Annotated in this window: 42 protein-coding genes and 1 pseudogene; 12 read left to right on the plus strand and 31 right to left on the minus strand. The window is 70.5% G+C overall.

What is annotated here, in order from left to right:
• Positions 1 to 163: 163 nt before the first annotated feature.
• The 4 genes from ACZ7HQ_RS03325 to ACZ7HQ_RS03340 form a co-directional block, all read right to left on the minus strand.
• The gene (locus tag ACZ7HQ_RS03325; protein ID WP_470983990.1) at positions 164 to 436 is read right to left on the minus strand and encodes a hypothetical protein; all 273 of its coding nucleotides are present in this window, start codon (positions 434 to 436) and stop codon (positions 164 to 166) included.
• Positions 437 to 574: 138 nt separating this feature from the next.
• Positions 575 to 1,594 (minus strand): TolB family protein, encoded by a 1,020-nt coding sequence (locus tag ACZ7HQ_RS03330; RefSeq protein WP_470983992.1) that lies wholly within the window; start codon positions 1,592 to 1,594, stop codon positions 575 to 577.
• Positions 1,591 to 2,850 (minus strand): MFS transporter, encoded by a 1,260-nt coding sequence (locus ACZ7HQ_RS03335; protein ID WP_470983993.1) that lies wholly within the window; start codon positions 2,848 to 2,850, stop codon positions 1,591 to 1,593. Before ACZ7HQ_RS03335 ends, ACZ7HQ_RS03330 begins: the two co-directional genes overlap by 4 nt.
• A gap of 1 nt (position 2,851) precedes the next feature.
• Positions 2,852 to 3,739, minus strand: coding sequence for an alkaline phosphatase family protein (locus ACZ7HQ_RS03340; protein ID WP_470983996.1), 888 nt, complete (start codon positions 3,737 to 3,739; stop codon positions 2,852 to 2,854).
• A 212-nt stretch (positions 3,740 to 3,951) separates the two neighbouring features.
• On the opposite strand from ACZ7HQ_RS03340, the gene ACZ7HQ_RS03345 reads away from it, so the two are divergent.
• From ACZ7HQ_RS03345 to ACZ7HQ_RS03355, 3 genes and pseudogenes are all read left to right on the plus strand, one after another.
• Positions 3,952 to 4,332, plus strand: coding sequence for a VOC family protein (locus ACZ7HQ_RS03345; protein WP_470983999.1), 381 nt, complete (start codon positions 3,952 to 3,954; stop codon positions 4,330 to 4,332).
• A 29-nt stretch (positions 4,333 to 4,361) separates the two neighbouring features.
• Positions 4,362 to 4,636: pseudogene (locus ACZ7HQ_RS03350) on the plus strand (GNAT family N-acetyltransferase); the annotation flags it as partial.
• Between the two features lie 422 nt (positions 4,637 to 5,058).
• Entirely contained in the window at positions 5,059 to 8,058 is a 3,000-nt protein-coding gene (locus ACZ7HQ_RS03355; RefSeq protein ID WP_470984001.1) for a bifunctional [glutamine synthetase] adenylyltransferase/[glutamine synthetase]-adenylyl-L-tyrosine phosphorylase, read from the plus strand.
• A 15-nt stretch (positions 8,059 to 8,073) separates the two neighbouring features.
• Here ACZ7HQ_RS03355 and ACZ7HQ_RS03360 read toward each other — a convergent pair whose 3' ends face one another.
• The 6 genes from ACZ7HQ_RS03360 to ACZ7HQ_RS03385 form a co-directional block, all read right to left on the minus strand.
• Entirely contained in the window at positions 8,074 to 8,949 is an 876-nt protein-coding gene (locus tag ACZ7HQ_RS03360; protein WP_470984003.1) for a phosphatase PAP2 family protein, read from the minus strand.
• A 68-nt stretch (positions 8,950 to 9,017) separates the two neighbouring features.
• Positions 9,018 to 10,052, minus strand: a complete 1,035-nt coding sequence (locus ACZ7HQ_RS03365) for a LacI family DNA-binding transcriptional regulator (protein ID WP_470984006.1) — start codon at positions 10,050 to 10,052, stop codon at positions 9,018 to 9,020.
• A 25-nt stretch (positions 10,053 to 10,077) separates the two neighbouring features.
• Positions 10,078 to 11,742: a glycoside hydrolase family 13 protein gene (locus ACZ7HQ_RS03370; RefSeq protein WP_470984009.1), complete on the minus strand. Its 1,665-nt coding sequence runs from the start codon at positions 11,740 to 11,742 to the stop codon at positions 10,078 to 10,080.
• A gap of 62 nt (positions 11,743 to 11,804) precedes the next feature.
• The gene (locus tag ACZ7HQ_RS03375; RefSeq protein WP_470984011.1) at positions 11,805 to 12,713 is read right to left on the minus strand and encodes a sugar ABC transporter permease; all 909 of its coding nucleotides are present in this window, start codon (positions 12,711 to 12,713) and stop codon (positions 11,805 to 11,807) included.
• A 12-nt stretch (positions 12,714 to 12,725) separates the two neighbouring features.
• Positions 12,726 to 13,730 carry a carbohydrate ABC transporter permease gene (locus tag ACZ7HQ_RS03380; protein ID WP_470984014.1) on the minus strand — a complete coding sequence of 335 codons (1,005 nt, stop codon included), beginning with the start codon at positions 13,728 to 13,730 and terminating at the stop codon, positions 12,726 to 12,728.
• Between the two features lie 139 nt (positions 13,731 to 13,869).
• Entirely contained in the window at positions 13,870 to 15,159 is a 1,290-nt protein-coding gene (locus ACZ7HQ_RS03385) for an extracellular solute-binding protein (protein WP_470984017.1), read from the minus strand.
• Between the two features lie 439 nt (positions 15,160 to 15,598).
• On the opposite strand from ACZ7HQ_RS03385, the gene ACZ7HQ_RS03390 reads away from it, so the two are divergent.
• Positions 15,599 to 16,987, plus strand: coding sequence for an alpha-amylase (locus ACZ7HQ_RS03390; RefSeq protein WP_470984019.1), 1,389 nt, complete (start codon positions 15,599 to 15,601; stop codon positions 16,985 to 16,987).
• On the opposite strand, the gene ACZ7HQ_RS03395 is transcribed toward ACZ7HQ_RS03390, so the two are convergent.
• The gene (locus ACZ7HQ_RS03395; RefSeq protein ID WP_470984021.1) at positions 16,963 to 17,178 is read right to left on the minus strand and encodes a hypothetical protein; all 216 of its coding nucleotides are present in this window, start codon (positions 17,176 to 17,178) and stop codon (positions 16,963 to 16,965) included. The two genes, ACZ7HQ_RS03390 and ACZ7HQ_RS03395, sit on opposite strands and share 25 nt — an antisense overlap.
• A gap of 118 nt (positions 17,179 to 17,296) precedes the next feature.
• Between ACZ7HQ_RS03395 and pulA the strand changes: the two genes are divergently transcribed.
• Positions 17,297 to 22,663, plus strand: coding sequence for a pullulanase-type alpha-1,6-glucosidase (gene pulA / locus ACZ7HQ_RS03400; protein ID WP_470984024.1), 5,367 nt, complete (start codon positions 17,297 to 17,299; stop codon positions 22,661 to 22,663).
• Positions 22,664 to 22,696: 33 nt separating this feature from the next.
• A complete protein-coding gene (locus ACZ7HQ_RS03405; protein WP_470984026.1) occupies positions 22,697 to 23,056 on the plus strand; it encodes a 5-carboxymethyl-2-hydroxymuconate Delta-isomerase in 360 nt (119 codons plus the stop codon).
• Positions 23,057 to 23,063: 7 nt separating this feature from the next.
• Here ACZ7HQ_RS03405 and ACZ7HQ_RS03410 read toward each other — a convergent pair whose 3' ends face one another.
• The 5 genes from ACZ7HQ_RS03410 to ACZ7HQ_RS03430 all read right to left on the minus strand — a co-directional run bounded on the left by ACZ7HQ_RS03410 (position 23,064) and on the right by ACZ7HQ_RS03430 (position 28,259).
• Positions 23,064 to 23,753 carry a TetR/AcrR family transcriptional regulator gene (locus ACZ7HQ_RS03410; protein WP_470984029.1) on the minus strand — a complete coding sequence of 230 codons (690 nt, stop codon included), beginning with the start codon at positions 23,751 to 23,753 and terminating at the stop codon, positions 23,064 to 23,066.
• A gap of 36 nt (positions 23,754 to 23,789) precedes the next feature.
• The gene (locus ACZ7HQ_RS03415; RefSeq protein WP_470984032.1) at positions 23,790 to 24,812 is read right to left on the minus strand and encodes a PDR/VanB family oxidoreductase; all 1,023 of its coding nucleotides are present in this window, start codon (positions 24,810 to 24,812) and stop codon (positions 23,790 to 23,792) included.
• Positions 24,812 to 25,690, minus strand: coding sequence for a metal-dependent hydrolase (locus tag ACZ7HQ_RS03420; RefSeq protein WP_470984035.1), 879 nt, complete (start codon positions 25,688 to 25,690; stop codon positions 24,812 to 24,814). Before ACZ7HQ_RS03420 ends, ACZ7HQ_RS03415 begins: the two co-directional genes overlap by 1 nt.
• 82 nt (positions 25,691 to 25,772) lie before the next feature.
• On the minus strand, positions 25,773 to 27,692 hold the full coding sequence (locus ACZ7HQ_RS03425) for a hypothetical protein (protein ID WP_470984038.1): 1,920 nt from the start codon (positions 27,690 to 27,692) through the stop codon (positions 25,773 to 25,775).
• A 48-nt stretch (positions 27,693 to 27,740) separates the two neighbouring features.
• On the minus strand, positions 27,741 to 28,259 hold the full coding sequence (locus tag ACZ7HQ_RS03430) for a tetratricopeptide repeat protein (RefSeq protein WP_470984041.1): 519 nt from the start codon (positions 28,257 to 28,259) through the stop codon (positions 27,741 to 27,743).
• A 95-nt stretch (positions 28,260 to 28,354) separates the two neighbouring features.
• Between ACZ7HQ_RS03430 and ACZ7HQ_RS03435 the strand changes: the two genes are divergently transcribed.
• Positions 28,355 to 28,756 carry a hypothetical protein gene (locus ACZ7HQ_RS03435; protein WP_470984044.1) on the plus strand — a complete coding sequence of 134 codons (402 nt, stop codon included), beginning with the start codon at positions 28,355 to 28,357 and terminating at the stop codon, positions 28,754 to 28,756.
• Between the two features lie 68 nt (positions 28,757 to 28,824).
• Here ACZ7HQ_RS03435 and ACZ7HQ_RS03440 read toward each other — a convergent pair whose 3' ends face one another.
• From ACZ7HQ_RS03440 to ACZ7HQ_RS03470, 7 genes are all read right to left on the minus strand, one after another.
• On the minus strand, positions 28,825 to 30,360 hold the full coding sequence (locus ACZ7HQ_RS03440) for a DUF1996 domain-containing protein (protein WP_470984046.1): 1,536 nt from the start codon (positions 30,358 to 30,360) through the stop codon (positions 28,825 to 28,827).
• Between the two features lie 136 nt (positions 30,361 to 30,496).
• Entirely contained in the window at positions 30,497 to 31,150 is a 654-nt protein-coding gene (locus tag ACZ7HQ_RS03445; RefSeq protein WP_470984049.1) for a LuxR C-terminal-related transcriptional regulator, read from the minus strand.
• Positions 31,135 to 32,397, minus strand: a complete 1,263-nt coding sequence (locus ACZ7HQ_RS03450; RefSeq protein ID WP_470984052.1) for a sensor histidine kinase — start codon at positions 32,395 to 32,397, stop codon at positions 31,135 to 31,137. The genes ACZ7HQ_RS03445 and ACZ7HQ_RS03450 overlap by 16 nt, the downstream gene beginning before the upstream one ends.
• 31 nt (positions 32,398 to 32,428) lie before the next feature.
• Positions 32,429 to 33,481 carry an NAD-dependent epimerase/dehydratase family protein gene (locus tag ACZ7HQ_RS03455; protein WP_470984055.1) on the minus strand — a complete coding sequence of 351 codons (1,053 nt, stop codon included), beginning with the start codon at positions 33,479 to 33,481 and terminating at the stop codon, positions 32,429 to 32,431.
• A gap of 69 nt (positions 33,482 to 33,550) precedes the next feature.
• Positions 33,551 to 34,117, minus strand: coding sequence for a winged helix-turn-helix domain-containing protein (locus ACZ7HQ_RS03460; protein ID WP_470984058.1), 567 nt, complete (start codon positions 34,115 to 34,117; stop codon positions 33,551 to 33,553).
• 395 nt (positions 34,118 to 34,512) lie between these two features.
• Entirely contained in the window at positions 34,513 to 35,544 is a 1,032-nt protein-coding gene (gene glnII, locus ACZ7HQ_RS03465) for a glutamine synthetase (protein ID WP_470984060.1), read from the minus strand.
• A 158-nt stretch (positions 35,545 to 35,702) separates the two neighbouring features.
• Positions 35,703 to 36,167, minus strand: a complete 465-nt coding sequence (locus tag ACZ7HQ_RS03470) for a MarR family winged helix-turn-helix transcriptional regulator (RefSeq protein ID WP_470984063.1) — start codon at positions 36,165 to 36,167, stop codon at positions 35,703 to 35,705.
• A gap of 80 nt (positions 36,168 to 36,247) precedes the next feature.
• On the opposite strand from ACZ7HQ_RS03470, the gene ACZ7HQ_RS03475 reads away from it, so the two are divergent.
• Positions 36,248 to 37,105: an alpha/beta fold hydrolase gene (locus tag ACZ7HQ_RS03475; protein WP_470984065.1), complete on the plus strand. Its 858-nt coding sequence runs from the start codon at positions 36,248 to 36,250 to the stop codon at positions 37,103 to 37,105.
• Positions 37,106 to 37,108: 3 nt separating this feature from the next.
• Here the strand turns inward: ACZ7HQ_RS03475 and ACZ7HQ_RS03480 are convergent, their stop codons facing one another.
• Complete coding sequence (locus ACZ7HQ_RS03480; protein ID WP_470984067.1) at positions 37,109 to 37,822, minus strand: hypothetical protein; 714 nt, start codon at positions 37,820 to 37,822, stop codon at positions 37,109 to 37,111.
• 119 nt (positions 37,823 to 37,941) lie between these two features.
• Positions 37,942 to 38,310 (minus strand): ArsC/Spx/MgsR family protein, encoded by a 369-nt coding sequence (locus tag ACZ7HQ_RS03485; protein ID WP_470984070.1) that lies wholly within the window; start codon positions 38,308 to 38,310, stop codon positions 37,942 to 37,944.
• A 219-nt stretch (positions 38,311 to 38,529) separates the two neighbouring features.
• On the opposite strand from ACZ7HQ_RS03485, the gene ACZ7HQ_RS03490 reads away from it, so the two are divergent.
• Positions 38,530 to 38,844 carry a hypothetical protein gene (locus ACZ7HQ_RS03490; RefSeq protein ID WP_470984072.1) on the plus strand — a complete coding sequence of 105 codons (315 nt, stop codon included), beginning with the start codon at positions 38,530 to 38,532 and terminating at the stop codon, positions 38,842 to 38,844.
• 61 nt (positions 38,845 to 38,905) lie between these two features.
• Here the strand turns inward: ACZ7HQ_RS03490 and ACZ7HQ_RS03495 are convergent, their stop codons facing one another.
• Positions 38,906 to 40,546 (minus strand): alpha/beta fold hydrolase, encoded by a 1,641-nt coding sequence (locus ACZ7HQ_RS03495; protein WP_470984074.1) that lies wholly within the window; start codon positions 40,544 to 40,546, stop codon positions 38,906 to 38,908.
• A 138-nt stretch (positions 40,547 to 40,684) separates the two neighbouring features.
• On the opposite strand from ACZ7HQ_RS03495, the gene ACZ7HQ_RS03500 reads away from it, so the two are divergent.
• Positions 40,685 to 40,966: a hypothetical protein gene (locus ACZ7HQ_RS03500; protein WP_470984076.1), complete on the plus strand. Its 282-nt coding sequence runs from the start codon at positions 40,685 to 40,687 to the stop codon at positions 40,964 to 40,966.
• Positions 40,967 to 40,982: 16 nt separating this feature from the next.
• Here the strand turns inward: ACZ7HQ_RS03500 and pspAB are convergent, their stop codons facing one another.
• The 3 genes from pspAB to ACZ7HQ_RS03515 all read right to left on the minus strand — a co-directional run bounded on the left by pspAB (position 40,983) and on the right by ACZ7HQ_RS03515 (position 42,887).
• Complete coding sequence (gene pspAB / locus ACZ7HQ_RS03505; protein ID WP_470984078.1) at positions 40,983 to 41,567, minus strand: PspA-associated protein PspAB; 585 nt, start codon at positions 41,565 to 41,567, stop codon at positions 40,983 to 40,985.
• Between the two features lie 31 nt (positions 41,568 to 41,598).
• Entirely contained in the window at positions 41,599 to 42,519 is a 921-nt protein-coding gene (gene htpX, locus ACZ7HQ_RS03510; RefSeq protein WP_470984080.1) for a zinc metalloprotease HtpX, read from the minus strand.
• Positions 42,520 to 42,632: 113 nt separating this feature from the next.
• Positions 42,633 to 42,887, minus strand: a complete 255-nt coding sequence (locus tag ACZ7HQ_RS03515) for an SCO2583/SCO2584 N-terminal domain-containing protein (RefSeq protein ID WP_470984083.1) — start codon at positions 42,885 to 42,887, stop codon at positions 42,633 to 42,635.
• 276 nt (positions 42,888 to 43,163) lie between these two features.
• Here ACZ7HQ_RS03515 and ACZ7HQ_RS03520 point away from each other — a divergent pair, with 276 nt between their 5' ends.
• The gene (locus tag ACZ7HQ_RS03520; RefSeq protein WP_470984085.1) at positions 43,164 to 43,415 is read left to right on the plus strand and encodes a hypothetical protein; all 252 of its coding nucleotides are present in this window, start codon (positions 43,164 to 43,166) and stop codon (positions 43,413 to 43,415) included.
• 297 nt (positions 43,416 to 43,712) lie between these two features.
• On the opposite strand, the gene ACZ7HQ_RS03525 is transcribed toward ACZ7HQ_RS03520, so the two are convergent.
• Both ACZ7HQ_RS03525 and glnA read right to left on the minus strand, forming a co-directional pair.
• Positions 43,713 to 46,337, minus strand: a complete 2,625-nt coding sequence (locus ACZ7HQ_RS03525) for a discoidin domain-containing protein (protein WP_470984087.1) — start codon at positions 46,335 to 46,337, stop codon at positions 43,713 to 43,715.
• A gap of 398 nt (positions 46,338 to 46,735) precedes the next feature.
• Entirely contained in the window at positions 46,736 to 48,145 is a 1,410-nt protein-coding gene (gene glnA, locus ACZ7HQ_RS03530; RefSeq protein WP_191871237.1) for a type I glutamate--ammonia ligase, read from the minus strand.
• A gap of 209 nt (positions 48,146 to 48,354) precedes the next feature.
• Between glnA and ACZ7HQ_RS03535 the strand changes: the two genes are divergently transcribed.
• Positions 48,355 to 48,825, plus strand: coding sequence for an RDD family protein (locus ACZ7HQ_RS03535; protein ID WP_470984089.1), 471 nt, complete (start codon positions 48,355 to 48,357; stop codon positions 48,823 to 48,825).
• Positions 48,826 to 48,986: the final 161 nt, after the last annotated feature.

Below are 48,986 nucleotides of genomic sequence, written 5' to 3' on the forward strand. Positions count from 1 at the left end.
AGAGGCCACGCCTTCGAAGCGGGGAAAAACCCGGCGGGTGTGGGGGGGGAGGGGGGGGGGCCGCCCCCGAAGGGGGGGGGGGGGGGGGGACCGGGGCGCATCGCGCGCCCCTGGTGCCACCGCCCAGCCACTTCCCACCGTCTATGGGTGCTGAACCGGCCTCTTACCAGGCCTTGTTGTCGCAGCCCATCGTCGAGCCGATGTGCGTCGCCTGCGCACCCGGGTCGCCTTCGCCGTTGAGCGCGTTGCCGAGTACGCCGTTGAGGATCCCGACCTCGCCGAGGACGTCGACGTTCAGGTCGTGCGACCGGCAGTTCGAGCTCTGCAGGACGCTGTTGCTGCCCCCTTCGCCGCCGGCGTGAGCGGTACCGGCGGTCAGGAGCCCGACGCTGCCGATGGCCGCGACCATGACGGCAGCCTTGTGAAGCTTGTGCATGTCATCTCCATAGAGTGAGTGTGTGGATGCGATCTGTCACGGATCTTCCACTTACAGCAACGGAGATTAGGGGTAATATCCGCCAAAATGGACATCGACACGCCGATTTCATGATCTATCAGACTGCGCGCCGGGCCGCTACGGCACGTACGCCGGCGACACCGCAGCCGTACTGATCCGCCGTGGCCGCCCCGACCCGTCGGCCGGAATCCGGTACAGGTCGGCGCCGTAGTCACCGGGCAGCGCGTACACGACCGTACGGGCGTCCCGCCACAGCGCCTGGTCGTCCACGCTCCTCCGCTCGGCCAGCGAAGTCTCGTGCATGGTGCGCAGATCGAGCACGTACAGCCGCCAAGGGGCGTCCTTGGGCAGGCCGTCGACCCGCTTCTTGTAGGCGATCCGCGTGCCGTCGGGCGACAGGGACGGACACTCGACGCCGGTGTGCAGCGTCGTGACCGTACGGGCCCGCAGATCACCACGGACCAGGTACGTGTGCCCCTTCGTCGCCAGGGTCGCGTAGAAGGTGCGGTCGTCACGCGCGAACGTCACGCCCCAGAAGTTGACGTCCGTCGCCCGGTACGGATGCCCGTCCTTGACGATCCGGAAGTCCTCCAGCGTCGGGATCAGCTCGCCGCTCCTGGTGTCCACGATCGCCGTGCGCGTGGAGAAGTCCGTCCCGGCGTAACTGTCACCGCCCACGAACGCCGTCCAGGCGGCGAAGTGCCCGGTCGGCGAGACCCGGGCCCGCGACGGAATGCCCGGGACGTCGTACCGGTGCCCGATCCGCAGCCGGGCGTCCAGGACCAGCGCCCGGTAGGTGTCCGAGACCGGGCCGTGCACCGCCTGCAGGCACACCCCCGTACCCGAAGCGGCGTGGAAACGCAGGCACTTGACCCCGGAGGCGGTACGCGGTCCGGACGGATCGCCGGCCGCGACGCTGACGATCTCGTCCCGGTGCGGGCCCCACGCCATGTTCCGGAACACCATCCGGCCGTGCCCGGTCAGCGTCACCGTCCCCGGCGCGACCGGCGGGCCGCCCGCCCGGGTGTGGTCGCGGCGGTCGGCGCGGGCCGAGGCGTGCAGCACGGACGCCAGTCCGACCGCCGCGAGCACGGCGACGGCCGCCACCAGGATCAGGACGCGGCTGCGTACGGTCATGCGGTCACCGTCCCCTTCGGGCGCAGGGTGAGGGAGAAGGCGGCACACGCGGCCAGCGCCACCGCCGCCCCCGCGAGCGCGGCCCGGTCGCCCCACACCGTCCAGGCGGCGCCGAACAGCAGCGAGCAGGCGAACCGGGCCAGCGCCTGCCCGGTCTGTACGAGAGCCAGCCCCGACGAGCGCAGCGCCTCCGGCATCCCGTCCGAGGCCGCCGCCATCAGCACCCCGTCGGTGGCCGCGTAGAAGGCGCCGTGCAGGGCGAGGACGACGTACGGCAGCGCCGAGCCGTGCCACGCCGTGAGCAGCAACGCGTACGCGAGCAGCAGGGCACCGTGGCCGCCCACGAAGACCGCCCACCTGCCCACCCGGTCCGCGAGCAGCCCGAGCGGCACCGCCAGCAGCAGGAACGCGGCGGCCGTACCGAGCGGGAGCAGTGCGAACCACCGGTCCGGCACCCCGAGTCGCCGCTGCAGCAGCAGATACACGAACGAGTCACTCACCGTGGCGAGACCCAGCAGCAGCGCGCACAGCGCGACCCGGCGCAGCCCGCGCCGCCGCAACAGCCCCACCGCACCCCGAAGGGTGGGCCGCTCGTCCGCGACCACACCGGCGCGCCCGCCCGGCACGAAGAGCACCAGCACCAGGAGCCCGGCCACCGCCACACAGAAGCTGACGGTGAACACCGCGTCGTACCCGTCGACCGTGGCCCGCAGGATCAGGAACGCCACCAGCGGCCCGAGCAGCGCCCCGGCCGTGTCCATGGCCCGGTGCACCCCGAAGGCCCGCCCCCGTGACTCGGGCGTACCGGACAGCGAGATCAGGGCGTCCCGAGGGGCGGTCCGCAGCCCCTTCCCGGTGCGGTCCGCGGCCAGCACCAGCCCGATCGGCGTGAGCGAGTGCGCGACCAGCAGCAACGGCTTGCACACCGCGGAGAGGCCGTACCCGAACCCGGCGACCCACTTGTGCCGCCCACCGCCCCGATCCGCGAGATGCCCGCCCACCAGCCGTACGACCGCCGAGAACCCGTTGTAGACGCCGTCGAGCAGCCCGAAGCCCAGCGGGGACAGACCGAGCCCGGTGACCAGGTACAAGGGCAGCACGGCCGTGACCATCTCGGACGACACGTCCGTCACCAGGCTGACGGTTCCGAGCGCGAGCACGGTCGGGGCGATCGCGGCACGGCGCCGCCCGGCCAGTGGCCGGACGGCACCGCCCGCGGACGCCGGCGTACTCGCGCGGCTGTCCGCTACGTACACCTCAGGACGCCCAGATGCCGGTGATGTCCGTGGCGGAGGCCGCGTTGCCCGCGTGCGAGGTCAGACCCTGGCTGTCCTCGAGCGTGCGCAGCAGGTCGTAGTGGTTGTACGTCGTGGAGCTGGACGACCCGGCGGTCACCGGCTGCCCGTAGAGCACCGTGGGAATCCGGTTCCCGCTCAGCCGGTTGTCCTCGTCGAACGTGACGACGAGCAGGCTGTTGTGGGTCTTGGCCCAACTCGCGTAGGCACTCAGGTTGTTCTTCAGCCAGGTGTCACCGGTGGACACCGAGCAGTCGTGCATGTCGCTGCACAGGTTCGGGGTCACGAACGACAGCTGGGGCAGCGTCGAGTAGTCCGTCGGGAACTGGACGAACGTCTTGGCGCTCGACGTCGGCACGTTGCTGAACCCGAACCACGGGTTGTGCTTGCGCGCGTAGTTCCCGCTGCTGCACGTGGTCGAGCCCTGGCTGGGCAGGGTCTCGTTGTAGCTGGCCCAGCTGCGCCCGGCGGCGATCAGCTCGGAGGCGAGGTTCGGGGCGGACGAGAACCCGGGCGTGTAGCAGCTGTCGTCCGTGATGCCCTGCGTCGAACCGGAGAACAGGGCGAAGTAGTTGGGCTGGCTCGGGTGGGTTTCGGCGTACGACTGCGTCAGGTTGGCGCCCTGTGCCTTCAGCGAGTTGATGTACGGAGCGCTCGACGAGCCGATGACCTGGCTGTACGCGTGGTTCTCGAAGACCACGACGACCACGTGGTCCGGACTCGGCACGGCGCCCGCGGCGTGCGCGGACTCTTCGCCGAGCCCGGTCCAGAGCCCGACCGCGGCCGCGGCGAACGCCGCCGCGGACGCCACGACGGTACGGGCACGGCGGTACACGGAACTGCCGGACACATCAACCTCCGGGGGTGGGGGACGGGGCTGGCGGTGCGGACAGAGCATGCACACGCCAACATTCCCGCGCCCCAAGTGAGCCAACCTCACGGGTGAAGACCGGGTGAACGACGGGTACGTGGGACCGCCGCGCATGCCCGCCGCCGCGACGGGTACGACCCTTGCCGTACGGGGGCGCCGCTGAAGCGGCTGAGGAACGAGAGGTGTCGGAAGTGATTCGAAAGCTGCAGGCGGTCGCGCTGGACTGCGCCGATCCGGTCCGGCTCGCGGAGTTCTACGCGGCCCTGCTCGGCGGGCGGGTGGTCGCGGACCCGGAGGACGCCGACTGGGTCGAGGTGCACGGGTTCGAGGGGACGCCGCTGGCCTGCCAGCGGGTGGACGGCTACCGGGCGCCCGAATGGCCCGGCCAGCAGCGCCCGCAGCAGCTCCACCTGGACTTCGACGTGGACGACCTCGACGGCGAGGAGAAACGGGCGCTCACCCTCGGCGCGACCGTGCTGGAGCGGACGGACGAGCTCCGCCCGGGGGCCAACTGGCGGGTCTACGCGGACCCGGCCGGCCATCCCTTCTGCCTCTGCCTCCACACCGACTGAGGCGATCCTTTATCGGCTTGCCGCCCCTCGACCCGGTCAACTCCTCGCGGGCCGAAAGCCGGCCGTGGCGTCCGATCACGCCCGGCCCGAAGGACCCGCGGCTCGTGATGGACGACAAGGAGTCGTTGTGCGCGGCCTGCAGCGGCTGCGGATCGAGACGCTGTCGGACAACACCGCGATGCTGCGCTCCGCCGAGCGCAACGGCTTCGTCCGCGAGGGTGTGCTGCGCTCCTCGGCCTGGGTGATGGGCGAGTTCCTGGACGAGGTGCTGTTCGGGCTCCTCGCGCAGGACTGGAGGGGCTGACCCAGGCCGCCGCGGAGCTGCCGCGTACGGCGGGAAGGGGGCGCGGCCCCGACCCGCGACGACCACAGGCGCGACCCGAGCCACAACGGAGGAGCCACAGGCCGCCGCAGGCACACGCCCCCCCGCCCCCGGCGCGGCCTCGACAACGGACGAGCCACAAGCCCCCGCACCCGCCCCTGGCGCCGCGAACCCGACACCGCTCCCCGTCGGCCCCGGCGCCGCGCGCCCATCCGACACGGCACCCCACCCGCCCTCGGCCCCTCACCCCCACGGGACACCACCCCCGCCGCCTCACCCGCACCCTCACACCCGAAGCCACCCCACCCCCGCCCCCAAGTCACCCCACCCACCCCCGGCCCCCGCCGGTTAGGCTCTGGCCAGGACGGTTTCGATCCGCGACGTACGCAGGGGAGGCCACGGAGATGACGCCGGGGCGCAGAAGCAGCACCTTCACCCGACTGCTCCGGCACGGCTTCACCGACCCCTCCGCCGCAGAGCGACTCCTCGACGGTCCCGAGCTCGCCCCCGTCCGCGACGACCCCGTCCTCCTGGAAGCCCTCGGCGCCACCGCCGACCCCGACCTCGCCCTGCACGGCCTGGTCCGCCTCCTGGAGGCCCAGGACGGCCCCACAGCCCCCCGCGAACTACTGGACACCCTCATCGCGGCCAAGCCGCTGCGCGACCGCCTCCTGGGTGTCCTCGGCGCCTCCGCCGCCCTCGCCGACCACCTGGCCCGCCACCCCGGCGACTGGCACGCCCTGGTCACCTACGAGCCCCGGGACCTGCACCCCGGCGTCGAGGAGTTCGAGCGCGGTCTGGCCGGGGCCACCGACCCCGTCTCCCTCCGCGTGGCCTACCGCCGCTGCCTGCTGTCCATCGCCGCCCGTGACGTCTGCGGCACCACCGGCGTCGCCGAGACGGCCGCGGAGCTCGCCGACCTCGCCACCGCCACCCTCCGCGCGGCCCTCGCCCTGGCGCGGGCGAACGCTCCCGAGGACGCCGCGGCCTGCCGCCTCGCGGTGATCGCGATGGGCAAGTGCGGCGGCCACGAACTGAACTACGTCTCGGACGTGGACGTGATCTTCGTGGCCGAAGCGGCCGAGGGCACCACCGAGGCCAAGGCGCTCCCCGCGGCCACCCGCCTCGCCGGCCATCTCATGCGGATCTGCTCGGAGACCACCGTGGAGGGCTCCATCTGGCCGGTGGACGCCAACCTCCGCCCCGAGGGCCGCAACGGCCCCCTCGTCCGCACCCTCTCCTCCCACCTCGCCTACTACCAACGCTGGGCGAAGACCTGGGAGTTCCAGGCCCTGCTCAAGGCCCGCCCGGTCGCGGGCGACGCGGCCCTCGGCCAGGCGTACGTCGACGCGCTCGAACCCATGGTCTGGAAGGCGGCGGAACGCGAGAACTTCGTGACCGACGTCCAGAAGATGCGCCGCCGCGTGGTCGAGAACATCCCCGCGTCCGAGATCGAGCGCGAGCTCAAACTCGGCCCCGGCGGCCTGCGTGACGTCGAATTCGCCGTCCAGCTCCTCCAGTTGGTGCACGGCCGCACCGACCAGAGCCTGCGCAGCGGCACCACCCTGGACGCCCTCCAGGCGCTGGCCGCCGGGGGCTACGTGGGCCGCGAGGACGCCGCCCGCCTGGACGAGGCGTACCGCTTCCTGCGCTCGATGGAGCACCGGATCCAGCTGTACCGCCTGCGCCGCACCCACCTCGTCCCGGTGGCCGAGGAGGACCAGCGGCGCCTGGGCCGCTCCCTCGGCCTGCGCACCGACCCGGCGGCCGAGCTGATCCGCGAGTGGAAACGGCACACCGGCGTCGTACGCAGACTCCACGAGAAGCTCTTCTACCGCCCGCTGCTCGACGCCGTGGCCCAACTCGCCCCGGGAGAGGCCCGGCTGAGCCCCGAGGCCGCCCGTGAGCGCCTCGTCGCCCTCGGCTACGCCGACCCCGCCGCCGCCCTGCGCCACCTGGAGGCCCTCGCCTCCGGCGTGACCCGCAAGGCGGCCATCCAGCGCACCCTGCTCCCCGTCCTCCTCGGCTGGTTCGCCGACTCCGCCGATCCGGACGCGGGGCTGCTCAACTTCCGCAAGGTCTCCGACGCGCTCGGCAAGACCCCCTGGTACCTGCGCCTGCTGCGCGACGAGGGCGCGGCGGCCGAGAACCTCGCGCGCGTCCTGTCGGCGGGCCGCCTCGCCCCCGACCTGCTCATGCGCGCACCCGAGGCGGTGGCCCTGCTGGGTGACGGCGACGGCGGCGGCCTCGAACCGCGCGGGCGCGCCCACCTGGAGCCGGAGATCCTGGCCGCCGTGGGCCGCGCCGAGAACGCCGAGCAGGGCGTCACGGCGGCCCGCGGCGTACGCCGCCGCGAGCTGTTCCGCACCGCCGCCGCCGACATCGTCGGCTCCTACGGCACCGAGGCCGGCGCGGCCGAGGCCGACCAGGGCGCCCTGGTGGACCGGGTCGGCGCGGCGGTCTCCGATCTCACCGCCGCCACGCTCGCCGGCACCCTGCGCGCGGTGGTCCGGGACGGCTGGGGCGACACGCTCCCCACCCGCTTCGCGATCATAGGGATGGGCCGCTTCGGCGGCCATGAGCTGGGCTACGGCTCCGACGCGGACGTCCTGTTCGTGCACGAACCGCAGGACGGCGTCGACGAGCACGAGGCGGCCGCGGCGGCCAACAAGGTCGTCGCCGAGATGCGCCGGCTGCTCCAGCTGCCCAGCGCCGACCCGCCGCTGCTCATCGACGCGGACCTGCGCCCGGAGGGCAAGTCGGGCCCGCTGGTGCGCACCCTGAAGTCGTACGAGGCGTACTACCGCCGCTGGTCCCTGGTCTGGGAGTCCCAGGCGCTGCTGCGGGCCGAGCCGGTCGCCGGGGACGAGGACCTGGGCCGGCGCTTCACCGAGCTGATCGACCCCCTGCGCTACCCGGTCCACGGCCTCGGCGAGGACGCCGTGCGCGAGATCCGCCGCCTGAAGGCCCGCATGGAGTCCGAGCGCCTCCCGCGCGGCGCCGACCCCAGGCTGCACACCAAGCTCGGCCCGGGCGGCCTGTCCGACGTGGAGTGGACCGTCCAGCTGTTCCAGCTCCGGCACGGCTGGGACCGGCCCGGCCTGCGCACCACCCGCACCCGCGAGGCGCTGGCCGCCGCCCGCGAAGCCGGCCTGCTGTCCGCCGAGGAGGCGGAGATCCTGGACGAGGCCTGGGTGCTGGCGACGAGGGTGCGCAACGCGGTGATGCTGGTGCGCGGCCGGGCCGGGGACACCTTCCCGACCGACCCCCGCGAGCTGGCCGCCGTGGGCCGCTACCTGGGCTACGGCGCCGGGCACGCCGGGGACATGCTGGACGCCTACCGCCGTACCACCCGCAGGGCGCGCACGGTGGTGGAGGAGCTGTTCTACGGCGGCGGAGCGTGACGCCCCCGGCCGGTGCTACGACGCCGTGGCACCGGCCGGCTCGGGCCGCGGCGCCCGTACCGGCACCACCCTGGGCAGCCGGTACGGCAGTGCGCCGAACCACGCCCTGGCCACCGTGAAGCCGAAGCTCAGGCACAGCACACCGCCCACCGCGTCCAGCCAGAAATGGTTGGCGGTGGCAACGATCACCAGCAGGGTGGTCGTCGGGTAGAGCAGGCCGAGCACCCGCACCCACGGCACCGACGCCAGCGCGAAGATCGTCAGCCCGCACCACAGCGACCAGCCGATGTGCATCGACGGCATCGCCGCGTACTGGTTCGACATGTGTTTCAGATCGCCGGAGGCCATCGAGCCCCAGGTGTGGTGCACCATCACGGTGTCCACGAACTGCCCGCCGCGCATCAGCCGGGGCGGGGCGAGCGGAAACAGGTAGTAACCGACCAGGGCCACACCCGTGGTCGCGAACAGCACCATCCGGGTCGCCGCGTACCGGCCCGGATGCCACCGGTACAGCCACACCAGCACGCCGATCGTGATGATGAAGTGCAGTGTGGCGTAGTAGTAGTTCATGCCGATGATCAGCCAAGACGCCGAGTTCACGGCGTGGTTGACGGATCGCTCGACGGCGATGCCCAGATCGTGCTCGACACCCCAGATCCAGTCGGCGTTCCGCAGCGCCTTGCCCTTCTGCTCCGGGACGGCGTTGCGGATCAGTGAGTACGTCCAGTAACTCACCGCGATCAGAAGGATCTCGAACCACAGCCGGGGCCGCCGCGGCCGCCGCAGCCGGCCCACGACACCCCGTGCTCCCCGTCTGTCCTCGCCCGTGACGGCCTGCGGAACGGCCACCTCCTCGCGACCTTCCGGCTGCGTCACGGTCGAGTCACTCATAGCCATCAAGTCTGCCAGAAAAGGCTTCCTCGACAGATCATCCCAAGGTCGGGTCCGCGACGCACCTTCTACGGCGAACGGACGACATGCGGCGCCGAGGCGGTTGAACCGCGCACCACCAGCTCCGGCATGAACACGAACTCGCTGTGCGGCGCGGGCGTCCCGCCGATCTCCTCCAGCAGCGCGCGCACCGCGGCCTGCCCCATCGCCGGAACCGGCTTGCGGACCGTGGTCAGCGGCGGATCGGTAAAGGCGATCAGCGGGGAGTCGTCGAAGCCCACCACCGACACGTCCCGGGGCACCTCCAGGCCGCGCTGCCGGGCCGCCCGTATCGCACCGAGCGCCATCATGTCGCTCGCGCACACCACGGCCGTGCAGTCCCGCTCGATCAGCGCCGTGGCCGCCGCCTGACCGCCCTCCAGGGTGTACAACGAGTGCTGGACCAGCTCCGTCTCGATCACCTCGGCGGCGAGCCCCAACTGGTCCTGCATGGCCCGCACGAAGCCCTCGATCTTGCGCTGCACCGGCACGAACCGCTTCGGCCCGAGGGCCAGCCCGATCCGGGTGTGCCCGAGCGACACCAGATGCGTCACCGCGAGCGTCGTCGCGGCCCGGTCGTCGGGGGAGATGAACGGGGCCTGCACCTTCGGCGAGAAGCCGTCCACCAGCACGAACGGCACGCCCTGCGCTCGCAGCCGCTCATAGCGCTGCATGTCGGCGGTGGTGTCCGCGTGCAGCCCGGAGACGTAGATGATCCCGGCGACCCCGCGGTCCACGAGCATCTCGGTCAGCTCGTCCTCGGTCGACCCGCCCGGGGTCTGGGTCGCGAGCACCGGGGTGTAGCCCTGGCGGGTCAGCGCCTGGCCGATGACCTGGGCCAGGGCCGGGAATATCGGGTTCTCCAGCTCCGGAGTGATCAGCCCGACCAGCCCCTCGCTGCGCTGCCGCAGCCGCACCGGGCGCTCGTAGCCCAGCACGTCCAGCGCGGCCAGCACGGACTGACGGGTGGTGGCGGCGACGCCCGGCTTCCCGTTGAGGACCCGGCTGACGGTCGCCTCGCTCACCCCCGCCTGCGCAGCGATGTCGGAAAGCCGTGTGGTCACAGGATTGGACTGTACCGGTCGCATCTCAGACTGCCCACCAGGTGGCGCAATCCGCGGGCATCTCGGTGCGTACGGGGCCGGGCTCGACATCGGCGCTGGCGAGCAGCAGCGTGCCGGGAGTGGCCACGGAGACCCGGGTGGCGGTGAGGTTGACCATGCAGACGAACGAGCCGTCGGCGGTGTCGCGGCGGAAGGCCAGCACGCCCTCGGGGGTGTCCAGCCAGGTCACCTGGCGGCCGGCCCCGAGCGCCGGGTGCTCGCGGCGCACGGCCAGCGCGCTGCGGTAGAACTCCAGGGTCGAGGTGGGGTCGCCCTCCTGGGCCGCGACGGTCAGGTCCTTCCAGTCGGCGGGCTGCGGCAGCCAGCTCGGGCCGCCCTCGACGGGACCGAAACCGAACGGCGGCGCCTCACCGGACCACGGCAGCGGCACCCGGCAGCCGTCGCGCGTGCCGTCCTGGCCCGAGCTGCGGAAGAACGCCGGGTCCTGGCGCACCTCGTCGGGCAGGTCGACGACCTCGGGCAGGCCCAGCTCCTCGCCCTGGTAGAGGTACGCCGAGCCAGGCAGCGCCAGCATCAGCAGGGTCGCTGCCCGGGCCCGGCGCAGGCCACGCGCCTCGTCCCCTTCCGCGAGGCGCGTGGAGTGCCGTACCACGTCGTGGTTGGACAGCACCCAGGTCGCGGGCGCGTGCACCGCGTTCATGGCGCTGAGCGAGCGGTCGACGACCTCGCGCAGGTCCGCCGCGTTCCAGCCGGTGGTCAGGTAGGAGAAGTTGAAGGCCTGGTGCAGCTCGTCGGGCCGGATGTACAGGGCGCTGCGCTCCACGGTCGGCGTCCACGCCTCGGCCACCGCGATCCGCTCGTCGTCGTACTCGTCGAGGATGCGCCGCCAGCCGCGGTAGATCTCGTGCACGCCGTCCTGGTCGAAGTACGGCACGGCCTCGGTGCCGAGCAGCTTGACCTGCTCGTCGTGGCCGATGTCCGGCAGCCCGGCCGCCTTGACCAGGCCGTGCGCCACGTCGATGCGGAAGCCGTCGATGCCGAGGTCCAGCCAGAACCGCAGGATGGAGCGGAACTCGTCGTGCACGGCCGGGTGGTCCCAGTTGAAGTCGGGCTGCTGAGGGGCGAACAGGTGGAGGTACCACTCGCCGGGGGTGCCGTCCGGTTCGGTGACCCGGGTCCAGGCCGGACCGCCGAAGATCGACTCCCAGTCGTTCGGCGGCAGTTCGCCGTTCGCGCCGTTGCCCGGCCGGAAGTGGAACCGCTCCCTCAAGGGCGAACCGGGGCCCTCGCGCAGCGCCTGCTTGAACCACTCGTGCTGGTCGGAGCAGTGGTTGGGCACCACATCGACGATCACCTTCAGACCCAGGCCATGGGCGTCGCGCACCAGGTCGTCGGCGTCGGTCAGGGTGCCGAACATCGGGTCGACGGCCCGGTAGTCGGCGACGTCGTAGCCCGCGTCGGCCTGCGGGGAGGCGTAGAAGGGCGACAGCCACACGGCGTCCACGCCCAGCCGCTTCAGGTACGGCAGCCGGGAGCGGATACCGGGCAGGTCGCCCATGCCGTCGCCGTTGCCGTCGGCGAAGCTGCGCGGGTAGACCTGGTAGATGACCGCGTCGCGCCACCACTCCCGCCGCCCGGAGGCGGCGGAGGAGGCGTCGGTGGGGACTGCGTCGGTGACGTGCTGGGTCATGGATTCCCTTACAGGATGCGGGGGGAACGACAGAGAAGCTTGCGGGGTGCTGGGCCGGACGGTCAGGACTTGGTGCCGCCGGCGGTCAGCCCGGAGACCAGGCTGCGCTGCACGAGCATGAACACGAGGGCCGCCGGAATGGTGATGATGATCGCGGTGGCCGAGGTCCACGCCCAGTCGGGCCGCTGGTCCTGTGCGAAGGTGCGGATGCCGACGGCGAGCGTGTAGTGGTCGGACTGCATGAACTGCGTGGCGTACGCGACCTCGCCCCAGGCGGTGAGGAAGCTGTAGAACGCGGTCACCGCGAGGCCCGGCTTGGCCAGCGGCACGATCAGGCGCCAGAAGGTGCCGAACGGGGTGAGGCCGTCCACCCGGCCCGCCTCGTCGATCTCCTTGGGGATCGTGTCGAAGTAGCCCTTCATCATCCAGGCGCAGAAGGGCACCGCCGTGGTCGCGTACGCCAGGATCAGACCGAGGTAGTTGTCGAGCAGGTCCAACTCGGACAGAAGCAGATACAGCGGCACGATCAGCACGATACTGGGGAACATCTGGGTGACCAGGAACGTCCACATCAGCTGCCGGCTGCCCGGGAACTTCATCCGGGACACCGCGTACCCGGCGGTCGCCGCGAGGAAGACACCGAGGACGGTGGTGCCGCCGGCCACGACGACGGTGTTCAGGAACCACTTCGGCAGGTCCGAATGGGCCAGCACGTCGGTGTAGTTGTGGAAGCTGAGGTCCTTGAGCACCTCGCCGGGCTGCTGCCAGGCGTTCTTCGGGCCGAGCGAGATGAACAGGATCCACACCACCGGGAAGGCCGCGATGACCGTGGCCAGGATCAGGGTGGCGTGCAGGGCGATCGACGCCGCGGGGCCGCGCTCCTCACGCCCGCGCACCCTGCGGGAGGGGGCGGCGGGGGTACGGGCGGCGGCGGGAGCGGTCGCGGGGGTCTCGTGGGTCGCTGCGGTCATGGCGGTTGCTCCTTACGCCTGCTCGGACTTCAGGGTGCTGCGGCGGTAGAAGGTCGAGAAGGCCAGCAGGAGGGCGAGGATGATGATCCCGTAGGTCGCCGCTCCCGAGTAGTCCGAGATGCCGGTGAAGGCCTTGCGGAAGGCGTAGGTGACGAGGATGTCGGTGTCGCCGGTGGTGTTGTTGCCCAGCAGCAGGTAGATGACGTTGAACATGTTGAACGTCCAGATGCAGCCGAGCAGGATCACGGTGTTGGACACCGGGCGCAGACCGGGCAGCGTGACGTTGACGAACCGCTGCCAGGGGGAGGCGCCGTCCATCTCGGCGGCCTCGTACAGCTCCTTGGGGATCGACTGCAGGCCGCCGAGCACGGCGACCATGTTGAAGGGAATGCCGATCCAGACGTTCACCATGATCACGGCGATCTTCTGGGCGAGCGGGGTGCCCAGCCAGTTCTGCGCGGGCAGGCCGAACGCGGTGATGATCTCGTTGAACACACCGAACTGGGAGTTCAGCATCAGCCGCCAGGCGAAGACGCCGATGAACGACGGGACCGCCCAGGGCAGGATCAGCATCGCCCGGTAGAAGCCGCGCAGCCGCACCTTGCGGTTGAGCAGCACGGCGAGGCCCATGCCGATGCCGACCTGCAGCGCGACGCAGGAGACCGTCCACACGACCGTCCACACCAGGCGCGGGTAGAAGTCGCCGTCCGCGCCCGACAGGACGTGCCAGTAGTTGTGGAGGCCGACGAAGTCGTAGGTCGCGGGCCGGTGGAAGGCGCCGATGGTGCTGGCGACGTTCGACTCGTTGGCGTCGGTCAGCGACTGGTAGAAGCCGTACCCCAGCGGATACAGGACCAGCACGGCGATCACGACGGCGACCGGGGTCACCATCGCCCAGGCGTACCAGTACTTGTCCCAGGACCGCCTCAGGCGTGAAACGCGTGCGGGGCGCGGGGACCTGTCGTCCCGCGCTGTCTTGTCGGTCTGTGCCGTGCTCGCTGCGGTGCTCATCCTCATCGACTCTTTATCGGCTCGTTCGCGGCAGAGATGGGGTGGTTCCGCAGCCCCGGGGAGCCCCGGTCGGGGCGGCAGCGGGGAAGAACGTTCCCCGGGGCTGCGTGTCCTTCGGTTACGGTGCGGCTGCCGACCGTTCAGGTCAGCCGATGGAGTAGCCGGGCAGGAGCGTCTGGAACTGCTTGGCGGTGGCGTCCAGGCCGGACTTGACCGACGCGTCGCCCTGCAGGATCTTCACGTAGTTCTGCTGCAGCGGCGTGAAGAGCGAGCCGACCTGGGGGAGCGCGACACGCGGACGGGCGGTCTGCTCCAGGATCGGCTTGAAGCCGGCGATCTTGGCGTTGGAGGTGACCGCGGCGGTGTAGGCCGACGTGCGGGTCGGCAGGGTGCCGGTCTTCTCCGCGATGGTGATCTGGCTCTCGGTGGACGTCATGAACTGCGTGAACAGGTAGCTGGCGTCCAGGTTGCCCGAGCCCTGGTAGACGGCCAGGTCGTGGCCGCCGGTCGGGGCCTGGGCCTTGCCGCCGGCGCCGGCCGGTACGGGCGCGTAGCCGAGGTTGGCCTCCTTGCCCTTGAACGCCGAGCCGGTCAGGTCCTCGCTGACGGACCACGGGCCCTGGATCAGCATGGCCACCTTGCCGGTCTTGAAGGCGGTCTGCATGTTCTGGTAGGCGTTCGCGAAGTCGACCTTCATCGACGCCTCGTCGTAGATCTTCTTCGCGGTGGTCAGCGCGGTGACGGCGCTGCTGTCGCTGATGGTGATCTTCTTCGCCGAGGTGTCGGCCATGTCCGCGCCGTTGCTGTACAGCAGCGGGAGCAGGAAGTACGAGTCCGGGTTGACGTAGGTGCCGTAGGCACCGGTCTTCTTCTTGATCGTCTTCGCGTCGGCGATGAACTCGTCCCAGGTGGCCGGCGGCTTGGCGATGCCGGCCTTCTTGAACAGGTCCTTGTTGTACAGCAGGCCCAGGGTGTCGGTGACCGACGGGACGCCGTAGGTCTTGCCGTTGATCTTGGCCGTGTTCAGCGCACCCGTGCTGAAGTCCGAGGTGTTCTGCAGCGCGGGGGTGCCGTCGAGCGGGGCGATGTAGCCGAGCGAGGCGTACTCGGCCATCAGGCCCACGTCGGTGCGCACCACGTCCGGGGCACCCTTGCCGCTCTTGGCGGCCGACTTGAACTTCTGCTCGACGTCGGTGAACGGGACGCTCTGGTAGTTCACCTTGATCTTCGGGTACTTGGCCTCGAACTGCTTGATCAGGGCCTTGTACGTCGGGGCCTCGGTCGCCGCGTCGGAGGTGTCCCAGTAGGTGATCGTGCCCGAGACGTCCTTCAGGTCCTTCGGCTTGCCGTTGGCCTTGTCGTCCGAGCCGCCGCAGGCGGTGGCGGCCAGGGCGACCACGGTGACCGCGGCGGCGATCGATATGCCACGTCGCATATGAGCTCCTAGAAGAGGGTTGCCCGGATCATCCCTTGGGAAGACCGCGGGTGCCGTCTGTCCCAATCGACGGCCGCCGGGCGCGGGAGGAACGTAGCAAGGCTGCAAGTCCTTGCGAAAGATGTTGCAAGGAAATTTCCGCGAGATCCTTCAAGTGTGACGTCGCCGTTACCCCGGCATGCCCTCCGGGCTGCGGCGATACGGGTGCCCCGGCACTCCCGCCACTCGTTCCACCGGGAAGTAACCGATCTCCCCGGTCCCCCGGGAGCCCGCGCGCTCTTGCAGGCTGCCCTCCGGCGCCGAACTGACCTTGTCAAGACGCGTTGTTGGAATCTTTCTGCATCTTGCTGAAACGTTGGCGTAACGGTTAGGTTCACGCCACCCCTGGGTCGTTGATCAGTCAATCTCCCCCCACGCACAACGAAGTGCAGGAGCACACATGGCCAGAAAGACGCTGGCCGCCACGCTCGCCCTCGTGGCCGGCCTGGCGGTCCCCCTCACCGTCCCCACCGGTGCCGCCGAGGCGTCCCCGCCCGGCACCAAGGACGTCACCGCCGTCCTCTTCGAATGGAACTACGCCTCCGTGGCCCGCGAGTGCACCAGCACCCTCGGCCCCGCCGGCTACGGCTACGTCCAGGTCTCCCCGCCCGCCGAGCACATACAGGGCTCGCAGTGGTGGACCTCGTACCAGCCGGTGTCGTACAAGATCGCCGGCCGGCTCGGCGACCGCACCGCCTTCAAGAACATGATCGACACCTGCCACGCGGCCGGTCTGAAGGTCGTCGTCGACACCGTCGTCAACCACATGTCGGCGGGCAGCGGCACCGGCACCGGCACCGGCGGCTCGGCGTACACGAAGTACGACTACCCGGGCCTGTACTCGTACCCGGACTTCGACGACTGCACCTCCCAGGTCACCAACTACCAGGACCGCTGGAACGTCCAGCACTGCGAGCTCGTCGGGCTGGCCGACCTGGACACCGGCGAGGAGTACGTCCGCAGGACCATCGCCGGGTACATGAACGACCTGCTCTCGCTGGGCGCCGACGGCTTCCGCATCGACGCAGCCAAACACATCCCGGCCGACGACCTGGCGAACATCAAGTCCCGCCTGACCAACCCCTCCGTCTACTGGAAGCAGGAGGTCATCTACGGCGCGAACGAGGCCGTCCAGCCCTCCGAGTACACCGGCAACGGAGACGTCCAGGAGTTCCGCTACGCCTACGACCTCAAGCGCGTCTTCAACAGCGAGAAGCTGGCCTACCTGACCAACTTCGGCGAGGGCTGGGGCTACCTCAGCAGCTCCGTGGCCGGCGTCTTCGTCGACAACCACGACACCGAGCGCAACGGCAGCACCCTCAACTACAAGGACGGCGCCAACTACACCCTGGCCAACGTCTTCATGCTGGCCTGGCCCTACGGCGCCCCCGACATCAACTCCGGCTACGAGTGGTCCGACGCGGACGCCGGCCCGCCCAACGGCGGTCAGGTCAAAGCCTGCTGGCAGGACGGCTGGAAGTGCCAGCACGCCTGGCCGGAGATCATCCGCATGGTCGCCTTCCGCAACGCGACCCGGGGCCAGTCGGTCACCAACTGGTGGGACGACGGCAACAACGCGATCGCGTTCGGGCGGGGGAGCAAGGGCTATGTGGCGATCAACCATGAGTCCGGCAGCCTGACCAGGACGTACCAGACGTCCCTGCCCGCGGGCACGTACTGCAACGTGCAGAACAACACGACGGTGACGGTGAACTCCAGCGGGCAGTTCACCGCCACCCTGGGCTCGAACACGGCGCTCGCGGTCTACGCCGGCAAGTCGAGCTGCTGAACCCGGAGCGTCCCTTCCGGGTGTTGCCCGTCGTGTACCCGGACGAGCTGCCCGTCGTGGATGGGCGGTTCGTCCCGGACGCTCCAGTTCGGGTAGGACGCCGAGGACAGCGGGAGGGCGTCCGCCACGTTCCAGGAACTGTTGAGCGAGTCCCAGTTCCACTCCCGTGCGGCGGTTGAGAAGCGCGTCAAGATTGACGTTGAAACTTCTTGCTATGAGTTTCAAGACTCTTGCTGTAAAGCTTTCGGCGGCGATACGGTCGCGCCGGGTCGGACCCAACAGAGCCGCATTCGCTAGGAGTTACCGCCTGTGATAACGAGAGCGAGACGGGCCGCGGCCATCGCCGCCGCAGCCCTCGCCGCCGCACTGATCCAGCCACTGGCGGCCCACGCCGCCACCCCGCCCGCGCCCCCCTCGGACGCGGCCCTGGCCGCCCGGCCCGCCCGGCACGACGACACCCGCGAGCAGTTCTACTTCGTCATGCCGGACCGTTTCGCCAACGGTGACACGTCCAACGACAAGGGCGGACTGACCGGTTCCCGGCTCAGCACCGGCTACGACCCCACCGACAAGGGCTTCTACCAGGGCGGCGACCTCAAGGGCCTGACCAAGCGGCTGGACTACATCAAGGGCCTCGGCACCACCGCCATCTGGATGGCGCCGATCTTCAAGAACCGCCCGGTGCAGGGCACCGGCAGCAACGCCTCCGCCGGCTACCACGGCTATTGGATCACCGACTTCACCCAGGTCGACCCGCACTTCGGCACCAACAAGGACCTCAAGACCCTCATCTCCACGGCGCACGCCAAGGGCATGAAGGTCTTCTTCGACGTCATCACCAACCACACCGCCGACGTCGTGGACCACGGGGAGAAGTCCTCCGACTACCTCTCCAAGGGTGCCTTCCCGTACCTGACCGAGGACGGCCGACCCTTCGACGACGCCGACTACGCGGCCGGCGGCAAGAAGTTCCCGGCCGTCTCCAGCCGGTCCTTCCCGTACACCCCGAGGGTCACGAGCAACAGCAAGGTCCCGGCCTGGCTCAACGACCCGACGATGTACCACAACCGGGGCGACTCGACGTACGCCGGCGAGTCCACGACCTACGGTGACTTCTCGGGCCTGGACGACCTGTGGACCGAGCGTCCCGAGGTCGTGCACGGCATGGAGAAGATCTACGAGCGGTGGGTGCGGGACTTCGCCGTCGACGGATTCCGGATCGACACCGTCAAGCACGTCGACCTGCCGTTCTGGACGCAGTGGGCGACCGCGCTCGACAGGTACGCGGCGGCCCACGGGCGGAAGAACTTCTTCATGTTCGGCGAGGTCTACTCCGCCGACACGGACATCACGTCCCCGTACGTCACCCAGGGCCGCCTCGACGCCACCCTCGACTTCCCCTTCCAGGACGCGGCCCGCGCCTACGCCTCCCAGGGCGCAAGTGCCCGGAAGCTGGCGGGCGTCTTCGGCGACGACTACAAGTACACGACCGACAGGGCCAACGCGTACGAGCAGGTCACCTTCCTCGGCAACCACGACATGGGCCGTATCGGGTACTTCCTGAAGCAGGACAACCCGAAGGCCACCGACGCCGAGATCCTGAAGAAGGACGAGCTGGCCAACGAGCTGATGTTCCTCAGCCGGGGCAACCCGGTCGTCTACTACGGCGACGAGCAGGGCTTCACCGGCTCCGGCGGCGACAAGGACGCCCGCCAGACCATGTTCGCCTCCAAGGTCGCCGACTACCTGGACGACGACGAGATCGGCACCGGCCGCACCCACGCGGACGACTCCTACGACACGTCCGCGCCCCTGTACCGGCAGATCGCCGCGCTCTCCAGGCTCCGCAAGGCCAACCCGGCGCTGGCCGACGGAGTCCAGACCGAGCGCTACGCGGCCGACGGCGCCGGTGTCTACGCCTTCACGCGGACGGATGCCAGGACCGGCCAGGAGTACGTCGTCGCCCTCAACAACGCCGGCTCGGCACAGACGGCGGCCTTCGCGACGGGGTCCGCCGACATGTCGTACCAGGGCGTCTACGGCGCCACCGGCTCCGTGAGGACCGACGGTGACCGCAGGGTCAGCGTCACCGTCCCGGCCGAGTCCGCCGTCGTCTACCGGGCCGCCGGCACCCTCGCGAAGCCCGCCGCCGAGCCGGTCCTCACGCTGAGGGCCCCGGCCGACGGAGCCACCGGAACCGTGGAGATCGGCGCCGACACCGACGGCGGTCAGCTGAACCGGGTCGTCTTCGCCGCCCAGGTCGGAAACGCCAAGTGGCAGGTGCTCGGCTCCGCCGACCACGCCCCGTACAAGGTCACCCAGACCCTCGGCAAGGACGTCCCGGCCGGGACCGCGCTGCGCTACAAGGCCGTCGTGGTCGACTCGGCCGGGCACACCGCGAGCGCCACCGCGAGCAGCACCTCCGGCACCCCGCCCCCGCCCGGGGTCCCCACCGCCTCCTCCCGCGACTACGCGATCGTCCACTACAAGCGCACCGACGGCGACTACGACAACTGGGGCCTGTACGCCTGGGGCGACATCGCCGACGGCGAGGCCACGAACTGGCCGGCCAGCCACCCGTTCACCGGCCGGGACGCCTACGGCGCCTTCGCCTGGGTCAAGCTCAAGCCCGGTGCCTCCAACGTCGGCTTCCTGGTCATCGACAAGAACGGGAACAAGGACGTCTCCGCCGACCGGAGCATCGACGTCACCAAGACGGGTGAGGTGTGGGTCGAGCAGGGGAAGACGGACGTCCTGATGCAGAAACCCGACTATCCCGCGCAGGACACGACCAAGGCGGTCCTCCACTACCACCGCGCCGACGGCGACTACGACGGCTGGGGCCTGCACGTCTGGACGGGTGCCGCGAACCCCACCGACTGGTCGACCCCGCTGAAGCCGGTGAAGACTGATGCCTATGGCGCGGTCTTCGAGGTGCCGCTCTCCACGGGTGCCACCAGCCTCAGCTACATCCTCCACAAGGGCGACGACAAGGATCTCCCGGCCGACCAGTCTCTGGACCTCAAGGCCGACGGCCATGAGGTGTGGCTGTTGAACGGCCAGGAGAAGTACCTGCTGCCGCAGCCGGCCTCCAGCGCCGCGGCCCTGGACCTGAGCACCTCCAAGGCCATCTGGATCGACCGGGACACCCTCGCCTGGAACGGCGTCGACGGCGCCGCCTCCACCCAGCTGCTGTACTCCGGCGACGGCTCGATCACCGTCAGGGACGGGACGCTGACCAGCGACGACGAGCGCTGGATCCGGCTGGAGAAGACCACGCTGACCGACGCACAGAAGGCGAAGTACCCGCACCTGAAGGACTACACCGCCTGGTCCGTCGACCCACGGGACCGGGACCGGGTGCGCGAGGCGCTGAAGGGCCAGCTGGTCGCCTCGCAGCGGGCCGCCGACGGAGCCGTCCTGGCCGCGACCGGCGTGCAGATCGCCGGTGTGCTGGACGACCTCTACCCCGGCGCCACCAAGGCCGCGCTCGGACCGGTCTTCCACGACGGAAAGCCGACCCTCTCGGTGTGGGCGCCGACCGCACAGGACGTCTCGCTGGAGCTGGACGGCTCGGTCAGGGCCATGCACCGCGACGACACCACCGGCGTCTGGTCGGTCACCGGCCCCGCGTCCTGGAAGGGCAAGCCCTACCGGTACGTCGTGAAGGTCTGGGCGCCGAGCGTCCGCGCGATGGTCACCAACAAGGTCACCGACCCCTACTCGCTCGCCCTCACCGCCGACTCCGGGCGGAGCCTCGTCGTCGACCTGGACGACAGGTCCCTCGCCCCGAGCGGCTGGTCGGCCCTGCGCAAGCCCGCCGCCGTACCGCTGCGGGACGCGCAGATCCAGGAGCTGCACATCCGGGACTTCTCCGTCGAGGACCGCACATCCAAGCACCCGGGCACCTACCTGGCCTTCACCGACAAGGACAGCGACGGCTCCAGGCACCTGCGCGCACTGGCCCGGTCCGGGACGTCGTACGTGCACCTGCTGCCCGCCTTCGACTTCGCCACCGTTCCCGAGAGGAAGGCCGACCAGGCGAGCCCCGGCTGCGACCTCGCCTCCTACCCCGCCGACTCCGGCGAGCAGCAGGCGTGCGTGGCGAAGACCGCCGCGAAGGACGCCTACAACTGGGGCTACGACCCGTACCACTACACGGTCCCCGAGGGTTCGTACGCCACCGACCCGAACGGCACCGCCCGCACGGTGCAGTTCCGCAGGATGGTCCAGAGCCTGAACGAGGACGGCCTGCGGGTCGTCATGGACGTCGTCTACAACCACACGGCGGCCAGCGGCCAGGCGGACACCAGCGTGCTCGACAGGATCGTGCCCGGGTACTACCAGCGGCTGCTCGCCGACGGCTCGGTGGCCAGCAGCACGTGCTGCTCCAACACCGCGCCGGAGAACGCGATGATGGGCAAGCTCGTCGTGGACTCGATCGTCACCTGGGCGAAGGAGTACAAGGTCGACGGGTTCCGCTTCGACCTGATGGGCCACCACCCGAAGGCCAACATCCTGGCGGTCAGGAAGGCCCTGGACGCGCTGACCCTGAAGAAGGACGGCGTCGACGGCAAGAAGATCATCCTGTACGGCGAGGGCTGGAACTTCGGCGAGGTCGCGAACGACGCCCGGTTCGTGCAGGCCACACAGCAGAACATGGCCGGCACCGGTGTCGCCACCTTCTCCGACCGCGCCCGTGACGCGGTGCGCGGCGGCAGCCCCTTCGACTCCGACCCCGGCATCCAGGGCTTCGCGTCCGGGCTGTACACCGACCCCAACGGGTCCACGGCCAACGGAACCAGGGAGGAGCAGAAGGCGCGCCTCCTGCACTACCAGGACCTGATCAAGGTCGGGCTCACCGGGAACCTCGCGAAGTACCACTTCACGGACACCGGCGGCAAGGAGGTCACGGGAGCGGAGATCGACTACAACGGCTCGCCCGCCGGCTACGCGGACGCGCCCGGCGACGCCCTCGCCTATGCGGACGCGCACGACAACGAGTCGCTGTTCGACGCCCTGGCCTACAAGCTCCCGAAGGACACCTCCGCGTCCGACCGGGCCCGGATGCAGGTCCTGGCGATGGCCACGGCCGCCCTGTCGCAGGGGCCGGCCCTGTCCCAGGCGGGCACCGACCTGCTGCGCTCGAAGTCGCTGGACCGCAACTCCTTCGACAGCGGGGACTGGTTCAACGCCATCCACTGGAACTGCGCCGACGGCAACGGCTTCGGGCGCGGGCTGCCCATGGCGGCCGGCAACCAGTCCACGTGGGACTACGCCCGGCCGCTGCTCACGAGCGTGAAGGTCGGCTGCCCGCAGATCACCGGCGCCTCCGCCGCCTACCGGGACCTGCTGAGGATCCGGACCACCGAGAAGGCGTTCTCGCTCGGTACGGTCACGCAGGTGCAGGACCGGCTGTCCTTCCCGCTGTCGGGGAAGGACGAGACCCCGGGGGTGATCACCATGAGGCTCGGTGACCTGGTCGTGGTCTTCAACGCCACGCCGGAGCGGCAGGAGCAGAGGATCGGCGGCCTGGCCGGGACGCGGTACACGCTGCACCCGGTGCAGGCGCGGGGTGCCGATCCGGTGGTGAAGAACTCTGCCTACGCGGCCGGCTCGGGCACCTTCAGCGTCCCGGCGCGGACGGTGGCGGTGTTCCGGCAGGCGGGGAAGTAGGGTCGGGGCCGTCGTCGTAGAACAGGAGTGCCCATGCCGCAGATCACCGTCGACTACTCGTCCCCGGCCGAGGACCGCTTCGACCTGGACGGCTTCGCGCGGGCGCTGCACGAGGCGACCGTCGAGATCGCCGGGGCGAGGCCCGAGGCGTGCAAGACGCTGTTCCGGTACAGCGACCGGCGCGCGTTCGGGTACGAGGACCCCGAGAAGCACGCGATCTTCCACGTGACCTTCGGGCTCCTCGCCGGACGCACCGACGAGACGAAGGCGAGACTGACGGAGACGGCGCTCGAACTGCTGCTAACGTACGTGCCGCCGGAGGACGGCGTCACCCTGCACGCCTCCGCCGAGGTCCGTGACCTCGACCCGTCGTACCGGAAGTCCGAGCGCTAGCGGACGCTCAGGAACCGAGGGCGATCAGCCGGCCGACGAGCTCCGCGAAGGGGCCGTCGGCCGGCTCGTCCTTGACCATGGTGCGCAGCAGGTCGGCCATGTCCGTGTCGTAGGCGGCGCTGACCGCGGCCAGCGCGGCGAAGTCGTGCACCAGCTGGAGCTCCAGCTCGGCGCGCGGGATGCGCCGGCCGTCCAGCCAGATGAGGGCCGTGGACTCGGCGAGCGAGATCCAGGAGCGGACGACCAGCTCCAGGCGCGGGGAGGCGTCGGTGACGCCGAGGTGCGACAGGATCTGCTCGTACGCGGCTTGGCGCACGGAGTCGATGAGGGCGTTGGTGGCCGAGGAGCCCACCGCCGGGCCGCCGCGCATCAGCGCGGAGAAACCGGGGCCGTGCTCCTCCACGAAGTCGAAGAAGCGGCGCATCACACGCAGCAGCCGGGCGCCGAGCGAGCCCTGGTGAGGCTCGGTGAAGCGGCCCGCGAGATCCTCCGAGGCGCGCTTCAACGCGGCCTCGTACAGGCTGAGTTTGCCGGGGAAGTAGTGGTACACGAGCGGGCGCGAGATGCCCGCGGCCGACGCTATCTCGTCGATGGAGACCTCGTCGGGCGAGCGTCGGCTGAACAGGTCGAGGGCGACACCGATCAGCTGCTGCCGCCGCTCCTCGACGCCCATCCTGCGGCGAACCCCGGTACTCATGCGAACACCTTACCGATCGGATCCGGCCGCAGGCGTTCACATGTCGAGCACCAAACGATCGCTCCTGGACCGGGACACACAGATCAGTATCGAGTCGGCCCGCTCCTCGTCCGTCAGCAGCTCGTCCCGGTGGTCGATCTCGCCCTCCAGCACCCGCTGTTGGCAGGTCCCGCAGAACCCCTGCTCACAGGAGTAGGCGGTGCCCGGCAGTTCCCGGCGCACGGCGGCCAGCACGGTGGAGTCCGCCGGTACGGTCAACGTCCGCCCGCTGCGCCTCAGTTCGACCTCGAACGCGGCGTTGCCGTCGGACGGGAGCCGCGGCGCGAACCGCTCGAGGTGGGCGTCCGGAAAGCGTTCCGCGACGGCCGCCATGAGCCCCTCGGGCCCGCAGCAGTACACGGCGGCACCCTCGCTCACCTCCAGCGCGCCGAGGTCCGGCCGCCCCTCGACGACGGTCACCCGGTCGCCGCCCAGCTTCTCGGCCTCCTCCAGGAACGGCATCGAGGCCCGGCCGCGACCGGCGTACACCAGCCGCCAGTCGGCGTCCGCCGGAAGCGCCCGCAGCATCGGCAGCAGCGGTGTGATCCCGATCCCGCCGGCGACGAAGAGGTACGACGGCGCCTCGACGAGCGGGAAACGGTTCCGCGGCCCGCGCACCTCCAGCTCCATGCCCTCCGTCACCTGCTCGTGCACCTCGCGCGAGCCGCCACGCCCGTCCTCGGCCAGCCGGATCGCAACGGTGTACGAGGAGGGGTCCTCGGGATCGCCGCACAGCGAGTACTGCCGTACGAGCCCCGACGGCAGCACGAGGTCGAGGTGCGCGCCGGGCTCCCAGCGCGGCAGGTCCCGTCCCTCCAGGCGGAGCCGGACGACACCGTCGGCCACCGTCTCGTGCGCGGTGACCAGCAGCCGCAGGGCCCGGGAGCGTGGCCGGCCGGAGACCGGCGGGTCGAGTGCGGGCAGCGGCCACAGCGGCGAGGCCTGGATCCGGCGGCGCAGGGCCCGCCGGGTCAGCAGGGCCGCGCCCGCGACGAGCGCGACCGTACGCGGCTTCGGCATCAGGCGGCCCTCTTCTCCGCCGCCGTGGCGGCCGGGGAGGAGGCCAGGTAGGCGACGGCCTGCTCGGTGTCGCCCTCCTGCGAAGGGTGGTAACCACGGCTGAGGTAGCGGGGGATGGACCTGAGCATGTCCCCGGTCCCGGGCAGCAGACCCCGCCTGCCGCGGACGTAGAAGTCCTTGAGGCCGGCCTTGCCGTCGACGAGGGTCGGGTCGTTCTCCATGAAGAACCGCGCCCCGCGCTGCCACAGGAACACCAGCGCGCTGAAGGCCGTGGCCCAGGTCCGCACCCGCCGGCTGTAGCTCCCGTCGACGTGCGTGAACAGCTCGAAGGCGACGGAGCGGTGCTCCACCTCCTCCGCGCCGTGCCAGCGCAGCAGGTCCAGCATGGTCGGATCGGCGCCGCACCGGTCCAGCTCGTCCGCGTTGAGCACCCAGTTGCCGAGGAACGCGGTGTAGTGCTCGATGGCCGCGATGAGCGCCACCCGCTCCATCAGCCACCAGCGGCGGGCCCTGCCGGGCGGCAGCGTCCGGTCGCCGAGCAGCTTCTCGAAGAACCAGTCGACCTGTGCGGTGTACGGCGTCGGATCGAGCCCCAGCTCCCGCAGGTGCGGCAGCACCTCGTCGTGCGCCTGGGAGTGCATCGCCTCCTGTCCGATGAACCCGATGACGTCCTCACGGAGCCGGTCGTCCCGGATGTACGGCAGCACCTGCTTGTACACGTGCACGAACCACCGCTCACCGGCGGGCAGCAGCAGGTGCAGCACGTTGATGGTGTGCGTGGTGAAGGGATCTCCCGGCACCCAGTGCAACGGCGTGCCGTCCCAGGAGAAGGACACCTTGCGTGCCTTGAGCGGCACCCGGGCCTGCGTGTTAGACATGGCGTCAATGTACTGGCGAGTAGGGGTGCTGAGAACCCCCGCGGCCGACCTTGTTTACGTCGGTGTCAACAAAGGCCCGTGGCTACCGCAGCCCGGTGACCGGCCGCCCGTCCTGCAGCGTGCCCCGCAGCTCCGCCCGGGCCCCCTGCTTGGCCCGCGCGACCAGGAACCGGCCCTGCCCGGCGGCGGTGACCCCGCCCCCCGCCTGGACCGACGCCGTGTCCTTGTCACCCGCCGCCAGCAGGTACCAGTGCCCGGCGGCGGACTTCCACAGCACGCCGGCCAGCACATGGGGATCACGCGGTCCGCACGACCGGGCGTCCGTGCCCCTGGCGACCACCGCGCCGACCCGCCCGCCCGGCGTGTGGAACTGGGCCAGCGCGCCCGTGCCGTCGCCGCGCCAGGTCTCGGCCCTGGCGCACACCCAGTCGGCCGCCCCACTGCCGTCGGGCAGCGGCTGCTCGGCGAACGACCAGGCGTTGACACTGCGCACCCCGGCGGAACGCTCCACCGCCAGCGAGCAGGCGAACGGCGCCCAGGTCCGCAGCCCGGCCGCGCCGGACGCCTCACCGGTCGAGCCGGGCCGGCCCGCGGTGAGATGGACCGGGGCCAACTCGCCCAGGTCCGTGCTGAGTCGCGTGCCGGAGGCATCGGTCAGCTGGAGCACCGTCCAGGAGGTGCAGGCGCCGGGACGCAGCGCCGGGCTGGCCAGCGGGGCGGTGATGCCGTCGGTGATCGTCAGCGACGTCGCGGCCGCCTCCGGCTTCATCAGGTCCCGCGCGGCCGCCTTCTTCACCCAGGGCGCCGTCAGGTACTGGACGTTGCCGTCCGAGCGGCCCAGCACCAGCGCGCTCGCCTCGGGGCCGGTCGCGCCGTCGGCACGGGCGAGGTCGAGGGCCGCGCCCTGGGTGCCGTCGACCGGCTCGGCGTAGCGCGCGATGCGCAGACCGTCGTACAGCATCACCACGCGGGCGTTGTCCACCTGGCCCGCGTACAGCAGCTGGGGCGGGCCGGCCGGGCCGCCGGTGTCGGTGCCGGGGGTCGCCGAGACATGGACCGTCCCGCCGGGGCGGGCCCATACCGCGAGAGCGCGGCGCAGCAGGGCCGTGTCGCCGGTGAGCGGACCGCGCGCGGGCCACACCGAGAAGTCGGTACGGGCGGCGGACTCCCAGGCGGTGGGGGTGACCCGGATCAGCCTGGCGGGGTCGAGGGCGGCCTCGGCGGCCGGATTCCCGGCGTAGGCGGGTGCGGCGGCGCCGTCCGGGCCCCAGCCGTCGCCGGGCAGTGCGACCAGCGCCCCGCACACCGCGAGCGCCGCGGCGGCCGCGAGCACGGCCTTGGTGTGCTGGCGGCGGCGCATCAGATCGGTGGGCCGCGCCTGGAGCAGACAGGGGTCGAACTCGGGGGAGTCGAGCAGCGCGGGCTGCGTGGGCACGCCGTTCGCCGCGGCCAGCGCGCCGCCCACGTCGTCGACCCCGCAGGCCGTGAGGACCGCGCGGATGCCGACGTCGGGCAGCTGCTCCAGGCCGCGCAGCACATAGGCGGCGCGGGCCGGCCCGGACAGGGCGGACAGCCGCTGGTCCAGGGCCAGCTCGTCGGCGCCGCCCGAGCGCGGGAACAGCTTGAGGCCCCACACCTGGGGCAGCAGCGGCGGCAGCTGGGCGAGCCGCGGCAGGCCCTTGCGGGGGCGGGCCGCCTCCAGGGCCGCCCGCAGGACGCGCTCACGCAGGAAGGCGTACCCGGGGTCGCTCTCGTGGCCCGAGGCCTGGGCCGGGATCGCGGGCTGCCGGCCCCGGCCCCGGGGCAGGGACCGCTGGGCGAGGGCGTGTGCGGTCACCACGCGGCGGCTGCGGCCCAGGCCCGGTGGCAGCACCAGGTAGGCGATCCGGACCAGCCGTGGGTAGTGCTCGACGAGCGCGGCCTCGGCCTGCTCGAGGTCGACCGGTGCGGTGCCTTCGGTGGAGGCGGGTGCGTGACGCTGGGCTACATCCTGTGACTGCACGTCCGGGAAAACGAGCGAGCCGGATGTTGGTCACCCCGGACGGGTGATTCACCCCTCCGGCTCGACCAGCAGACGGGCGTAGTTGGCCATCGACCGCTGGTAGCGCGGCAGATGCGGGGCGAGGGCGCCGAGGACGAGGGACAGGCCCTCGCGATCGCGGCCGAGACTGGACAGGCACAGCGCGAGAGTGGCCCGTACCGCGTCGTCCAACTCGTCGGACGGGGCGTCCAGTTCGGGCGTGAGCAACGTGACGCCCTCCTCCGCCCGGCCGGTGTTCCTGAGCGAGCTGGCCAGCTGGATCCTGGCCCGGCGGCCCTTGTAGCCGCTCAGTCCCCGGGCCAGCGCCTCCCGGTACAGCGGCACCGCCTTGTCCGAGTGCCCGGTCGAGTCCCAGGCGCAGGCCTGCTCGAAGGGGCCCAGCGGGCTGTCCTCGGGCAGTTCGGCGACCAGGCTGTCGATCAGTGCGCGGAACTCGTGGGCGCGCTCTTCCGGACAGTCGTCGAGGGTGGCCCAGGCGGCGGCCACGCGGTCTTCCCAGTTCTGGTTCACCGCGTCACCCTCGCACACCCGTGCGTGTCCGGCACCGGATTTGAGCGCCCGGCGGCCCGCAGCCGTATCCGAAGGGGCTGAGGCATGCTTGGCCCACAGGACCGGAGGAACAGATGAGGGTGACAAGGGCGGTGCTCTGTGCGGCGGCCGTACTCGCGCTGGCGGGCTGCGGCTCGGGCGGGGGCACCGAGGCGGTCCCGCCCACCGCGACCGGCAGCCTGGAGAGCCTGGCCGCCGAGGTGAAGTGCAAGCCGAACATGCAGACCGACGCCGACGAGCTGCGCCAGGCCATCTGCACCAACGGCGCGGGGAAGTTCATCCTCGCCACCTTCGCCACCGACCGCGGCCAGCGCGAGTGGATCAACGACGCGAAGGACTACGGCGGCTACTACCTCGTCGGCCGCAAGTGGGTCGCCGTCGGTGACGACGGGGTCGTCAAGGCGTTGCGCGGCACCCTCGGCGGGGACGTGGAGATCGGCACGAACCACGCCGCCCACTCGGGGCACAGCGGCTGAGACCGCCAGAAGGCCGGTGACGGGAGGGGGGTCCGTCACCGGCCTCGTTCCTGGCCCGGGTCAGAGGGTCATGCGCACTTCTGGCCCTGGTTGATGCAGTTGGCGATCCTGTTGGCCAGGCCGCCGGTCGTGACGCTGATGAAGTCGTCGTGGTCGGTGATCGCCTTGTGCAGCTCTTCGGGGAAGCCGTCGACCGCGTAGGCGTTCTTCACCGTGCCGTCCGCCTGGATGACGGGCTGCGGCACGTTGTAGACCAGGCGCATCGTCAGCTGCGGGATCGCCTTGAAGCCGTTCGGGCAGACGCCGCTCGCGGGATCGGCGAAGGCCACGTGCGTACGGTGGTTGGCACTGTCGATGTTCACACCGTCCCAGCAGCTCTGGAAGGCGAACGAGCGCACCACGTTGCTGCCCTGCGGGCAGATCGGGTACTTGTCGGTCAGCTGCACCTTGTTCTCGAAGCCGGTGCAGCTCCAGTGCGCGTTGGCGTTGGCCGGGCCGTTGACGAAGGCCTTGGCGTCACCCGTGATGATCCGCAGGAACTGCGGCATCGCGACGACCTTGCTCGCCGGGCTGCCGACGTACTTGATCTGCGCCTGCTGGGCGACCAGGATCTTGCCGACGTTGAGGTCCTTGCCGCCGCCGTCCGCGCCGGCGTCCTTCTCCTGGGTGCCGTCCTGCTCGCGGATGACCGGCCAGTAGTACGCCGACAGGTCGTTCCTGTTCTGGCAGCTGGTGCCGCCCTGCAGGAACGTCTGGTTGCTGGAGAACGCGTTGACCTTCTGGTTGCCGACGTAGTCGTGGACGTGGTGGGCACCGTTGTTCACGCCGGGCGCGACGATCACGTTGTCGCTGTTGTGGTTCTGGTTCGCGTTCACGCCGCAGCGCGTGGTGAACGTGCCCGTCGAGGCGTTCTGCAGCTGGCGCGGCCTGCCCTGGACGTTCGGGGCGACCTTCGTGATGTCCACGAAGTCCGCCGCGGCCGGGCCGTCACCGCCCTGGCCACCGTTGTTGGCCTGCTGCTGGCCTCCCTGCTGCTGGCCACCCTGCTGCTGACCGCCGTTGTTCTGCTGCTGGCCGCCGTTGTTCTGCTGCTGACCACCGGTGTTCCCCCCAGCGGTGGTCTGGTTGGCGGCCTGCGTGGTGCAGGCGGCGAGCTGCTTGATCGCGTTGTCGAAGGAACCGCCGACGCGCTGGATGTCGATCCTGATCCGGTCGATCGTCGCCGACCGCTTGTCCTTGAGGGGACCGACGATCGCGTTCTGCACGAAGTTCGGATCCTTGGCCTGCGTGTTCCGGGTGGAGGCGAGCCGGTTGTAGGCCTCGGTGATCTGCCGGTCGAGGTTCGCCAGCTCCGTCGCCACACCCTGGCGGGCCCGCCAGGGCACGTTCGTCAGCTTCTGCTGGACGTCCGGGCAGGAGATCGTCGCGACCTGCGCCGTCGCGGCCTTCGTCTGGTTGCCTCCCCACGTCTGGTTGTTCGACTCGTGCGCCGAGGCGTAGAAGTTCGCCCAGATCAGCCCGCCCCCACCGAGCGCTAGGGCCGCCGATGCGGCTATGGCCTTGGTGGCCAGCGGCGTACGGCGTTTTCGTGTGTTGCGTCCCATGGAACTCCTCTGACTTCCTTGCGGGGCAGCATCGAGGCGCCCGACAGGAGTGAAGCGGCGCCCTTCCATACGGACGTCGTCCCAGAGGTGTTCACCGGTCTCACAAATTCCTCGCAGAAACAGTGGAGTTGGCAGGTCAGCGGTCCCGGTCCAGATGGGCGAGGACCGCCAGCACGCGCCGGTTGTCGTCGTCCGACACCTCCAGGCCCAGTTTGGCGAAGATGTTGGAGGTGTGCTTGGCGACGGCCCGTTCCGTCACCACGAGCTGGGCCGCGATGCCCGCGTTCGACCGGCCCTGCGCCATCAGCTCCAGCACCTCCAGCTCCCGCGGCGTGAGGCGGCCGAGCGGCTGGTCGTCGGCCGCCCGCCGGGACAGCAGCTGCTGGATGACCTGCGGGTCCATCGCCGTACCGCCGGCCGCCACCCGGCGTACGGCGTCGATGAACTGCTCGGCGTCGAACACCCGGTCCTTGAGCAGATAGCCGATGCCGCCGGTGCCGTCGGCGAGCAGCTCGCGCGCGTACAGCTGTTCCACGTGCTGGGAGAGCACCAGCACCGGCAGCCCGGGCCGGGCCCGGCGGGCCGCGAGCGCGCACTGCAGGCCCTCGTCGGTGTGCGTGGGCGGCAGCCGTACGTCGACCACGGCCACGTCCGGGTCCAGCTCGGCGAGCGCCTCGGCCAGTTCGGGCCCGGACTCGACGGCGGCCGCGATCTCGAAACCGAAGGCCGTAAGCATCCGCACCAGCCCGTCGCGCAGCAGGAAGAGGTCTTCGGCTAGGACGACGCGCACGGGATCTCCATGGTCACCAGGGTGGGGCCGCCGACGGGGCTGCTGACGGCCAGGACGCCGTCGAATGTACCGAGCCGGCGTTCGACCCCGGCGAGTCCCGAGCCGGCGCCGACCGCCGCGCCGCCCGTGCCGTTGTCGGTGACGGTGATCCGCAGCCGGCCGTCGGTGTGGCGCAGGTCCACCCGGAGCCGTTCGGCGCCGGAGTGCTTGACGGCGTTGGTGAGCACCTCACTGACGGCGAAGTAGGCCGCCGACTCCACGGGCGCGTCCGCCCGGCCGGGCAGCTCCACGGTCACCTCCGTGGGCAGCGGCAGCCGCAGCGCCAACGCCCGTACGGCGTCGCCGAGTCCGCGTTCGGCGAGCACCGGCGGATGAATGCCGCGCACCAGGTCGCGCAGTTCCTCCAGGGCCTCGGCCGAGTTCCGGCGGGCCTGGGCGAGCAGCTTCTTCGCCTGGGCCGGGTCCTGTTCCACCAGCATCTCGATGGTGCCGAGGTCCATGCCCATGGCGACGAGGCGGGCCTGCGCCCCGTCGTGCAGGTCCCGCTCGATGCGCCGCAGTTCGGCGGCGGAGGTGTCCACCGCGTCCTGCCGGGTCTCGGTCAGCACCCGGATGCGTTCGGCGAGTTCGGCGTCACCGCCGAGCACGGCGCCGGTGAGCCGGAAGTGCACGGTCAGCAGCCGGGCGGTGTACCGGAAGGCCACGGCCAGGAGCACGGCAGCCAGCACGGCGGCGGCCAGCGCGGTCAGCGGTCCGTGGACCGGCACGAAGAGATACCAGTACGGGCCGTCCTCCACGCGCCACATCCCGGCCGCCACTGCGAACCCCTGGAGCGGGTAGAACACCAGCACCGCCGGCAGCAGCGCGGTGACGAAGCCCGCGGTCATGTGCACCGGCAGCCACCGCACGTCCCGTCGCACCTGAGGGTCGCGGAGCAGCGCGACGGTGCGCGTCCAGGGGCCGGCGCCGGTGGGGAGCGGCTGGTACACCGCCGGGATGCGGATCCCCCGCCACTCCTCGGCGAACCTCCGGTGGGCGTCCGCCAGCGCCCGTACGCCGGTCAGCACCGCGGGCGTGGTGACGAGCCCGATGCCGAGCGGGATGAGCACCACCGAGACGAGGGTCAGGGCGAAGAACGCCACACCGCAGGGCAGTACCACGATGGCCAGCACGAGCCCCCGTACGGCGTCCAGCACCACGCCCCGGGCCCGGGTGCGCAGGTCGTCTCTTGTCGCGTCGGTCGTCATGCCGCCAGTCTCACCGAGGGCGGCGTGCGGGTCACTCGCCCGAGGACCCCTCTTCGGGGGTGTCGCCAGGTACACCCCCGCCGCCGGCCAGCACCTTCGCCTCCACCTCCGGATCGACACCCTTGAACGTCCGGTCCGGCCGGACCGGCGCCACCCCGCCGATCCCGGTCAGCCACCGCCAGGTGTCCGCGACGGTCTCCGCGGCCGGCCGGCACACCAGCCCGGTGGCCAGCGCACGGGACACGTCGGTGCGGTGGGCGCAGGCGTACAGCTCAGTGTCTGGCGGCACCCACACCGGCAGCTCGGTCCACGGTTCGATCCCGGCGGCCAGGATCACCTCCGGGTCCGTCCAGCGCAGCCCGGCGTCCGCGCCGGTGACCCGGACACAGTGGTCGAGCAGCTCGCCCATGGTGCTGTGTCCCGGCGGCCCGACCAGGTCGTACGGCCCGCTCAGCGACTGTTCCGCCGCGCCGAGGAGCCAGCCGGCCAGGTCCCGGGCGTCGATGAACTGCACCGGCAGTTCGCGGGGCCCCGGGGCCAGCACCGGGCCGCCCCGGGCGATCCGGGTCAGCCACCAGGGCAGCCGGCCGACGTTCTCGTGCGGGCCGAGGATCAGCCCGGCCCGCACCAGCAGCGACTCCTCGGCACCGAATGCCTCGACGGCGGCCAGCTCACCGCCCCGTTTGTCGCGCGCGTAGTCGGTCGGACCGGCGTCGGCGGCGGCGCCCCCGACCGGCGTCCCGGCCTCCGCGACCCCGCCCAGGCTGGGCCAGGGCCAGGCGTACACGGACCGGCTGGAGACGTACACGTACCGCCCGGCACGGCCCCGCAGCAGCCGTGCCGCAGCGAGCACGGCACGGGGCTCTGCCGACCAGGTGTCGACCACGACGTCCCAGGTGCCGGGGTCGGCGGCGAGCGCGGCCAGGCCGTCCGGGGCGGTCCGGTCGCCGTGCAACGACCGTACGCCGGGCGGGGGTTGGCTTCGTCCCCGGTGGAATACGGTCACCTCCCAGCCGCGCCCCCGTGCCGCCTTGGCGACAGCCCGTCCCACGAACTCCGTACCGCCCAGCACCAGTAGCCTCATGCCGGTGATCCTGCCCGCTCCGGGCGCCCGGCGGTACGGGACTCTGCCGAGGGCAGAGCCGGGGGAGGGTCAGCGGGCGGTCGGCGGCGTGTACTTGTAGCCGACCCGGCGCACCGTCTGGATCGACTGACGGTGTTCGGCGCCCAGCTTGCGGCGCAGCCGGGCGATGTGCACGTCGACGGTGCGGCCGTCCCCGACGTGGCCGTAGCCCCACACCGTGGTGACCAGCTGGTCGCGGGTGTGCACCCGGTTCGGATGGGCCACCAGGTGCGCCAGCAGCTCGAACTCCAGGTAGGTGAGGTCGAGTTCCCGTCCGCCGACGTCGGCGGTGCGCTGCACCGGGTCGATCCGCACCAGCGGCGCGCCGTCCGTGTCCGGGGCCGCCTCCGGCTGGTCCGGCACCGCGACCGGCAGGAACGGCGGGTGCTGGTCGGCGGGGACCAGCACCAGGTAGCCGACCATCGGCGGCTGGCCGGGGAGGGTGGGCAGGGTGTGCTGCGGCGCGGGCAGCCAGGTGGCGCCCGGCGGCAGGAGGTCCGCGACGTCGACCACCTCGTCCCGGTCCACGGCGCGCAGCCGGTGCCGGGCGGGGGCGGTGAGGGTGGGGGCGGAGGAGAGAGAACGAGTGGTCGCCATGAGAGGTCAGCTCTTTCGCGCGAGAGGTTCGTCGGTGGGAACGACGGCCGCGATTCGTGGTCGGGCGCGCCGGAGGACGTACGTCGTTTCGCGCTGGCCGAAGGCCGGGGGTTACGGCTTTAGAGGGCCCGCGCGTTCATCGCGCGGCAACACACCCGGTCGAAGTCGTGGTGCTGACGGGAAGGCCAGAAGGGCTCGAGGTCATGGCGACCCGTCGCGGTGTACTTCTGGAAGCTGGCCATGCGCCCATTGAAGCAGACACCGGCGCCGGGCAGGAGTCTCCTCTCACTGCTTGGACGCTTCCTTGGCATGAAGTTGACGCGACGGGCACCCCGTCGGTACGCGACAGGGGCGCCCGCCGTGATGGCGGGCGCCCCTGTCGGAAACGAGGTGGATCAGACCTGGCCGGCCTTCTCCAGGGCGGAGCAGCAGGTGTCCACCAGCAGGCGGGTCACCACGTACGGGTCGACGTTGGCGTTCGGACGGCGGTCCTCGATGTAGCCCTTGCCGTCCTTCTCGACCTGCCACGGGATGCGGACCGAGGCACCGCGGTCGGACACGCCGTAGGAGTACTTGTCCCACGGGGCCGTCTCGTGCAGGCCCGTCAGACGCTCGTCGATGCCGGCGCCGTAGTTCTTGACGTGGTCCAGCGGCTTGGAGCCCTCGCCGAGCGACTCGCACGCGGTGATGATCGCGTCGTAGCCCTCGCGCATGGCCTTGGTGGAGAAGTTGGTGTGCGCGCCCGCGCCGTTCCAGTCGCCCTTGACCGGCTTGGGGTCGAGGGTCGCGGAGACGCCGAAGTCCTCGGCGGTGCGGTACAGCAGCCAGCGGGCCACCCACAGGTGGTCGGAGGCCTCCAGCGGGGAGACCGGGCCGACCTGGAACTCCCACTGGCCGGGCATGACCTCGGCGTTGATGCCGGAGATGGCGAGACCGGCCTTCAGGCAGTTGTCCAGGTGGGCCTCGACGATCTCGCGGCCGAAGATCTCGTCGGCGCCGACACCGCAGTAGTAGCCGCCCTGCGGGGCCGGGAAGCCGCCCTCGGGGAAGCCGAGGGGGCGGGAGCCGTCGAAGAAGGTGTACTCCTGCTCGATGCCGAAGATCGGCTCCTGCGCGGCGAACCGCTCGGCGACCTCGGCCAGTTCGGCGCGGGTGTTGGACGCGTGCGGCGTCATGTCGATGTCGAGGACCTCGCACAGGACGAGGATGTCGTCGCCGCCGCGGATCGGGTCCGGGCAGGTGAAGACCGGCTTCAGCACGCGGTCCGAGGAGTGGCCCTCGGCCTGGTTGGTGGAGGAGCCGTCGAAGCCCCAGATCGGCAGCGCGTCGAGACCGGCCGGGGTACCCGTGATGATCTTCGTCTTGGAACGGAGCTTGGCCGTCGGCGCGGTGCCGTCGATCCAGATGTACTCAGCCTTGAAGGTCACGGGGCCACATCCTTAGGGATAAGTCGGGTGCACTCGTCGTCGCGGGTGCTGCGGCGCTGCGGCACTGGGGCGCCGCTCGATCTGCCGGGCAGCCTGTCAACAGGCGATTTCCCGGCCGTTGCCCGTATGTGAACCCCGTGTTACCTGGCGGTTTTGTGTCACGGCTCACGTTGTGAGGTGCCGGAGGGTGAGGTATGCGCAGCGTCCGCCGCGGCTTTCCGGACCCCTTCGAGGAACTCCCGGACGGCGGCGCGCTGGTGGTCGTCGTAGCCGCGCAGCAGCTCCAGCGCACACTCGATCAGCGGCCCGAAGAAGGCCTGGCCGAGGGCCACGGCGCCGTCCGTCACCTCCACGACGACCTTCCGCCGGTCCGCCTTCCCGCGCACCCGCCGCACATGTCCTGCCCGCTCCAGCCGGTCCAGCAGCGCGGTCGTGCCCGCCGAGTTCAGCCCGAGCGCGGCCCCGAGCCGCCCGGCGGTCGTCTCCTCACCCGCCCGTCGCGCGTCCATCAGCGCGATCAGGGCGCGTACGTCCGTGGCGTGCATGCCGTTCTGCTGTGCGAACCGGGCACTGAGCAGGCCGAGTTCGACGGTGACGGCGCGCAGCAGGTGGACGGTCTCCATGCCGGATTGCATGCGGCGCCTCCGAAGCTATTATCTCGCTCAACGAATATCTCGCTGAACGAGATAATAGGGGGGTCACCGTGGCCGGATACGACAGCGAGGCCTTCGGGGCCGCGTACGACAAGGTGCTGGCGAAATGGCCCGCCGAGCGGGAGGCGCTGACGGTCGCCACGCCCTTCGGCGACACCCGCGTCAACGCCTGCGGCCCCCGGAAGGCGCCCCCGCTGCTCCTGCTGCCGGGCGGCGGCGGGGCCACTTCCGTCTCCTGGTACGCCCAGGCCGCCGAGCTGGGCCGGATCCGGCGGGTGTACGCGGTCGATGTGGCCGGCGCCCCCGGACGGAGCGGCCGGGCCGGCGACCGCCACCCCCGCACGGTCGCCGACCTGACGGCCTGGCTGGACGCCCTCCTGGACGGTCTGGGCGCCGGCTCGGCCGACCTGGGCGGCCACTCGTACGGCGGCTGGATCGCCCTGCACTACGCCCTGCGCGCCCCGGCCCGGGTGCGCCGCCTGTTCCTCCTGGACCCGACGCAGTGCTTCGCCGGATTCAAGGCGGCGTACCTGCTGCACGCGCTGCCGATGCTGCTGCGACCCTCCCCCCGCCGGGTCCGCGCCTTCCTGGAGTGGGAGAGCGGGGGAGCGGCCGTGGACCCGGACTGGCTCGCCCTCCAGGAGGCGGCCGCGGGCTTCCCGGCCGCGAAGCCGGTGACGGGCCCGCGCCCGGCGCCGGACGCGCTGCGGGCCCTGGACATCCGGGTCCTGCTGCTCGTGGCCGCGAACAGCAGGACCCATGACGCCCGCGAGGTGGCGGCCCGGGCGCAGGCGCTGCTGCCGCACGTGACGACCGCCGTGCTCGACGACGTCGCGCACCACGCGCTGCTGCAGGCGGCCCCACAGGTCCTGGCCCGCCACCTCACCGGCTTCCTGTCCGGTTCCTGAGTCTCACCCCACCTTCTCGATCACGGCGTGGCGGATGAGGAACTTGCCGGGCTCCCGGACCTGTTCGAAGGCCGCGTTGTTGAGCAGCACGCAGCTGCCGGAGACCGAGGTGACCTTCACCGTCGTGGACTTGTTGTTGTCCAGGTTGGTGACCTTCAGGGTCGTCCCGGCCGGGAACTGGTTGCTGGACGCGGCCGGGGCGCCGCCCTCGCCGGAGAGCGTGACCGTGGAGCCGTTGCAGACCTGCTGCCCGGAGCCCGCGGCGGCGGCTCCCGTGCCGGCGCCGCCCGCGTTGTCACCCGCGGCGGCGGACTGGGTGGGTGCCGCGCTCTGCTGGGCGCCGCCGGCCTGCTGTCCGGCGTTGTCCGCTCCCTGCGCCGCCTGGGAGCCCTGAGCCGACTCCCCAACGGTGCATCCGGCGGCCTTCTGCTGGACCTCGATCTGCTTGATGACCGCCTCGCGGTTGGCGATCCGGGCTGCCGACTGCGCGTCCGGATGAGCCTTCTGGTCCGTGATGAACTTGTCGTTGTTGCCGTGGGCCGTGGCCAGCCCCTGGCAGACGGTCGAGTCCCCGGCGGACAGTGTTTTCGCGTTGTGCGCGGGCTGGGCGGCGTTGGACGTGGTGGCCAGCGCGAAGGCCCCGCCGCCCGCCACCGCCGCGGCACTGACGAGCAGCGCGATCTTCTTCTTCGTGCCGAGAGTTCTCCTGCGCGACATGCGCGCCTCCTGAAGAGGTAGGGGAGCGTACGCCGCTATGTACGAGATACCGAACGAGGTTACTCAGCGGTTTCAGGAGTCGGTGAAGTGGCCTCTGTCACAGCGGAGTTGAGCCCTGCTCAGCTCTTGGTGTGCGTGAGGGCTTCCCGTACCGCCTCTTCCGTGCGGGCCACCAGGGCCGTTCCGTCGTCGGCGGTGATGATCGGGCGCTGGATGAGCCTCGGGTGTTCGGCGAGCGCGGTGATCCATCGCTCGCGCGCACTCGCGTCCCGCGCCCACTCCTTGAGCCCCAGTTCCCTGGCCTCGCCCTCCTGGGTGCGGGTGATGTCCCACGGCTCCAGGTTCAGCCGGTCGAGCACGGCCCTGATCTCGTCCTCGCTCGGCACGTCCTCCAGGTAGCGGCGGACGGTGTACTCGGCGCCCTCACTGTCGAGCAGGCTGATGGCGCTGCGGCACTTGGAGCAGGCCGGGTTGATCCAGATTTCCATGCGGCACACGGTACTCGCCCCCGGTTCTGTTCGATTTTCTGATGCCTCGGCAGTCCCACCTCGATCTGCTGTCACACCCGGCAATTACCCTCTTCACCTGGGCATTTGATGACCGTCCCGGACCTTTGATTGTCAGTGGCCGCCGGTAGACTGGAAGCAGTGTTCGAGACAGTCGCCGGAACCCCGGACGGCTGCCCTGACCGCGACAGGAGGATGCCCGTGCCCGCTGCCGCCCTGAAGCCGAAGCCGTTGCCCACCCAGTCCACCGTCCAGCACCCTGTGCTGTTCGACTCGCCGTACGAGCCCGTGACCAAGCGGCCGCTGCCGGCCGGACGGCCGCGCGAGTGGTACGTCACCCACAACCGCCGCCTGAAGGCCATGCGCCTGGCCATAGCCCTGCTCGACTCCGGGATCCACCAGCCGGCCCAGGCCCGCGACGAGACGATCCGCAGCACGGCCGAGGAGATCGGCATGCGCCCGCCCTCCGACACGACGTGCCACATGGTGCGCGCGTTCATGCGGTACAGCCGCTGACGCCGGCGCCGGGTGCCCCGTGTCCCTGGCGGCACCCGGCGCCGGAGGGCGTGCGGACCGCTCAGCCGTAACGCTCCAGCAGTCCGCGCACATACGCCTCCAGGCGCTCGCCCAGCACCTCGGGGCCCAGGTCCGTACGGCCCAGGGCGCGCCACGGCCCGGCCGGCTTGTCCGCGCCGGGGGCGTAGTGGAGCGCGTCCAGCAGCCGCCAGTGGAGATGGTCCCGGCCGTCGGCGAGACCATGGCCGCCCTGGCGCTCGTACCGGTCCCGGAAGGCCAGGCCGTGCTCCGGGCCGTGCAGCAGGGCCAGGGCGGTCGAGCAGTGCGCGACGTCGAGATCGGCGGGGCCCCAGGAGGTCTCGACCCAGTCGACGACCCCGCTGATCCGCGTGCTCCGGCCGTCGTCCGTGAAGAGCACGTTGCCCGGGTGGTAGTCCCGGTGCAGAAAGCGGCCCCGGTGCGGCGGCGGGTCCCGGCGGATCACCTCGACGGCCTCTTCCCACGGCTCCCCCGCCGGGGTCCGCACGCGTTCCGGTGACGTCCATGCCTGGTAGGTGCGCGGCCGTTCCCGGGGAACGACCGCGTGGATCCGTACCAGCTGGGCCGCCAGCAGATCGAGCCGGCGGTCCAGGGCCGTCCCGTCCGCGTCGTCCACCCGGACCCGGCCGGGCAGCCTGGTCATCAGCAGGGACGGGTGCTCGCAGTGCTCGGTGGCGGCGTCCACGGCGACCAGCGCCGGGGCCGGAACGCCCTCCTGGCCGGCGAGCAGCCCGAGGACCTCCGCCTCCCGGGACAGCAGCTCGGGGGCGTGCCGGCGGAAGAAGGGCTTCACGAAGCTGCGCAGCACCAGCTCCTCCCCGTTGTCGAGGGTGAGCGCGCGCATCTGCGACGACCAGCCGCCCTCGAGCGGCCGCGTGTCCACGACCGTACGTCCGGCGGGCAGCTGCTTGGCCACCCAGGCCCGGGTCGCCGACCAGCCCCGCGCTCCGTCGACCCCGCTCAGCAGGGCCGTCACGAACTCCCGTCGGTCCCCTGCGTGGTCACGGAACCAGAGCCCCAGGTGGTGATCCGCCGCGGCGAGTTCGAAGCGCGTGAACTGGGCCCGTGCCGCCAGCGCGTCCTGTACGGCCTCGGTCACGGCCGGCGGGATGACCGCGTCGGTGCCCGGTACCGCCAGCACCGCCCGGCCCTCGTAGGTGCCGAGCGCCTCCAGCGCCCGCGAACGCCGCCAGCTGTCCGGCGTGCGGATGATCTCGCTGAACCGGCCCCGGCCGTCCCCGAACGGCACCTCCCAGGCCTCGGGGGCGTAGACGGCGGGCGCGCACAGTCCGACGGCCGCGACCCGGGGGCCGTAGTGCCGTACCAGATCGGCGACCGTCTGGCCGCTCATGCTGAAGCCGACGAGGATCAGCGGGTCGTCCGCGGGTGCCCGCGCGTCCAGCACCGCCACGGCCTGCTCGAACCGTCTGCGCAGGCTCAGCTCCGCCCGTGCGCCCGTGCTCGCGCCGTGACCCGAGAAGTCGAACGCCATGGCGTGGCAGCCGTGCTCGGCGAACTCGGTGAGCAGGGGCAGGAGCCGCTCCTTGCTGCCGTTGCCCGCGCCGTGCAGCAGCACCGCCGTGGCCCGGCCCGGCGGGCCGGCGCTCACCACGCTGAGCCGTTCGCCGTCGAAGTCCTGCGTGAAAGACGGGAGTTCGTTCATGGGCGCCATTGACTCACGGCGGGGCCGGCGGGCGGAAAACGAGGTGCGGGCGTGGCGGCGCCCTCCCTACTCTGAACAAACGGCACGAAGCCGACACACTCCACCCCAGCCACCCTCACCTCACGGAGGAGGTCCGTCATGCGTGGCATCGTCGCGTCCGGGACGGTCGTCCTGGTGATCCTCGGAATCGGAAACCATCTGTGGTGGCTCGCCGCCGTCGCGCTGCTGTACCTGTACGCGACGCACGGACGCGGGTCGCCGGGCACCCCGCCACCGCCCGCCGGAGCGGGCACCCCGCCCGTGCCCGACAGCTATCGCGCCTACCGCGACCGCCGGGACCGCCAGGCGAGGTGGGAGCGCCGCTACCGGCGGGAGCGCCCCTTCGAGACCCGCCGTCAGGAGCGCGAGAAGAGCAGGTGAGCGCCGGCGCCCCCGGTCACAGACCGGGGGCGCCCCACACCGGGAACCAGCGGCTCAGGTCCTGCTCGATCCGCAGGTCGTTCGCCAGGGTCGCCTTCATCTGGAGTTCGAGCGCGCCGTCCCGGCGCTGTCCGGCGCCGGGCAGCGGGGCGAAGGGGTAGAAGGTGCCCCGTTTGTAGAGGTAGACCAGCGCCAGTTTGCGGCCGTCGTCGGCCGTGAAGCCGGCCAGTGAGCACAGCAGCTGCGGGCCGAAACCGTTGACCTCCATCGCGCTGTTCACCGCGTGCAGGTCGTTGACCAGCTCCGGCAGCTGGTCCGGCGAGCGCTCGGAGACCAGCCAGGAGTAGCCGTAGTCGTCCCTGCGCAGCTCCACCGGCGGTCCGGTGCGGTCGGTGTCCGCGTCCAGGAGCGCCTGCACCTCCCGGTGGGTCTGCTCAAAGGCCGCACCCTCCACCGTGGCGAAGCACACCGCTCCGCCCCCGGTCGGGGCGAAACCGGCCGCGGCCTCAAGGGTCACGGCCGCCGAGGGCAGCGCGAAGAGCTGGTCGAGATCGGGTGCGACCGGCTTCGTACGGCCCAGCAGGATGTCCAGCAGCCCCAACGCTCAGCCCGCCTTCCGTGGTGCCATGGGCTCAGCCCGCCTTCCCGGGGGTGGCGGCCTCGCCCAGCTCCGCCGAGATCCGGCCCAGCTGCGTGAGGCGCTGCTCCAGGGTCGGATGCGTGGAGAAGAACCGCTCGATGCCGGGCTCCTTGCCGGTCGCCGGGGTGAAGTAGAAGGCGTTGAAGGCCTGGGCGGTGCGCAGGTCCTTGGTCGGGATCCGGGCGATGTCCCCGGAGACCTTGGTGAGCGCCGACGCGAGCGCCGAGGGGCGCCCGGTCAGGTGCGCCGCCGCCCGGTCGGCCGCCAGCTCACGGTAGCGGGACAGCGCCCGGATCAGCAGGAAGCTGATCGCGTACACCGCAGCCGAGACACCCATGATCGCGGCGAAGACGGCGGCCGTGTTCTGGTCCCTGCGGCCCCCGCCGAAGACCTGGGAGTAGAAGGCGAAGCGCACGATCAGGCCCGCCAGCACACCGAGGAAGGACGCGATCGTGATCACGGCGACGTCCTTGTGCGCCACGTGCGACAGCTCGTGCGCCAGCACGCCCTCCAGCTCGGCGGGCTCCAGCCGCCGTAGCAGCCCCGTGGTCACGCAGACCACCGCGTGGTCGGGGTTCCGGCCGGTCGCGAACGCGTTCGGCATGTCCATGTCGGACACCGCGACCACCGGTTTGGGCATGTCCGCGAGCCCGCACAGCCGGTCGACCACCGCGTGCAGCTCCGGATACTCCTCGCGCTCCACGACCCGGCCGTGCATCGCGAACATGGCGATCCGGTCGGAGAACCAGAACTGCGCCACGAACATCGCCCCGACCACCACGACGACCAGCACCCAGGACTTCAGCAGCGCGATCAGCGCGGCGACGAAGCCCACGTAGAGCAGACCGAGCAGGAACATCGTGAGACCCATGCGCACGGTCAGCCGTCGGTCGCTCCGGAAGCGGCTCTGCATCTTGCATCACCCCGCAGTCAGGCACTCGTCCCGCTGTCCAGTGTGCACCTGCCGATTCCCATGAAGTGGTTCCGAACGGCCCTAGGGGCAGCAAAACGTAACCGGTGGGCCGCCTAGTACGACGAGCCGAACTGCAGCAGCCCGATCAGCACCATGACCGCGAGCACGCAGCCGAGGACCATGGCCGTCGACGCCCACGACGCCCGGCGCGCCACCGGTTTTGGGTCGGCGCGGAAGGGCGCCGGATTCGGCGGGTTCTCCTTCCAGCGGGCGGCGAGCATCCGGGCCCGGGCCGAGGGCTCCTTGTGCTCGGCGGAATTCGCCCAGCGATGATCGAACTCCCGCTCCCAGTTGTCGCTTTCCGTCATCCCCGTTCAACCTCTCTCGTCGGACAGAGCCAGGGGGATGATCCCCCAAGAGTAGGAAGCGTGGGAAGCGGCAAAGGTTGCCCAGGATGCTGGGTCGATGCCGGACGGCTAGCATTTATCACAGAGCCGCACCGCGGGGTGCCCATCGTCGTATGCCCCCGCTTTCCCCTACCCGTGCGGCACCCTCTACGACCGCGCCGGACTCTTCACTCCGAGGTCGCGGCCATCCGTCTCGTGCCCGGAAAGCCGCACGAGGGGTGGAAGGAAGGTGGATCCATGAAGGCACATCGCGTGAGGCGTCTCGCCGCAGCGTCCGCCATCGGCGTCCTGATGGCGAGCGGACTGGCGATCGGCACCGCAGGCACCGCGTCGGCAGCCACCCCGAACCAGGTCACCACCAACCGTGGCTGCTTCTACGGCGGGTGGAACTGCTACGGCTTCGGCAACGGCTTCTTCAACAACGGCTTCTACGGCGGCTACGGCGGCTACGGCTTCGGCAACTCCGTCGTGGTGGTCGTGGTGCCCTGACGGAGCCGCGGCGCCCTGACCGCGGCGGCACCCGGACCACGGTGCCCTGACCGCGGCCACACCCGGACACGGGCGAGGGCCGCCACCCGGAAATCTCCGGATGGCGGCCCTCAACGCTGTCTGCCGGGCGGCGTCGGCGGCCCTCCATGGTTCCGCGGAAAGGCCCGGGGCCGATCTCGTCAAATATGGTTGTTTGAATTTCGCGTGGTATGCATCACCCGCTTGGGCTGATCTCAATCCGACTTCGCAGCAGCACTGGAGTCAACGGAGCCCGCAGAGGGAGTTGCGGATGGCTTCTCAGCAGTACCACCAGCTCGGGGGGAATGAGAAGTCTGTTGCCTGGCTCTGGGATGTGATCGATGTGGCAACGGGGCAGAGGTCCTGGGCTGCGGTGTCCGGACTGGTATCACGCGTCTTCCGTTCGAAGTTCGCAATATCTTCATTTGTTCGAGAAATGAGCTGCAGTGTTTCCGTGCCGGCACCGGCCAGGTCCTGCAGACATGGCGCGGAGGTGGGCGGGCAGTTTGAAATGGCCTGCCCGCTGCTTGCGGCAGCGTCACATGCCGGAGGGGTTGGCTGTTCCTCGCCCTGGGAACAGGGGTCCGGGATGATGGCCGTGGCGCCGAAGGCGCGGACTTGCCCCAGGACGAGGTGGCCGGGTTTGGTGACGGTTACGTAGCGCCAGATTCCCGGTGGGGCGGGGCAATCGTAGCTGGACTGGTAGGGCAGGGGAGCGGCACCGATGACACAGGCGAGGGTGTGGTCTTGTGACATGCCGCGGAAGTTGGACACCCAGATCTGGAGGTCCCGCCTTTCGTCCGGGTTGTCGACACCGTCCTGGCGAAAGAGGATCTGGATCTTCGACAGGGGGTAAGGAGCGCCGAGGTCGACCTGCCACCAGGCTGAGGGGTCATCGCCGGCCGATGCAAAGGGGGTGCTGTAGGGGCCGTTTCCAGGCGTGGTGATCCGGTCGTTGTTGGCCTGGGCCGGCGCGTACTGCGCTGAGTAGGTGCTGGAGGCTGTGGCGGGCCGTGCGTAGGCGAGGTTGTGCTGCTGCCCGCCCTTCCTGATCCCGGTGTACGCCGGCTCGAGGCCGGCGTCGTCCATGATGGCCTTGGCTTCGGCGTTCCAATTCCCTTCCGTGACTCCGGTGGTGTTGCTGGACACGGTATTGGTGCCGGGCGGGGTAGTGAAGATGTCGCCCGCATCGGCGCCTGCGTAGTTGTTCTGCACCGTGTTGTGCTCCGCGACAGGCAGTGCCATCGACTGTACGAAGAGCCAGGCGGGTGCGTAGCCATTCACTACGTTGTGTTCCACGTGCCAGTAGCTGGATCCCTGATCCATGTACAGTGCCGCGTATCGCTGGGAGTCGTTCTCGACGTGGTTCCCGGTCATCGTGGAGGGCGGAGAGGCTCCCTGGGTCCCGACCACGTAGATGGGACCGCCGTCCTCGAGCGCTGACGTCATGACATCGTGGACGAAGTTGGAATCGACGTGGTTGTCGACCATGGGCTGGGACGATGCGACGCCCCAGCCCCAGCCCAGTGAAATACCTGTATAGGGGGTGTCCCACACTTCGTTGTGGGTGATCTGGGTGTGCTTGACCCAGGTGGCCAGAATTCCGACCCCGCCAGAGTATTCGGTGGCCACGTTGTGGACGTAGTTGTCGCGGACCGAGTACCCGGACTCCAATGTGTCTGGCGGGGTGTAGTTCGTGCCGTCGCCGATCTGGATGCCATTGGACGCGACATCGGTGATCACGTTGCCGGTGACGGTGTTGTTCTGGCCACCCCCGTCGAAGCCGAGGCCGCCGCCGCCGAGATGGGTGAATGTGTTCCCGGCGAACGTGACGTCGTTGCAGGAGTGACAGGCCACGTTCGCCGGAAGCGGCTTCGTGTGGGCGGAGGGGTCCTGAGTCCGGGTGAAGAGCACGTTGGCTTGCAGATCAGCGAGCCCCTGGTCGCCGAGCAGCCAGGTGGCGTGCTCGAAACTCAGGCCGGTGAAACGCATGTGTTCCACTGGGCTGTCCGGCGTACCGGCCAGTTCCATGAGCGTCTGCAACTTTCCGGCGATCACTGTGGCAGTCCGCATGTCCTGGCCGTTCTGCGGAATGTAGTAGATCACCCCGGCGCTGGTATCCAGATAGAATTGCCCCGGTGAACTGAGCAGTGCGTAGTTGTTCTCCACGGCGGTCGGCACTGTGACTCGGTTGATGCCGGCCACGTTGGCGTAGCAGGCATTGTTCATGGTGACCGTGCCGCCGGCGATCGAGGAAACCGGGCAGACCGAATACGTCCAGCCGCGATGTGACGCGGAATGGCTGTACACGACGTCGACACTGCCCGTGTCATGCCAGGTATTGGGCACGGCGCTGGTGTACGTGAAGCCGGCGCCCGTCTGCTGCATCGACCCGAAGACCGTACTCGCCGGCATACTCGCGACGGTGGCGCGGCGGCCGTTCACATAGAGTTGCCGAGTCCTCAGACCAGCCGGGGCGGGAGCCATCCAGATGTTTTTCGCCGCGTCATGAAGACTCCAGCCGGTGACGGCGACACCGCCGCTGAGGATCACCTTCTGCCCCGGCGATGCCCTGTAAATGACATCGTGGCCGTTCTGGCCCGAGTCGGACGACCCAAACGCAAGAGTGGACGAAAGCTGATACGTACCAGCCTGTAACTCCACAACCAGATCACCTGTCATGGCGGAGGTCCGCTGTTCCACAGCTGACTTCGCCGTCTCCAATGCACACGGAACCGACGGCGTACAGGCCGACCCGCTCCCACCGGGAGAGACGTAATACGTCACCGGCACCGCGGCGTCCGCAGCGCCCGCGGTACAACCCAGTGATAACGACAGCTCAACAACCAGAACGGACAACCAGACGACCGCGCGTCGGAAAGCCGAAACATCGCTCTGCAGCATCCGCAACCACTCTTTTCAGGTCTTCTGCACCCTTTTAAATATGAGAGCGTCCTTGGGTCAATATGACGCTGACGGCGGGGCGCTCGGGGCTGTAAATCGTTCGGCTCTTTCGAGACGATTCGGCTCTGGCTCACATCCGTTACCACCGGATGTGAGCCAGAGCCAAATGAACGGTGACCAGGGTGGTCGGGTTATTGGGGCCTGAGCAGTTTGGCGGTCTTGCCCCGTCCTGGCGTGCGCTCACGGCGCGGATCGCACGCAGGCCTCCCCTGAGGAAACCCGCGGTGGAGGACGCCTGACGGACACGAAAGGCCGTCGGCCGGCTCTCCTGGGGGGAGAGCCGGCCGACGGCCCACAGATGGTCCAGGGGAGCGGAAGCCCGCCTGGCCTTAGCGATATCACACGTCGAAGTACAGCTCGAACTCGTGCGGGTGCGGGCGCAGCTGCAGCGGGGCGATCTCGTTGGTGCGCTTGAAGTCGATCCACGTCTCGATCAGGTCCGGCGTGAAGACGTCGCCCTGGAGGAGGAACTCGTGGTCGGCCTCGAGCGAGTCGAGGACGGCCGGAAGCGAGGTCGGGACCTGGGCGACGTTCGCGTGCTCCTCGGGAGCCAGCTCGTACAGGTCCTTGTCGATCGGCTCGGCCGGCTCGATCTTGTTCTTGATGCCGTCCAGGCCCGCCAGCAGCAGGGCCGAGAAGGCCAGGTACGGGTTGCCGGAGGAGTCCGGGGCGCGGAACTCGACTCGCTTGGCCTTCGGGTTCGAACCGGTGATCGGGATACGCATCGCGGCGGAGCGGTTGCGCTGCGAGTACACCAGGTTGATCGGCGCCTCGAAGCCCGGCACCAGACGGTGGTACGAGTTCACCGTCGGGTTGGTGAAGGCCAGCAGCGACGGGGCGTGCTTGAGGATGCCGCCGATGTAGTAGCGGGCGGTGTCCGACAGGCCCGCGTAACCGGCCTCGTCGTAGAACAGCGGGTCGCCGTTGCTCCACAGCGACTGGTGCACGTGCATGCCCGAGCCGTTGTCACCGAAGATCGGCTTCGGCATGAAGGTCGCGGTCTTGCCGTTGCGCCAGGCCACGTTCTTCACGATGTACTTGAAGAGCTGCAGGTCGTCGGCGGCGGCGAGCAGGGTGTTGAACTTGTAGTTGATCTCCGCCTGGCCGGCGGTGCCGACCTCGTGGTGCTGGCGCTCGACCTTCAGGCCGGACCGCTCCAGCTCCAGGGAGATCTCGGCGCGCAGGTCGGCGAAGTGGTCGACCGGGGCAACCGGGAAGTAGCCGCCCTTGTAGCGGACCTTGTAACCGCGGTTGTTCTCCACCGCACCGGTGTTCCAGGCGCCCGCCTCGGAGTCGATGTGGTAGAAGGACTCGTTCGCGGACGTGGCGAAACGGACGCTGTCGAAGACGTAGAACTCGGCCTCGGGACCGAAGTACGCGGTGTCCGCGATACCGGTCGACGCGAGGTACGCCTCGGCCTTCTTCGCCACGTTGCGCGGGTCACGGGAGTACTGCTCGCCCGTGATCGGGTCGTGGATGAAGAAGTTGATGTTGAGGGTCTTGTCCCGGCGGAACGCGTCGACACGCGCGGTGGACAGGTCGGCACGCAGAGCCATGTCGGACTCGTGAATGGCCTGGAAGCCGCGGATCGACGATCCGTCGAAGGCCAGCTCCTCGTCCGGGTCGAACGCCTCAACGGGCACCGTGAAGTGCTGCATGACGCCCGGCAGGTCGCAGAAGCGGACGTCGATGAACTTGACGTCCTCGTCCGCGATGAACTTCTTGGCCTCGTCGGCGTTCTGGAACATCCAGCTCCTCCTACTCCCGACCGTCCTCGCCGGGGTGGTAGATCGTTCGTGCGGCCAGTGCGGTGGCACACGCTGGTCTCGACCCTAGGGACGGGTGATTTCTCGGGCGTGACCCGTTTGTTTCGCAGAAGTTAACCGGCCACGGTTCCACCCTAGCCCCGGGACACCCCGCCGTACCCGGGTCATTTCGGGCACAGTACCGTGGTCGCGTGGACAACAGGCAAGCACTCGGATCGTGGCTCTCCGGGCCTCGCGCGGCCATGGAAGAGGCGGGCGCGGGCTTCGGGTACCGGGGCGAACAGCTCGGTCTGCCCCAGGAGGGCCCGAACTCGATCGCCCGGCCCGGCCGGCGCGTCGGCGCGCTCGCCGTGGACTGGGGGCTGAGCGTCCTGATCGCATACGGCCTGATCACGAGCGGCTACAAGGTCCCGGCAACGAGCAACTGGGCGCTCGGGGTGTTCCTGCTGATGAGCGTGCTGACCGTCGGCACGATCGGCTTCACTCCGGGCAAACGGCTCTTCGGCATCCGGGTGGTGGCCCTTGAGACCGGCACGGTCAACCCGCTGCGGGCCGTGTTGCGCACGATCCTGCTCTGCCTCGCGATTCCGGCGCTGATCTGGGACCGGGACGGCCGGGGGCTGCACGACCGGCTGGCGAAGACCGTCGAGGTACGGATGTGAGCCGGCGCCGCTGAGCCACGGGCCCGTCGCTCGCCTGGGCCTGTCCCGGGGGGGGGGGGGGGGGGGGCGGGGGGAGGGACGCCAGGCCCGGAGTCCCCGGTATGAAGACCGCGTCCATGCCCGGGGCGGGCCCTAATGCGGAGAATGATCCGTATGCCCCT

The sequence above is a fragment of the Streptomyces sp. NPDC037290 genome (assembly GCF_055603245.1).

Coding starts and splice junctions, on each gene's coding strand:
- ACZ7HQ_RS03370 (WP_470984009.1), bottom strand. CDS start 11,742: ATGACCCAGCACGTCACCGACGCAGTCCCCACCGACGCCTCCTCCGCC.
- ACZ7HQ_RS03325 (WP_470983990.1), bottom strand. CDS start 436: ATGCACAAGCTTCACAAGGCTGCCGTCATGGTCGCGGCCATCGGCAGC.
- ACZ7HQ_RS03410 (WP_470984029.1), bottom strand. CDS start 23,753: ATGAGTACCGGGGTTCGCCGCAGGATGGGCGTCGAGGAGCGGCGGCAG.
- ACZ7HQ_RS03450 (WP_470984052.1), bottom strand. CDS start 32,397: ATGACGACCGACGCGACAAGAGACGACCTGCGCACCCGGGCCCGGGGC.
- ACZ7HQ_RS03420 (WP_470984035.1), bottom strand. CDS start 25,690: ATGTCTAACACGCAGGCCCGGGTGCCGCTCAAGGCACGCAAGGTGTCC.
- ACZ7HQ_RS03440 (WP_470984046.1), bottom strand. CDS start 30,360: ATGGGACGCAACACACGAAAACGCCGTACGCCGCTGGCCACCAAGGCC.
- ACZ7HQ_RS03500 (WP_470984076.1), top strand. CDS start 40,685: ATGCGTGGCATCGTCGCGTCCGGGACGGTCGTCCTGGTGATCCTCGGA.
- ACZ7HQ_RS03520 (WP_470984085.1), top strand. CDS start 43,164: ATGAAGGCACATCGCGTGAGGCGTCTCGCCGCAGCGTCCGCCATCGGC.
- ACZ7HQ_RS03485 (WP_470984070.1), bottom strand. CDS start 38,310: ATGGAAATCTGGATCAACCCGGCCTGCTCCAAGTGCCGCAGCGCCATC.
- ACZ7HQ_RS03355 (WP_470984001.1), top strand. CDS start 5,059: ATGACGCCGGGGCGCAGAAGCAGCACCTTCACCCGACTGCTCCGGCAC.
- ACZ7HQ_RS03460 (WP_470984058.1), bottom strand. CDS start 34,117: ATGGCGACCACTCGTTCTCTCTCCTCCGCCCCCACCCTCACCGCCCCC.
- ACZ7HQ_RS03525 (WP_470984087.1), bottom strand. CDS start 46,337: ATGCTGCAGAGCGATGTTTCGGCTTTCCGACGCGCGGTCGTCTGGTTG.
- ACZ7HQ_RS03405 (WP_470984026.1), top strand. CDS start 22,697: ATGCCGCAGATCACCGTCGACTACTCGTCCCCGGCCGAGGACCGCTTC.
- ACZ7HQ_RS03435 (WP_470984044.1), top strand. CDS start 28,355: ATGAGGGTGACAAGGGCGGTGCTCTGTGCGGCGGCCGTACTCGCGCTG.
- ACZ7HQ_RS03390 (WP_470984019.1), top strand. CDS start 15,599: ATGGCCAGAAAGACGCTGGCCGCCACGCTCGCCCTCGTGGCCGGCCTG.
- ACZ7HQ_RS03385 (WP_470984017.1), bottom strand. CDS start 15,159: ATGCGACGTGGCATATCGATCGCCGCCGCGGTCACCGTGGTCGCCCTG.
- ACZ7HQ_RS03375 (WP_470984011.1), bottom strand. CDS start 12,713: ATGACCGCAGCGACCCACGAGACCCCCGCGACCGCTCCCGCCGCCGCC.
- glnA (WP_191871237.1), bottom strand. CDS start 48,145: ATGTTCCAGAACGCCGACGAGGCCAAGAAGTTCATCGCGGACGAGGAC.
- ACZ7HQ_RS03470 (WP_470984063.1), bottom strand. CDS start 36,167: ATGGAGACCGTCCACCTGCTGCGCGCCGTCACCGTCGAACTCGGCCTG.
- ACZ7HQ_RS03415 (WP_470984032.1), bottom strand. CDS start 24,812: ATGCCGAAGCCGCGTACGGTCGCGCTCGTCGCGGGCGCGGCCCTGCTG.
- ACZ7HQ_RS03480 (WP_470984067.1), bottom strand. CDS start 37,822: ATGTCGCGCAGGAGAACTCTCGGCACGAAGAAGAAGATCGCGCTGCTC.
- ACZ7HQ_RS03495 (WP_470984074.1), bottom strand. CDS start 40,546: ATGAACGAACTCCCGTCTTTCACGCAGGACTTCGACGGCGAACGGCTC.
- ACZ7HQ_RS03330 (WP_470983992.1), bottom strand. CDS start 1,594: ATGACCGTACGCAGCCGCGTCCTGATCCTGGTGGCGGCCGTCGCCGTG.
- ACZ7HQ_RS03515 (WP_470984083.1), bottom strand. CDS start 42,887: ATGACGGAAAGCGACAACTGGGAGCGGGAGTTCGATCATCGCTGGGCG.
- ACZ7HQ_RS03360 (WP_470984003.1), bottom strand. CDS start 8,949: ATGAGTGACTCGACCGTGACGCAGCCGGAAGGTCGCGAGGAGGTGGCC.
- ACZ7HQ_RS03380 (WP_470984014.1), bottom strand. CDS start 13,730: ATGAGGATGAGCACCGCAGCGAGCACGGCACAGACCGACAAGACAGCG.
- ACZ7HQ_RS03455 (WP_470984055.1), bottom strand. CDS start 33,481: ATGAGGCTACTGGTGCTGGGCGGTACGGAGTTCGTGGGACGGGCTGTC.
- htpX (WP_470984080.1), bottom strand. CDS start 42,519: ATGCAGAGCCGCTTCCGGAGCGACCGACGGCTGACCGTGCGCATGGGT.